Raw genomic sequence first — 43348 nt, forward strand, 5'->3', positions numbered from 1 at the left:
GCCGACCATTTGGTATAGCTCGATAACGTCTTCATTTCTCATGCGAATGCAACCAGAGGAAACGGCCTGACCGATGGTCCATGGCTCATTGGAGCCGTGAATTCTGTAGAGCGTTGAACCCAGATACAAAGCGCGTGCTCCCAGAGGGTTCTGCGGCCCTCCTGGCATGAAGCTAGGCAGATTAGGCTGCCTTTTGATCATTTCAGCAGGCGGGCGCCAATCCGGCCATTCTTTCTTGCTCGTCACGCGGTGGGTGCCTGCCCACTCAAAACCCGGACGGCCAACGCCAACGCCGTATCGGCGTGCCTTGCCACCTCGTTCAACCAGATAAAGATAACGGGTCTCGGTATCGATGATAATCGTTCCCGGCTTTTGGCCGCCGTTATAAGCAACAGTCGTCGGAAGGTACTGGGAAGGGATCTTATAGCGACGACTAAAAGGAGCGGTCTCCCGCTTTTGTCTTTGTTTTAGCTGTTGTTTTGAGTCTGGCGAGACTTGCAGGGTCCAAGGCGAGGTAAGGTCAGGGCTCAAGGTCAGGGGCGGAGCGGATGCTCTGCTTACATATTGCGCGTTCGCTGTCGTAAGTGACGGCAAGAAAAACAACACGCAGACCGAAAGCAATCTCACTGAAAGGTGAGCCATGGGAAATTACCTCAAATTTTATCTAATGCAAAAATGAGGTGAGTCTGTCTCGAAACAGTTAATTTGATTGGGCTGTAATGCTTAGCTAATTATAGGGTGAAGAATTGGTAAATTTTTAGTCATTGTTTAGATGAGTAAAACCTAGCGTAATTATTCACGAAAATAGTGTTGGATATAGTTTTCTACCAATTCTCTTATGAGAATAAATTCTTAATGCTCTGCGCCGTAATCTCTCAGCGATTGTGAATCGCGAAATGCGCCTCTCATGGCTGTAATTGGCGTAAAAGAATATTAGGGCTGCCCTTTTGTTGCTTATAGCACGGGCGCTCAAGACTGTTGGGTTTTGGAGTTATAATGGTCGCGGCAAAAAGATTTTACCGTGCGGAAACGCAATTTGGACGGGCAACCGAAGGTGAGGCAAACCCGGAAGAATTGCAGTCTCAGTACCATCGGGAAATCATGGCGGAATTGTCAGCAATGAAAGCTATGATGAACCTTGCGCCGTCTTCCTATCCTGACACCTCGGAGCTATCTGAAAAAGTTGCTCGCGAACTGCGCGAGGAAATCGGGGAGGTCATCAAGCTCAAGGGTGAGTTGGATGCCATTTCCGAGGCAATCTACAACACCAAAACCGAAATAGCTGCTCTACACAGCAAGGCTGGCAGCCACTCGCTGCATAAAACCCGCGTGACGTGCGAGCTGGATGCGGTCATCAGCGGTACAGAAGGTGCCACGGAACAAATTTTGCAGTCGGCAGAAGAAATCGATGAAGCTGCGCACACACTCTCCGGTCTTGTTCCAGAAGAGCATATCGGCCTGACTACTGATATTCAGGAAAAGGTCATCTCGATCTTCGAAGCCTGTAACTTTCAGGATCTCACCGGTCAGCGTATTTCCAAAGTGGTCAGCACGCTCAGCTTTGTTGAAGAGCGCATTGAGCGCATGATGGAAATCTGGGGTGGTATGGACAGCTTCAAGGACATCGTTGTCGACTCAGATGAAGAGCCGAAGACAGAAGCGCAATCCCTTCTGCATGGTCCATCTTTGAAAACCGATACAGACACGGTTTCGCAGGATGACATCGACGCGCTCTTTGCATAAGGCGCCATTCGCACAGAATAAACGAAAGCTCATTGCCCGCCGTTTCTGGCGGGCTTGTCTTTTCTTGCAGATGCCGTATGGTCTTGCTTGGAACAAATGGGGAACGATAAAATGGGCGAGATTCTCGAAGATCAAGGATTGATCCGCCACCATGATGGGGCCTGTACCTGTTGGTGGCACGGTACAGATGCAGAGTATCGGCGTTATCATGATGAGGAGTGGGGAAGACCCGTCACGGATGATACGCGCCTCTTTGAGAAAATCTGTCTGGAAGGCTTTCAGTCCGGCCTCTCATGGCTGACCATTCTTCGAAAGCGCGAAAACTTTAGAAACGCCTTTGCCGGATTCGATTTTGAAAAGGTTGCTCGTTTCACAACAGGCGACATCGAGCGCTGTTTGGGCGATGCAGGCATTGTGAGGCACCGTGGTAAAATCGAGTCGACGATAAATAACGCGAACAGAGCGCTTGAACTTCGGGATGAGTTTGGTTCTCTGGCGGCATATTTCTGGAGCTGGGAGCCAACAGCCGCCGATCGGCCGCAGACCTTTACCAAGCAGGAATTGAGCAAGCTCGGCAAAACAGAGATATCGACCAAGCTTTCAAAGGATTTGAAGAAGCGTGGGTGGAGCTTTGTTGGCCCTACGACAGTTTATGCCTTCATGCAGGCTATGGGCATGGTCAATGACCATGTAGAAGGCTGTGTTATCCGCGATGTAGTTGAAAAGCAGCGAGACGCCTTCGTACGGCCATCGCGTTAATGCGCGGCCTCTAACGGGTGCAAATAAAAAGGTCCGGTGAAGAGCCGGACCTTTTTGCGTTTCTGGAAAGTCTTACAATCCACTTAGGAGAGTTTTGCTTTCAGCGGCTCAAACAAGCGGTTTTCGGTTTGGAACACATAGTCGAGCGGAGATACGCTCACCATCTGCGCCCCTTGCTGACGAAGCCAGTCTGCACATGCTGGAACCTTTGAGGTCGGGCAGTGCAGGGTCAGGATAGTGTCATCTGCGCCAAATGGAGCAGTCGCGCCAAAGAGCTTTTCAGCTTCAGCAGCAGCACCTGCAGTATTCGCTACGCGTGTGCGCATTTCCTTCTGGCCCTGTGCATCTTCCTGAGAGGCGATACGGTCCAGCATCATGCGCGCTTTTTCGAGGATCTCTGGAGACCAGTCTGCGGTCATGGAAGCTACAAGGTGAGCCTGTGAGCGGCGCATCACGCAGTCCTCAGGGATCTTGAGGTTATTGGCACGCAGCGTGGAGCCAGTAGAGGTAATATCGACAACCATCTCCGCAGCGCCTGCAGCAGGAGCGCCCTCAGTAGCGCCAGCACTTTCGACAATGCGGTAGTCGCTAATGCCGTTCTCAGCAAAGAACTGACGGGTGGTGTTGATGTACTTGGTCGCGACGCGCATGCGCGTGCCATGGCGCGCACGGAAGTCAGAAGCTACGTCTGCAAGGTCTGCAAGGTTGGCAACGTCGATCCAGGCGGTCGGCACTGCAATCACTACGTCAGCATGACCAAAGCCAAGAGCGGTAACGATGTGGGTCTTCTCGTCAGGACGGTCGATGTTCTCGTAAACAAGGTCCGTACCGGTGACGCCAAAGTGAACGGAGCCAGACGCGATTTCGCGTGCAATCTCGGAGGCAGACAGGAAAGCGATTTCAACGCCATCAATGCCTTTCAGAGTACCGCGATAGTTACGGTCCCCGCCCGGGCGTTTGATCTTCAGACCAGCGCGTTCAAAAAATGCGTGGGTCAGCTCTTGCAGGCGACCTTTGGAGGGAATTGCGAGAATGAGTGGATTGCTCATGCGATTGCCTCCGCACCGATACGGTTGAGCCAAATGGTAAAGCCAACGGCAGGAACGGCCTGTTCCGCACCAAGCAGATTGATCAGCTTGTCATAGCGGCCACCACCAATGTACTGGCCAAGATGCGCGGTTGGCTGGTCGTGCATTTCGAAAACAAAGCCGGTGTAGTAGTCAAGACGGCGACCAAAGTCACCGGAATACTCCAGCGCATCAATATCAATGCCGTGCTTGGACATCATATCGGTACGCTTTGCCAGCTTCTGGATCGACGCATCGATGTTGAGGCCGGTCTCACGGGCAAAATGATCAAGTGTCTCAACTGCGCGCAGCGGTGGTGGGCCGGAAATGTTGAGATAGCTTGTGAGACGGTCAGTTACGTCTTTGGAAACGCCAGAACCGTTGGAAAGAGCAGCCTGCTCAAGAAAACGCTCTGCGATCTCATGGGCGCTACGGCCGCCAACAGCCTCAATACCTGCAATGGAAAGCAGATCTTCAACAACGGCAACTGCAGCCTTCGGGTCTTGCCCTTCAAGTGCTGCAAGAAAGCCTAGCTTGCTGTCCGGCTTGGCATCGTCTGCACTCATACGAGCGATTGTAGCGTCAAGGCGGTTACGCTCGCCAAACACGTCACGCAGGCGGCGGCGCCACACAACAGGAATGTCCAAGGCCTCCAGAACTGCAGTAAACAAGCCTTCATCGCCAATGCGAATACGCGGCTGTTTCGGGTTCAACTGAGCACTTGCGTCCAGCGCTAGGCGTAGCATATCGGCATCGGCCTGTTCTTCATCAGTACGGCCAATGGATTCAACGCCTGCTTGAAGCGTTTCGCTTGGCTGGCCTGCGCGATGACGGAAAACAGGACCAGCATAAGAGTAGGAAGCATGGCGACCGGCGTCGCCTTGATGGAGATAATGTCGAGCAATAGGAATGGTGAAGTCGGGGCGCAGGCATAGTTCCTGTCCGTCTTCGCCGGTTGTTAGAAACAGGCGCCGGCGAAGGTCTTCGCCAGCAAGGTCAAGGAAGATGTCTACCGGCTGCAGAACTGGCGGTGTTGCCGCCTCGTACCCAGCAGTGGCAAACAGACGGCCCAAGGCCGCGATACGTGCATCGCCCGAATACATTCCATTAACTCTCGTGTTAAAGCGCACTCCCGAAAGTCTCCATACTTTGTCAGGAGTGCGCATAAAAACAAAGACCCGCGGCGCTTAGCCTTTGCGGTCTTCTTCTTGTGCAGCAATAAGCTTCTGAACTTCGCTGACAAGGTCTTCACGCTTAACCGCAAACTGCGCCGGGCGGCTTTCGCGCCAGGTCTTGTTGTCTTCGATTTCAGCGGAAAGGCGTTTGCCTTCGATCAGATCCTTGATCTGCACTTCACCAGCGGTACGCTCGTCTGTGCCCTGAATGATGGCACATGGAGAGTTGCGCTTGTCAGCATACTGCAGCTGCTTGCCAAACTGTTTCGGGTTGCCCTGGAACATTTCAGCACGAATGCCTGCAAGGCGCAGTTCCTGAACCATTGTCTGATAGTGGATCAGAGACTCAACGTCTTTGTCCATTACGCAAACAACAACAGGGCCTGCAATTTCATCATCACCCAGCTTGCCGAGGGTATTCAAAGCCGCCATCAGGCGGGATACGCCGATGGAGAAGCCGGTAGAAGGTACTGGCTGGCTCATGAAGCGGGAAACGAGACCGTCGTAACGGCCACCGCCACCAACAGAACCGAAGCGGACAGGGTTGCCCTTTTCGTCCTTCACCTGGAAGGTCAGCTCTGTTTCGTAAACCGGGCCGGTGTAGTACTCCAGACCACGAACGACGGAAGGGTCGATAAGAACACGTCCATCGTTGTAGCCAGCTGCATCAAACAGCTTGCCCATGGTTTCCAGTTCTTCAACGCCTTCGGTGCCGGTTACACTGTCAGCTACAAGCTTGCGCAGGTTTTCGATGGTCTGTGCGGTTGTTTCGCTACCAGCAGCAACAAATGCCAGCACAACGTCAGCAGCTTTTTCATCAAGGCCAGCGCCTTTGGTAAAGTCGCCGCTTTCGTCCTTACGGCCAGCGCCAAGCAGAAGGCGAACGCCCTCAACGCCGAGGCGGTCCAGCTTGTCGACAGCGCGCAGAACGGTCAGGCGGGTATCAGCGTGTTCGTCACCAGCAAGGCCGATCACTTCCATAACGCCGTCCAGAACCTTGCGGTTGTTGACGCGAACAACATAGTCACCACGCGCAATGCCGAGGCGTTCCATGGTGTCGGAAGCCATCATGCAGATTTCTGCGTCAGCGGAAACAGAAGGTGCGCCGATGGTGTCAGCATCGAACTGCATAAACTGGCGGAAACGGCCAGGCCCAGGCTTTTCGTTGCGGAATACATAGCCGTTACGGTAGCTGCGGTAAGGTTTTGGCAGGCTCTCGAAGTTTTCAGCAACGGAGCGGGCCAGAGGCGCAGTCAGGTCGTAACGAAGGCTCATCCACTGCTCGTCATCGTCCTGCAGGGAGAATACACCGGCGTTCGGGCGGTCCTGATCCGGCAGGAACTTGCCAAGCGCGTCGGTATACTCGAACATCGGTGTTTCAACCGGTTCGAAGCCATAAAGTTCATAGGTCTGTTTGATTACGCGGAGCATGCGCTCCATCGCCACCAGCTCAGCCGGTCCGCGGTCAACGAAACCACGGGGCAGGCGCGCTTTCAGCTTTGCACTTTTCTTTTTTGCCATGAGGCCGTCTCATCCATGAAACTGTTATCTAAATCGAGCGGACCACGTAAGCGCCGCGTGTTGTTTGTGTCCTAGACCATTGAATGAAGCAGGGCAAGGCGGGACAAGACCTTGGAGGGCTACGAAAGTGGCAAACAATGCTTGCATTGGGCGCATTTCCCACTAAGTTCCCCAAAAAACAAAAGCCTTAGGTGGAAAGGGAGCCGCCTTTCCTTCTTAACGGAGTAAGAAATTTGTCTGACAATAACCAACTGGGACAGCAAGAGAGCTTGGATTCGAGCGAAAAAATCGGCGCGCCGGAGCTGACCGTTGTCCTGCCGACCTATAATGAGAGCAAAAATGTTCCGCTGGTTGTTGAGGCACTAAAGAATTGCCTGCAGGGAATCCGCTGGGAAGTAATCGTTGTGGATGACAACTCCCCTGATGGTACCGCAGAAGTTGCACGCCAGCTTGGCCAGAGTGACCCGCGCGTGCGCGTTATCCGCCGGATTGGTCGTCGCGGTCTGTCTGGCGCGTGTATTGAGGGCATGCTTGCATCCTCCGCAAAATACGTTGCGGTTATGGATGCTGACCTTCAGCACGATGAAACTCTGCTGCCACGTATGCTCGACAGCTTGCGCTCCGGTGATTTCGATATCGCTGTTGCATCGCGCCATGTTGAAGGCGGTACGGTAGGTGAAGGTCTTTCCGCTGTTCGTGAGTGGGGCTCCAACCTTGCGAACTCTCTTGCACGCAAATTCCTGAAAGTGAACCTTTCAGACCCGATGAGCGGTTTCTTCATGCTGCGCCGTGACAAGTTCGATGACTTGGCTCCGTCCCTGTCTTCTCAGGGCTTCAAGATCATGCTGGATATCGTTGCAAGTGGTAAGGGCTCCTTGCGCGTTAAAGAGTTGCCATTCGTGTTCAAAGAGCGTCTGCATGGCGAGAGCAAGCTGGATACACTGGTAACCATGGACTATTTGGGCCTCTTGGTTTCCAAGCTGTTCAACGACGTTATCTCTGTCCGCTTTATGATGTTCTTGGCAGTGGGCGCAACCGGTGTTGTTGTGCACCTTATTGCGCTTAAGATTCTTATGGTTGCAGGTGTTGCTGCATTCGGCCTTGCCCAGCTTGGTGCAACGTTTGTTGCTATGACCTCCAACTTCTTCCTGAATAACCGCCTGACTTACCGTGATCGCCGCCTGAAAGGCGCAGCATGGTTCCGTGGTCTAGTGACATTCTATTTGGTCTGTAGCTTTGGTGTTCTGGCCAACGTGGGCGTGGCTGAACTCATTTACACCAATCAGCCGATCTGGTGGTTCGCAGGGGCAGCAGGCGCTATTATGGGCGCGGTTTGGAACTATATCGCAAGCAACGCGCTGACTTGGCGCAGAGCCTGATAGGACGGTTCACCCGTGGCCCATACTGCTATGTCTAATACTGCTGCCTCTAGGCAGCCCCTTCCGTTCTGGCTTTCTCCGGCTGGCTTGACGGTCATTGTGCTTGCGCTGACGCTTCTTCGCATCATCACCGGCATGAATGTCGGTCTGGTGGAAGATGAAGCCTACTACCGCATCTGGGGTCTAAACCCTGCTGCTGGTTACTACGATCATCCGCCTATGGTTGGCTGGTGGATCTGGATAGGGCAGGCGCTCGCAGGGGATACAGCCCTTGGTGTGCGGCTCCTCAGCATCTTGAGCGCGACTATCGGCTCTCTTGCTCTGTGGCGTACAGCCTCGAATCTGTTCGACAAGCGCATTGCTGGCTGGTCTGTTCTGTTCCTCAACGCCAGTATTCTGGTTGGTGTTGGTGCGCTCATTTCCACGCCTGATGCGCCTTCGGTCTTCTTCTGGGGGCTGGCACTGTGGTCTATGGCGGAGCTGGTTCGCTCACAGAATGCAAACTGGTGGCTGCTCGTTGGCATATTTGCGGGCTTCGGCCTGCTTTCCAAGTACTCCGTTCTGTTCCTTGGTGCTGGCATTGTGCTCTGGCTTCTTTGGGTGCCTGAGGCGCGGCGTTGGTTCGCTAGCTGGCAGCTTTGGATCGGCGGTCTGCTTGCTATCGCGGTTTTCTCGCCAACGCTTTACTGGAACTATGTCCACGAATGGGCGAGCTTCGTTAAGCAGTTCGGCCGTGCGGTGCCGGAAGGCTACACACTGAAATACATCGGCGAGTTCATCGGCGCTGTAGCTGGTCTGCTTAATCCGCTTATATTTATTCTGGTGCTGTTCGGCATTGGCCCAATCTTCAAGAAGACATGGAAGAGGGATCAAGTCGCCTCGCTCCTGCTGCTTACTATTGTGCCGTTCCTCATCTACCTCAGTGCCCATTCTCTGCACTCCCGTGTACAGGGTAACTGGCCTGCACCAATCTTCCCGACGTTCGCTATGATCGCCGCTTACGGGTTGGTTCATGCCTCGGATAAATGGCAGCGTTTTTGTCACCGCCTTGGTGTTGGCGGCGTCATCCTTGGCTTTCTTGTGACGGCTCTGGTTTGTGTCCATGCCTACAGCCCTTTGATTGAAGGCTTGAAGCGCAAGGACCCGACTCACCAGCTGCGTGGTTGGGCTCCAATCGCTCAGAAGGTGGAAGAGCTGGCCAAGGAAAACGGCATCAACTGGGTTGCTACAACCAGCTATGCGGTAACTGGGCAGATGTCTGACCAGCTTAAGGATACGCCTCTCAAAGTTCGGCAGTTAAACGAACGCGAGCGCTATTTAATGGTGCCGAAGGACACACCGCTAGCGAGTGACGACAGCATCTATGTTGTAGAAGAGCGGCGAGATCGCTCCAAGCAACTGCTGGATTCCTTCGAAATCGTCGAGCCCCTTGCATCCATGCCACGGCTTTCTGGAGGTTCTCCAATCGAAACCGTGAATATTTACAGGGTATCGCGCCCCCGAAATGAGCAGGGGTATGACGGGATTCCGTTGCGTTAATTAAACGAGCTTGATTAAGATGGCCCCATAACTCAGGGAGAGCTTTGGGGAGGGGCCATCTTCGTATGAAGCGCATCATGCTCACCAGCCTTGAATTCGGCACTAGCTTTGGCGTGGACCGTGCGATCTGCGACCTGATTATTGCCGGCCGCTTATCTGCCGTTGGCTGCTCGGTAACCGGCTCTCTCTGGACCAAAGAGTTTTATCAGCTTCGCGATGTAGTAGAATGGGCCGAGCATGAAACAAAGGTTGGCCTGACCGTTTGCCTGACCGGAGACGCCATGCCCGTGACCGACTTCGGACGGGAAATATTTGGCGAAAAATTTCCAAACCAGAACTACTACCGCCTGCGGGCGCCTCTCAATCTTCTTCCCGATGAACTCATCGCCGCCGAGGTCGCTGCACAGATAGACATGTTCGAAAATGTCTATGCCCGCGCCCCTGCTTTTATTGCGGTGCAGGGAAATATGGCACGCTTCCCTGTTATCGCCAACACTGTGATCGCCATTGCCACAATGATGCGCGGAAGAGAGCCTGCGGTGGTCGCTCCGCTCGCTTCTCGTCGATATTTGAGTGGTTTTGTGAACAAAGCCGTGGGCTCTGGCCTGTCCGTCATCCATTCAGGGCCATCAATGCCTATGCAGGTGGAAGAGGATGATCTGCGCGACTTCTTCTGGCACGGATTGAACGAAGCGGAAGATCAGATGATGGTGTTCTGCCATCCGGCATACAAGGAAGAAGTAGTAGAGAGTAAAAAGGAAAAGCGTTTCTGGGAAGCGCGACAGAATCAGCTGAACTTTTTGAATGGAGAGGAGTTTCCATTCTTGCTGATGGAAAAGGATATCTTCCTTTTTTAGTAAAAGAACGGCCCCTTCCTTGGGGGAGGAAGAGGCCTGTTTGGAGGTCAATCAAGAATTTTGGGGCATCTCTTGACTTACCAACATCATCGCTGGATCATTTAAAGGGCGCTGTGATGAGGGTCACACAATTTCGCTTAGGTTTGGCGATAAACAATATGACGAAACCAGAACATAAATAATTTCAGTCGTCGGGGCGGACTGAAAGACGCTGTGCCAGAGAAAAAAATGCAAGACTTTAGCGAACTCCTTCGAAGCAGTTTTTCCCTTTCCGGTTTGTCACGGGATCTAGCGGAAGGCATTTCCGCAATATCAAAGCCGCTCGCATTGAAATCAAAAGCTGTGCTGTTCGAGGCTGGCGATCCGGGCAACGGGTGCTACGCTATCCTCGATGGCTCCATGAAAGTTTCCGTCCTGTCCGTTGATGGCAGTGAGCAGCTTCTGGCTGTTTTGGGAGCTGGAAGTCTGGTGGGTGAATTAGCCCTCCTGGACGGCAATCCACGCTCTGCAACGGTTACTGCTCTGAAACCGACCCAACTCGCCTTTATCCCTAAAAACGCGTTCTACAGCTTCGCTGACAACCACCCATCGCTTTATCAGCACATGCTGAACATTGTGTCAGGTCGTTTGAGAAACTCCAACGATGCGTTAGCCGCTCGTTCCTTCCTTCCACTTAACGGGCGCGTTGCTCAGACACTGCTGCAACTTTCCGAAACCTTCGGAAAACCTATCGATGATGAGCGGGTTCTGATTCACTATAAAATCAGTCAGTCAGAGATCGCCAATATGGCAGGTGGTGCCCGCGAAAACGTAAGCCGTGTACTGAATACTTGGAAAAGAGATGGCGTTGTAAGCCGCCTTTCCGGCTACTACTCCCTAGATCGCCCAGAGGTGCTACGAGCTGTCGCAGCGATTTAACCTACGCATTTGTAGTAGGTTCCGCGCACCAAAATCCAAATAAGGGAGCCTGCCCCGACGCATCCGTACCGGGTCAGGCAATAAAAACATGCAGATTCAACTGTTTGATGCGCGCCCCATTGCTGAGGCAATGCCTGTTGATGCTTCCATTTCCAAAGCCCAGATCAACGCTCTAAATGATGAGCTGTTCGAAGCTATTGCGAAAGACAGCGACCTACGCGCTTTCGTGTGCCCTAAGGACTACGCAGACCTTGACGATGTGAAGTTCGAGGCTGGCCAGTTCCTCTCCTCCGCTTTGCTCAAAACCAAGGGCTATACGGGCCGTCCTGTTCAGCGCCTGATGGATGCCAATGGAGCAGATGGTGCGCCGCTGGTTCAAAAACTTATGGACGCATTTGAGGTGGCAAGCCGCAAGATCCTGTCGGCAGAGGCTGCGAGCAAGGCTATTGCTGCGCTGAACCCCTTTGCACAAAGTCTAAAGGAAGCTATGATTCATCCAAGATAACGAGTGTGCGTGTTTCGCGTTCGTTTGATTTGGTTCAGAGCGATAAGACAGGAAGTCCTGAATGACTGACGACAGGTCCCCGACCTCCGAAGAACAGCCGTTTGGCAACTTGACCACCCGTACAATGGCGATGCCTGCAGACACCAACGCTTCCGGCGATATTTTCGGCGGCTGGGTTGTTTCGCAGATGGATATTGCTGGTGGCATTTGCGCAGGTGATTGCGCTCAGTCCCGCGTTGTAACCATCGCCATCGATAGCATGACCTTCATTCGCCCTGTAAAGGTGGGTGATGTTATGTGCGTCTACACCCACGTCACAAAGATTGGTCGTTCATCCATCCAGTTACATGTGGAAGCATGGGCCTTGCGTCACCGCTTCGGCATTCGGGAGAAGGTGACAAGTGCAAAGTTCACCTTCGTCTCCGTTGATGATGAGGGGAATTCCAAGCCAATTCCTGAAGAGCGCCGCAAGCTCTTCCCGCACTAAGTTAGCGGGCTCGGCGTACCGATAGTGGCACGCGGCGAAACTGCTGTCGCAGCGCAAGGTATTCTTGCGGGCGGCGGCAAATCGCGTCTTCATACAGCTGCTCGTCTACAACACTGTGGCAACCGCCAGTCCACAGCTGCAACAGGTGTGCAAACCGCTCAGCGCGTTCTTCGCTGGCGAGAAATGGTGCCTTCTCTCCCTGATGAACTGGCAGAATGCGGGCACTAATGCCCTTTTGCAGCAACAGGCAATCAAGCAAATAAGCAGCAGTCAACTCCTGCTGGAGATGGCAGACCGCATCGCGAACTGCCTCGGGTACAGCGTAGGCAGCAGGGGATACTCGAGAGACTTGTGTCAATCCACTATGTTCCAACAATAAATCCTCCGTCGGTTTCCCGAGGAGGACTGGCGCAGAATTATCCGAATTACCGCTTGGTTGCCTATTCAGAGAAGAGGTGAAAACACCATTCTCATTGGCCACATCCCGATTGCGGAAACCACCTTGCCCGGTACGGCAGGTTGGCGAGGGCGCCAGCCCTTCTCTTGATGATGGGGATGAATTGCCACGAAAATTAGACAAGATCAAGCCTTTGTATTCGCCCTTTGCATAATAGTTTGCAGTTATTCTCTCTTGTGTAACACAGTAACCTCAGCACATCTCGCAGGGGTTAACGGATGTAAATTACACGCATCCGGTTGCCGAGATCACGAGCTGAGGTTACTTAATTGTTAAGCCTTTGTCACTCCAACGTAATTGGTGGAAGCGTTTAGAGCTCCGAAACTCTGATGGTCAGTTTTCCGGTGTTGGAGCCAACGAAGAGGCGATTGATGGCAGTCGGAGCACTCTCCAAACCGTCAACAATATCCAGCCTGTATTTGAGCTGCCCTTTGCTCATGTATCCGCCCAACTTCTGGAAAAATTCACCAAATCTGTCCAGGTGGTCGGTCATGACGAAGCCCTGCATGGTGAGTCGTTTTTTGATGATGGCGGAAAGCTCCGGGCCGCTCGGCATTTCAGTTGCGTTGTAATTAGAAATAAGCCCGCAGATGATGAGCTTGCCGTGTGCCTTCATATTGTGAAGTGCTGCTTGCAGTGGCGCGCCGCCGACGTTTTCAAAATGAAGATCGAGACCCTCTGGCGCAAAGGCTCGCAGCCCTGCCTCTAGATCATCGGTTTTGTAGTTCAGCGCGGCATCAAAGCCCAGTTCCTCGGTCAGCCATTTGCACTTCTCCTCTGAGCCTGCAATGCCGATCACCCGCAACCCGTTAGCCTTGGCGAGCTGACCAACAAGAGAACCGACAGAACCAGCGGCGCCAGTAACGCAGAGCGTTTGCCCTGCCTTAGGCTCTCCAACCTCCATAAGGCCGTAATAAGCGGTTGCGCCTGCAAGGCCCAAAATGCCCATGTATGCTTCCATAGGAACAACCTGCGGAACGACATTCACATCCTTAGGCTCAACATCAATGAGTTTTGTCCAGCCAAGAAAACCAGAGACCCAATCCCCGCGCTTAAGGCCTTCAGCATTGCTTTCCTCAATCACGCCCACAGCAAGGCCGCGCATGGTACTGCCAAGAGGAACTGGGGGAACGTATGAGTTTTCGTCCGCACTCACCCAGCCGCGCATAGCTGGGTCTAGGGAGAGGTAGACGACCCGAACGCGAGCTTTTCCAGCCGCCAGAGCTGGCATGGTCTCTTCAACAATCTCGAAGTCTTCAGGTTTGATCATTCCAAAAGGGCGTTGCTTTAGCAAAATGCGCGTGTTGTTCACGGGGTAGATCTCCTGTGCGATGGTCATGGTCACTCAGAGCGGCGACGCTAGCCTATCCTAGTTTTTAGAGAGGGGAATTGCACCTGCGCCGTTGGACGGGGAAGCAAAAAGGGAAGTGTGCTGGCGACTGCTCAAAAGAGGTTAATGAGGGCGCCAGCACGATAAGCTGTATAGATGGGAAGGGGCCTTACTTTATGCCCTGATAGGCCTCAGCGCCCCAAACTGCCTTCACCTTTGCGTCGCGGCCGCAGCGATACCGGTAGAACTTATATTTGAGAGGACTCTTCTGGTAGTAATCCTGATGATAGTCCTCTGCCGGATAGAACGTCGACGCCTTTTCGATCGGCGTTACGACCGGTGCTTCTGGGAGGGGATGCGTGCGCAGCGCGTTTTTAGAAGCACGCGCCTGTCGAAGCTGGGCATCGGACGTTGCAAAAATCGCTGTCGAGTAGCTTTCTCCGCGATCACAAAACTGTCCTCCCGCATCTGTTGGGTCCACACTGCGCCAGTAGATGTCTAGAAGCTTTTGGTAGGAGACTTTGTCGGGGTCGAAAGTGATCTTCACTGCTTCCTTGTGGCCTGTGCCACCCTTAGTCACCTGTTTATAGGTCGGGTTGGCAACATTGCCGCCGATATAGCCTGAGGTCGTTGAAATAACGCCGGGCACCTTGTCAAAGTCGGATTCAACGCACCAGAAGCAACCGCCAGCAAAAATGGCTGTTTCTGGCGCGGTCGCTTGACTGGTAAGAGCTGGCAGGCAAAGCGCGGCGGAAAGGGCTAGAACCTTAAGAGATCGCATAGGGGCTCCTCGGTTTGAAACTGAATTTCCTGAAATACTAATAGATCTCAATAGTGTTTAAAAAACACCGCAGATCACATTGGGGTGAGAGTAGGGACAAAACTCGCAGCATTCCCCACCCGCGGTTCATATCTTGGAAACCAAATACACAAGCCCTTGGGTACAGACTGAGCGCGCAACCGTCCCTATCTTGCGAATAGATAAGCTAGGAGGCTGATATGCCCGCGCAACAGGACGCATCGCTGAAATTACTAGTAAGTAAGAATAGATTATTCGGCACCATTCGCTTAAATCCGCTTGCTTGTAGCGCCCTATATGACTCCAACCTAACCTTGGAGCAGGGACAAATTCCAAGCACTTACTTCTTTGGTCCGGGCTTATTTGATGAGGTTTCAACGCGCTACAGACCCTTCCATGAACAAGGATTTTTCGTGGAAGTGGAGGAGCCTCGAATGTACTGGCTAGTTGCTGGCTTTACCGGCACCATAAATAGCCTGCGTTCTGCTTTAGCTACAGATGCAAAGCCTTTAACGAAGGCTTTCTTTCAAAGTCGCAACTTCATCTATGCCCCTCTTGGTGTGAACAAAACCACCGTAGCGGGCAGCATCAAGAAGATGCTTTTGAATGCGAAGGGAATATCAACCACAGAATTAGAGGCCTACAATCAGGCTGGTCAGCAGATCAACGCGGGGGTCTATTTCATCATTGACGGTGCGCTAAAGGGAACTTTCTGGGCTAGCCAAGAAGGGGGCTGGAGTCGAGGAGGGCTTGGCCAAAATGTCAAAAGACTCTTTCCCTTGGATATCGTTGATTACCCAGTCGCAGAAGATGAGGTGCCAGAAGTCTCGGCTTGGAACACTCAGTTTAATCTAGCGATGGGGATGGTCCCAGACAGCAAGGCGTTCCACTGGGGGCATGCGTTTATGACCATAGAAGCGATAGAAGCCTATTATAAAGAACCAGCCATGTTAGCAGGTTCTGGAGCCATTACCGGACAAGACCTGTGGGATAGAATGCTCCGCCTCGGAGCTTATGAACAGAACCTAGGCTATGCCGTGAATGGCGCTGCCTTCGGTGCCCTGCCTATGCGTGCGGGAGTTCACTATTTCTCTAAAAACAGTAGCGGGGGCATCGCCAGACAAAAGCAACTAGTCTGCGACCTCATTTACAACTTCGGCAATGCCTGAAGCTATCTACATCCCTGCTATCTGGTCACTTTGGTACACTTCCAGACCCTGTCCTTTTAAGTGGGCGGTAGCAATCATACCCTTGGCAACCTGCGCTGCCGCAATTGGGCGGTAGCGCTTGAGCGGGCCAAGCATGAGCGGGGCAAGAGGGCGCATAAATGCTTCCGATAGTCCTTCTCCAACGCGGTACTCCTTGCGCTCTCCAAGCAGGAGAGACGGCCGGAAGATACTGGTGCGCGGAAAGTTAAGATCAGCGATTGCCTGCTCAATTTCACCCTTTGTCTTCATGTATGAGCTTGAAGCCTTCGGGTTTGCGCCAATAGAAGACACCATCAGGCTGTGCTCGCAGTCACCCGCTTTGGCAAGCTTTGCAAGCTCATGAACAAGCGTGAAGTCAACGGCATAGAACGCTTCCTTCGAACCGGCTTTCTTGTGTGTTGTACCCAAACAGCAGAACACATCATCCGCTTTCATGAGTGGGGCAATGCTGGAAAGGTCAGCAAAGTCGACCACATGCTGCTCAAATTTGGGATCATCTATCTCCAAAGGGCGCCGCACAAGCACTGTAACCTTGCCGTAGCTTTCGTCAGCAAGCAGCTGCTTCAATAGGTGCGAACCAATCAGGCCGGTTGCCCCTAGAACGATGGCACTCTTATTGGTCATGGGTCTCTAGTCCTTGCGCAGCGAAAACGTCAAGCAACTCAGAGAGCTGCTGTATTTTCCAATCTGGAGTATAGGCTGCATTTTCAGGCCATGTAGCGCCGTTGTCGAACCATACTGTCTTCATTCCCACAGCATTAGCGCCTTTTATGTCCGCCTCCGGGCTATCGCCAACAAAGAGGCAATCTGAAGGATTTGCTGACAGGTTATTACAGGCCCTGAGGAAAATAGCTGCATCGGGCTTTCGTAGCCCCGCCTGCTCCGAGATCAAGTAGGTATCGGCATAAGGGTCAAGGTTTAACGCCAAGAGGCTGCGCAGCTGTATGTGTGTTTGCCCGTTGGTGATTATGCCGAGTTTTGCACCATGAGCTTTGAGTGCTTCCCGTATTGTTTCCATTCCGTCAAAGGGCTTCGCATACCGCCAGAAATTATTTTCATAGTCCTTTGCAAGGTCTTCAGCAGAAGGGAGAGGGCTGCGTATTTGCTCGCCGATCAGCTGCGCGTAAACGTCGAATTTGGAAACTCGCCCTCGCGCATCTAGTTCGAGAAAACGCTCCAGCGCGGCCTCAGTTCCTAACTCATAACGACAACTGAACCTTAGGGCTTGATCGCGAAAGAAGTCTTTAAGTGAGTTGGTGCGGTCCAGAAGCGTTTCATCAAGGTCGAACAGGACGGCTTTAAACATGGCAGGCTTTCAAATGGACGAAATAAAACGCCATTGGACCAGCTCGGGTATTGGCTAGCAACAAAAAAGGTCATCCGTGATGCCGATCTTGTCTTTTGGGCAAGTCAAAACCAACAGAGGTATGGGCGGCCGCATAAAGAAAAAGGGCGCCCCGAGGGACGCCCTAATTTTGTCAGCTGAGCTGAGGACTTCTTAGAAGCCCATGCCGCCCATGCCGCCCATGCCGCCGCCCATGTCAGGCATTGCAGGAGCGTCTTTCTTAGGCAGTTCAGCAACCATAGCTTCGGTGGTGATCAGGAGACCAGCAACGGAAGCTGCGTCCTGCAGTGCAGTACGAACAACTTTGGTTGGATCGATGATGCCAGCTTCAACCATGTTAACGTATTCTTCGGTCTGCGCGTTGAAGCCGAAGGTTTCGTTTTCGAGGTTTTCCTGAATCTTGCCAACAACCAGAGAGCCTTCAACGCCAGCGTTTTCAGCGATCTGACGGATTGGAGCTTCAAGAGCGCGAAGAACGATCTTGATACCAGCTTCGATGTCAGCGTTGTCGGAAGAAAGCTTAGCAACAGCAGCTTTTGCGCGAAGTAGAGCAGTACCACCACCTGGTACGATGCCTTCTTCAACAGCAGCGCGGGTTGCGTTCAGAGCATCGTCGATGCGGTCTTTCTTTTCTTTCACTTCAACTTCGGTTGCACCGCCAACGCGGATAACTGCAACACCGCCAGCAAGCTTAGCAAGACGTTCCTGCAGCTTTTCACGGTCGTAGTCAGAAGTGGTTTCTTCGATCTGAGCTTTGATCTGAGCAACGCGTGCTTCGATGTCAGCTTTGTCGCCAGCGCCGTCAACAATGGTGGTGTTCTCTTTAGAGATGGTCACCTTGTCTGCGGTACCGAGCATTTCAACGGTTACGTTTTCAAGCTTGATGCCGAGGTCTTCGGAGATCACGGTGCCGCCGGTCAGGATAGCGATGTCTTCAAGCATTGCTTTACGACGGTCGCCGAAGCCTGGAGCCTTAACAGCAGCGATCTTCAGACCACCACGCAGTTTGTTAACTACGAGAGTTGCAAGTGCTTCACCTTCTACGTCTTCAGCAATGATGAGCAGAGGACGGGAAGACTGAACAGCTGCTTCCAGAATTGGGAGCATCGCCTGCAGGTTGGAAAGCTTCTTTTCGTGCAGAAGGATGAGTGGCTTCTCAAGGTCAGCGATCATCTTTTCAGCGTTGGTTACGAAGTATGGAGACAGGTAACCACGGTCGAACTGCATGCCTTCAACAACTTCGAGTTCGGTGTCGAGAGACTTAGCTTCCTCAACGGTGATAACACCTTCGTTGCCAACGCGCTGCATTGCTTCAGCAATGTCACGGCCGATCTGGGTGTCGCCGTTAGCGGAGATGGTGCCAACCTGTGCAACTTCGTCAGAAGTGGAGATTGCTTTAGAGCGTGCTTCCAGATCCGCAACAGCCGCAGCAGCAGCCATGTCAACGCCGCGCTTCAGGTCCATTGGGTTCATGCCGGCTGCAACGAACTTTGCGCCTTCTTTAACGATAGCCTGAGCCAGAACAGTTGCAGTGGTTGTACCGTCACCAGCGATGTCGTTGGTTTTGGAAGCAACTTCGCGAACCATCTGTGCGCCCATGTTCTCGAACTTATCTTCAAGTTCGATCTCTTTCGCTACAGATACACCGTCTTTGGTGATGCGTGGTGCGCCGAATGCTTTGTCGAGCACAACGTTACGGCCTTTAGGGCCGAGGGTTACTTTTACTGCGTTTGCGAGGATGTCTACGCCACGAAGCATTTTATCGCGGGCGTCAGAAGAGAACTTTACTTCTTTAGCAGCCATTGGCTTGTCTCACTTTATTCTGAAAGGAAATGGTATGAAAGGAATGGGGTGGGATTAACCCAGAATACCCATGATGTCGGATTCTTTCATGATCACCAGTTCTTCACCGTTGATCTTGACTTCGGTGCCGGACCATTTGCCGAACAGAACGCGATCACCAGGCTTAACATCGAGAGCGATCAGCTCACCGTTGTCTTTGCGTGCACCGTTGCCAACAGCGATAACTTCGCCTTCCTGTGGCTTTTCTTTAGCGGTGTCTGGGATGATGATGCCGCCAGCGGTCTTTTCTTCAGACTCAATGCGGCGAACAACGACGCGATCGTGTAGTGGACGGAAACTCATAATAGCTATCCTCACATGCGGGGCGTCCCTCTTAGGCAACGCCGGAACGCAGATTTCGAATTCTTTGTTAGACGGCATAGCCGTCACCATTAGCACTCCCTCAGGCAGAGTGCTAACGACGCCAAAACATGTAGTAACAGCCCTTGAAAGTGTCAAGCGAGGAGCGCTTAAAAAAACAGGAGCCACTTACATATCAAGGTCTATTGGCGAAACTGGCTAAGAGAATCTCGACTAAAGGTGAGGGGCTTGCAGCAAAAAAGGCCCTTCCGAAGAAGAGCCTCTAAACTGTGTGATTCTGCCGTTTTCAGCAATGCTGCATTGGGACTAGTTTGTGGCAACGGGCGCTAGAACGTTGAACGGAAGTTCGAAGAAGCCTTCGTCGCCGCCTGTGTTGTCCTTAACTGAAACTTTCAGTAGGTAATCGCCTTCTGGAATACCCTGCAAGTCGAGGCGCAAAGAGGTCTGGAACTCACGGACCATCGCGCGCGATGCATGGTCAATCTGGGCAAAGCTTTCTTCTGCCGCGAGGATCTGCCCTGTCATGTTACGAAGTTCAAAGCCTACAGAAAGATCGATGAGGTATTCACCGTCCTTCTGGGCAAAGTCGTAGCCAACCGGCTCTGCATATACGATCAGCGGTTCGCCCTGCTGGAAGCTTGCTGTAGCCTTTGGTTCGTAAACGCCGTAGCTACGTGCAGGTGTCGTCACAAATGCTGCGGTCGTAAAGCTAAGGTCCTGTGCAGACCAAGCAGTAGCATAAGTGCTGTGCGCTTTGATGAACTCAGGTGACAGCTCGGATGCAAAAGCAGCAGAAGACGCGAGAAGGCCCGAGGTCGCAAGAAAAATAACACCCGCTTTACGGCAGGAATGGACCAAGGAACTTGGCATGACGAATAACCCCCACAAGCCATCCTTCCCGATTATTGGCAGTGCCTGATTAAATGCCCTATGGGAAGGTTTTGGCTAAAAACAATCTGTTGCGCCCGATATACCCTTTAAAGTTCAGGGGCACAACATCTTGTAGAACGCAAGTTGAACGGAAAATCAGGCAAGGTTAAAAGTTTGCCCGCTCTTCCCAGCTTTGCTTCTTGCGGTAGATGGTAGAAGGACTAATTTCCAGAGCCGCTGCTGCACGGGCAATATTTCCATTAAACGTCTCTAGAGTACTTTCAATGATGCGTTTTTCCTGAGCCCATAACGGCTCGATGGAAATAGCATTGGCGCTGGCGGTCGCGATGAAGGAACCTGTTACGCTGCGCTCGGCCCTTGGCTGTGCTGCGCCCATAAAGCTACTTACAAGCGGCGGCAACATCTCCGGTACAACATGTTCGCCGTCGTTCATAACCACGATCTGGCGGATTGTGTTTTCCAACTGGCGCACATTGCCGGGCCAATTGTAGCTCTTCAGCATTTCCTTTGCGGTCTCTGAAAAGCCTCTGAAATCCTTGGATTCTTCGTGGCTGAAGCGACGAAGAAAAGCGCTGGCTAGTTCCAGAATATCCTCGGAACGCTCCCGAAGTGCGGGAAGTGTGATTGGCAGAACATGCAGGCGATAGAAGAGGTCTTCCCTGAAGCGTCCTGCTTCAATTTCCTTCAACGGGCGACGATTGGTGGCGCAGATAATGCGAATGTCCACGCGCCGCGTTACAGTCTCACCAACGCGTTGCACCATGCCGGTTTGCAGGAAGCGCAGCAGCTTGGCCTGAAGGCGCAGATCCATCTCGCCGATTTCGTCTAGGAATAGGGTTCCGCCATTCGCGGCCTCTGCCGCGCCGCGCTTGTCTTCACTCGCGCCGGTGAACGAGCCCTTAGCGTGGCCAAAGAGCTCACTCTCCATAAGGTCAGCGGGAATAGCTGAGCAGTTGATGGCAATAAACGGCCCATTATGTCTGCCAGAACGATTGTGGAGCGCTTGGGCGCAAAGCTCCTTACCTGTCCCTGATTCCCCGGTGATGAATGCCGGTGCATTGGAGGAGGACATGCGAACAATCTGATCGTAGACACCCGCCATAGCAGGGGATGAGCCGATGAACTGTTCAAAGGCTGGTGATGGCGTACCTGTCCGCGCCTGCGGATAGTCCCGCGCGTCGTCTTTGTGAATGTGTGCTGTCGCCCTACGGCTTCTGCTCTTAAGGTGAATGGAGAGCTTATCGCTTAGAGCTTTGGCGGAGTAAGGCTTAACGAGGAAGTCATGAGCCCCGTGGTGCATTGCGCTCACAGCGCGTGTCACCGAACCTGTTGAGCTAACGGCTAGAATAATGGCTTCAGGGCAAGATGCAGCAATATGAGAGAGGGCGTCCTCACTGCCGAGAGTTTCTAGGTCTGCAATAACAGCGTCAACGGAACCAAGGCTCAAGTGCTTCAGCAACCGCTGCAAATCGGTGAAAACCACCGGCTGCGCAATATCCTCGCAGATGCTCCCTACTGCTTTTGCAGCGTGGTCTGCTTCTCCGATACCCTTTTCCAGGATGCAAACTCGTAGTGATGTTGCCGCGCTTGCAGACATACCCATGCGTGGGTGCCCCTCATAATGCATCATTGTATCTTCGGCGCATTCGCCTGTTTTCTGCAGTTTCCAGAAACAGGGTAAACAAAGTGTTTTCGTTCTGCGATGAATCGCAATTTGCGAGGGAAAATGAGAGGAAACTAAATGGAATAAAATCTACTAAAAGACGTTGGCGCAGTTTTCTTGGTGCTTTGCGCTGTCAAAGTCGGCCAGTGAGCCGATACTGCCAACATCGGCATTCTTTAGATCTGCCAATAGCTTGTCGGTCAGTGTCGAGTACCCGAGTTGCTGAATCAGAACGCACTCTGGATGATCGTAAAGGTCTGGGCTTTTTTTGCGAAGGTCACTGATAAGTTCCGCAACACGTCCGGCAGTGTTGGCCTTCTTCGCTGACAGTATCTGCGCAAACCACGCAAGCGGGTAGGAGCGAGGGCGGGCTCTGAACGCCACTTCCTGCGCTTTTTCAAACTCGTTTTCGCTGTAATAGGCAAGTGACAGCAGAACATCGAACCGTTCTGGATAGGTCAGATAGGCAGGTGTAATGCCTTCAAGAATTTGAGAGGCTTGGCTTGCTTGCCCGTTGACCAGCAGTTCTTGGGCGTAATCCGCAACAATCGGTGCGTTGAAAGATTGCGGCAGCAAGGCTTGTTTGCCCATGAGTTGGACAGCAACCTTGTCATCTCGGGCCAATGCTTGAAGCATCTGGAATGTCTGGAATACCGCTAGGCTTCTTGCGTCTACAGGTACGTCCGCGATCAATACCATTGCTCTATCAAATGCCTGCTGAGATTGCGGTCCTTCGGAAATAATAGACTTGAAGAGTTCGAGGTTCGCTCTGCTTATCTTTGCGGGAATGTAATTTGGGAGGTTCTCTTGCAGGTCAGACAAGCAGGTCTCTGCGTTATTCAAATCCTGGTCGGTCGCAAATCTACTTGAAATCAAAAATTGAGTTTCAACCACACACCACCGCACCTCATTGGCTGAAGCAGGAGAGAGTTTCGTCCAGCGACCAATAACGGGTCTGCTGACATCCAGTGAACTGAGTATCTCAACAATAGAACGCGCTAAAGCATCGCGCGTTCCTTGAGGGTCGTCTTGTAATGAATGACCGCTTTCTATTCGCCGCCTGAGAAAAGGTATGGTCGATCCGGCGGTATCAAGCCGCAGGTTTAGAATCTCTTGTCCGCCTACCAGCAATACAGAGCCGGAAATAATGCTCGTCTGTTCGTCAGGCTCGTCCATTATTTGCACGACAGAAAGGTACTTGGAGGAGTCTTTCAATAACTCCACCAGATAGTTGGCGAGATCGAGCTGATCGGCCGTGAAGCTCTCGGTAGTGAAATTCTCCACGTAGAGTTTGGGCGGCGCGAAGGGGCCGGTCTCCTTCTCGTCGACAGGGATTTTCTGAATGTGTTGTCGTAGCGGCGGGCCGCTGTCTGCAAACTGGAGGTAAAGCAAAGAACCAAGCGCGAGCGCGAGAAAAGCGCAAAGCCCCCACAGCGCCAAGCGTTGCCTCTTGAGAGAGCGGACGTGGCTTCCCGAAGGCGGCGGAGCCTCCTCTTGCGCTTGGGAGTTATCGTCTTCCTTCTGAAAAGGCTCGCGGTATATGCGCGGGGCATAAGTGCCGGTGGGAATTACAAAGCGTATGGGCTGCTCGATACCACTGCCTGCATAGTATGCTTGAATTCGTCTTCGAAGGCGTGCGGCCTCAACCCGTACAATCGGGTCATTGGAGGGGTTAAAGGATGAATCGCGCCCTAGGGCGCCGGTCGCGATGGTGTATCCTTTTAGTCTGTCTTCTTCGCCATTGAGTGTCGCCTCAACCACGAACCTGAGAAATGCGCGCAACTGTGGCGCTCCCTCAAATTCAGGGCTTTGGAGCATGTGCTCTAGTGCGTGCAATGTTTCTGTCTTGCTGATGGGAGCGTCCTTCCCACGATGCATACGGAACCTGCCTTCTTGTTCGTGTGTTTTTATTCTCCGCCAAACAGTTAGAACGTGACGTTAGGGTATCATGAAAGTCTTTGAGAAGCGTATAAGTGCGGACACGGCAGTATTTTTTAAAAGCTGGACAACACTTTGGAAAAAACTTGAAATTCACGCCATATTGGTAGGCACTAGGTAATCTTACAGGGGACAACCGGCGAATTAGCCGAAATTAGACAAGTATCCCGTTGGGCTTAGCTGCCCAAATGCGGCAAGATTGTAGCCGGACAGCATGATTCGAATAACAAATTCATAAGGTTCATGACGCGCGCGGCGAGCATATTTATAATTTTCTGCATGATGATCATCGCAGGGTCCTGCGGTATGGTGCTGGTTTATCAGTTCGCCAGACCTCTGGGCGAAGCTGTATCCATATCCGTGGCGATGTTCTGTCTGCTCGCAGTTCTTCATCTTCTTGTCACCCGTGGTTCTGAGAGAAACAACCTTTCCGACGCGATGGACAGGCTCGAAGACCGCGTTAGCGAAGTCGACGAAGACCTTTCCAATCTGGAAGGCCGCTTAACGGGCGTTGAAACCAATATTCCGGCACGCACACGCGAAGAAATCGACCCGCTGTTTGCCGAGGTCGAGGTTATTGGTTCACTTGTCAAACAGATGGCCGAGGCTATGGCCGATATGGAAGCGCGCCTTGAAGACCAGCGGGTTTCCGATATGCAGCCGCAGATGCACCTGCCGCCGCAGCCTCAACACCGCCTCGAAGCGCCCAATGAGCAGCCTCCTCACTCTGGCGGATATCAAGAGCCAGCCGGCCAGACAGCCCAGCCTCACAGCCAGTATACCCAGCAGCCAGTTTACCCGGAGCCGCGCATTCAAAGGCCGAACCCTGCACTGGCAGCGGAGATTAGAGCTGCAATTGACGCCAATCGGGTAGACCTATACCTGCAGCCAATCGTAACCCTACCTCAGCGCCGCGTTCGGTTTTACGAAGTGTTGACCCGCCTGCGTACACTTGATGGTGATCTGCTGGAACCGGTTGAGTTTCTTGCCGAGGCTATCCGCATCAAACAAATCGCCACGCTCGATAACCTTCAGCTTTTCCGTTCGCTCCAGATCATCAAGCGTTTGTCGGCTCGGAACAGAGAAGCGGGGTTGTTCTGCAATCTCTCTCCGGCCACGCTTGTGGACGAGAGCTTCTTTCCCGGTTTTCTTGAGTTTGTTAAGGCGAATGAGAGCTACGCTGACCTTCTCGTATTCGAATTCACACAAGCCGATGTTGCTTCAATGGGGTTGTTGGAGTTCGAGAGCCTAGCTGCTCTTTCTGATCTCGGCTTCCGCTTTTCCATCGATCACATCACTGATCTGCGAATGGACTTTAAAGCGCTGGCGGATAAAGGCTTCCGCTATGCCAAGCTCAACGCGGCACGTTTGCTGATGCAGGATGAGAGCCTTGCGCAAGGCAATATTCACCCGTCCGACTTCGGCGCGTTGATACAGCGGTTCGGCATGGAATTGATTGTCGATCATGTGGAGACGGAAGCGACGCTGGTCGAGCTTCTGGATTTGGACACTCGCAATGCTCAAGGGCATCTGTTCTCGCCGCCGCGTCCTGTCAGAGCCGATGTGCTAAAAGGCGCACCGTCGCCAAGAGCGCCGAGAAGGGCAGAGGCAAGTTAGAGCCTGCCTCAACACCATTTCAAAACTTACTGCTTAGGCGCTGTTTGCGGACCCACTACCATGATGGATGGTTCCTGACCTGCAAACAGATCACGGGCAACTTCCCGCACTGCTTCAAGGGTAACGTCATCAATCAAGTCATTACGCTTGTTGATGTAGTCGATACCAAGGCCAGCATTTTGGATACCAAGCAGCTGGCGGGCAATTGCTCCAGAGCTATCAAAGTTCAGAGCATAGGAGCCAGTAAGGTAAGCCTTGGCTTTCTCCAGCTCTTCAGCGGTTGGGCCTTCTTCGCCCATCTTCACCATCTGCTCTTCAATAACCTTCAGCACCTCGTCAGCGTTGTCAGCACGGGTACTGGTTGAACCCATCAGCAGAGCGGTATGTTCAAGGGGAACAAGATACGAGCCAACGGAGTAGGCTAGGCCGCGTTTTTCACGCACTTCCTGATAGAGCCAGGAGGAGAATGAGCCGCCACCCAGAATGTGGTTCATCACAAAGGCAGGAATATACTGCGGGTCATCGCGTTTCAGGCCGGGCAGAGCGAACTGGATCGTAGTCTGAGGCGTGTCGAAATCAACGCGCTCGCTCTTGCCTTCCAGCGGAAGAACGTTCTTAACCTCGGTCAGTTGGGTTTTCTCTGGCAGTTTTGCAAAGACCTGATCCAGCGCTTTTTTCAAGGTCTCCGCGTCGATTGCGCCAACCACACCAACCTTCAAACCGTCTCTTGCAAACAGCTTGTCGCGCTGCGCTTTGAGGTCGCTTGCTTGCAACTTTTCTACGCTTTCCACCGTGCCCTTGCTTGGGCGACCATATTGGCTGTCTGGATATAGAAGCGCGGAGAACTTGCGCCCTGCTATAGACTGGGGCCGCTTTTCCTCGCGTTTGAGGCCGGAAATAACCTGCGCTCTCATACGCTCAAGCGGAGCCTCGTCAAAGCGTGGCTCGTTTACCGCCAGTGTCAGCATTTCCAACGCTTCTGGAAGATTGACCTGAAGCGTGCGCATGGAGCCGTAGAACCGATCCCGACCCGCATTAAAGCCAAGGCTCATAGTGAGCTCTTCAAGCTTTAGCTGGAACGCTTGCGAGTCCAACTCTCCTGCACCTTCATCCAGCATAGTCGAAAGAAGGTTGGTCGCTCCCAGCTTGTCGTCGGCATCCTGCGTGGTGCCGCCTTGGAATGAATACTCCATGGCAACAATCGGCACGCTGTAATCTTCAACCAGCCACGCCTCGATCCCCTGATCGCTCACAACGCGCTGAATCTCGATTGCCTGAGCGCTAACAACGCTCAGCATAAGCATGAGACCGCCACTAACAAGCGCAACCGAACGGCTTACTAATAAACCGGCTTTGGTCATTGAGCGTCTCCCTTCGCTTCTGGCTCTTCATAGTTCGCAGGTAGCAGATAGCCACTGAGAGGTTCTTCAGTCAGGTACTTTTGTGCAGCAGCCTTAATCTGATCGTTGGTCACTGCCGCAATGCGGGCAGGCCAAGTCTGAACTTCTTCCACCGTTGCGCCAGTCGTCAAAGCTGTACCGAAAACGCGAGCAAGGGTACTCTGCTTGTCCTGCGCATAAATTGCGGCGGCCAGCATAGATTTCTTGGCTCTTTCTAGTTCTGCTTGGCTCACACCGTTTTCTGCAACATCAGCCACGATAGCAAGCGCATCAGCTTCTACCTCTTCCAGAGGTACGCCTTCGCTCGGTGTGGCGTAGATTTTGAACTGGGTCGTGTCCAAGGTGTCGGAGTTGTACCAGCTGCCTGCGCTGGTCGCCTTCTGGCTGTCTACAACGAGCTGCTGATAAAAGCGGGAGTTAGCACCGCCGCCCAGAATATAGGAAAGAAGGTCAAGGGCCTCTGCTTCACCCTTGGCAGCTGTTGCTGTGCTAGGAACAAGCCAGCCTTTTTGAAGCGATGGCTGGGCCACACGTTCATCTTCTAGCGTTGCTACACGTTCACCCGGAATGCGCTGGACCTGCGGGCGGATACGTTCACCCGGTTCGGCACGGCGTTTAAGCTTGCCGTATGTTTCCTGCGCAATAGGCAGAACTTCGTCCATGGTTACATCACCAGCAACCACAACAACGGCGTTATTAGGGGTGTAGTATTTGTCGTAGAAAGCGAACGCATCCTCACGGTTCAGCTTCTTGATCTCGTCTTCCCAGCCGATAATCGGTGTGCCGTAAGGGTGGTTCACAAACATCATCTGGTCAAAGCTCTCAGCAAGCTTTGCACCCGGGTTCTGCCCCACTCTCTGTGCGCGCTCTTCCAAAATTACTTCACGCTCTGGAAGAACCTGCTCATCAGTGAGAACCAGATTGCCCATGCGATCAGCTTCGTACTTCATCATGGTTGGCAAATGATCTTTTGCCACCTGCTGATAGTAGGCGGTGTAATCGGTCGAGGTGAAGGCGTTTTCCTGCCCTCCAACTTCAGCGATTATGTCGGAAAATTCGCCTTCTGGAGCGTTGCTGGTTCCTTTGAACATCAGATGCTCAAGAAAATGGGCGATGCCAGACTTGCCCGGCGCTTCATCAGCAGAGCCGACCTTGTACCACGCCATATGAGTAACAACCGGTGCGCGATGGTCAGGAATAACCACCAGCTGCAAGCCATTGTCGAGCGTCTTTGTTGCGATGTCGGGGCCGATCTTCACATCCGCAAAAGCAGTGCTATCAGCTTTTTGAGGAGTTTCCGCGAGCAACGGAGTTGGGAATGCAAGAAGAGTACTTAGCACCAACCCCTTGAGAAGTTTGGAGGCTTTGAGCACAGGGGCTTATCCTTTTTAGTTCAAGCAGTCATTCCTTTTTATATCGCAGGAATGTGTTCAATCGGCGTGAAACTATTGGCGAAATTTGTCGAAAATAAAAAAAGCGCGGGTAAAACCCGCGCTTGTGGAATACTGCTTGAAACAACCTAGCGTCAGCGACGTGCTTTGCCGGTGCTCATATCAATTGGTGCGCCATCCATGATTGCCTCTTGGTTACGGCGCTCAGCAATCTCGGTCGCTTTATCGACTTCCGGTGCTTCAATTTCAAAGCCTGCAACAGGTTTATTGTAACCCTCTGGCGGCTGGGTGAGGTAACGACGCTCAAGCTTACAAGCGGTGAGATCAGACGCGGTCTTTGCGTTCAGTTCACAGAGGGACTTGGTGTCGTTGGAAACTTTGGCTTTCGCTTCCTTGAACTGCTTGCTCATCTGGCGCAGTTCTTCTGGCGTCATGCGTTCGCCCTGTGCCAGCTGACGTTCACGAAGCTCTGCAGCACGGTTACGTTCGCGCTTTGGCATGTTCTTCGCCAATTCGCGGGCCATAGCCAGCTGTTCTGGTGTCATAGGCTTGCCGTCTTCTGTCTTGAAGAATTCACGCAGCTCGGCAAGGTCTTTATCGCGGGTATCCTGAGGCCAGTTGGCAGCAAGCTCTGCAATTGCCTTTTCATCAGGCGTTGGCAGGCGGTTCATATCCGGCGGCATCACAAGTGGAGCACGAGCCGAATAGTCAATCGGAGCCGTTTTATTTTTGCTTACACCAGAAACATTGCCACCCATGCGGTCAACGATACCAGCCACAAGGCCACCTTCACCGGTTAGAAGCGACTCATTTTCCACGCCGTCGTCAAACGCATCGCCGGACAAACATCCAGCAGCGCCCAAACAGATAGCGGCCACAGCCGTTGTTTTCAGCAGAAAAGAACCAATCCGATTTTGCACTTCTAACTTCCTTGTTTTGCAAAAGCAGCAGGAATAGACCCCAATGCAGCATGCCAGCCAGCAAACCGACCCAAGGTTTGCGCGAGGATAACTCTATAGCGGGAATCAACGTTACTCTAGGAGGGTAGAGTGACTTAAAGCTCCCGATTTGCCCATGATCCCCTATATACAGCGTTTTGCGGCTGAAATAGGGCTATTTTTGGTGTTGCTTACCACCAAAGAAACTGTCGAAAATCAACCCAGCGGCACCCAGCACAATCCACACATCTGCAAGATTGAAGACGTACCAAGAAAAGTCGCCGTAGTTGAAGTAAACGAAGTCCACGACTTTGCCGTAGTAAAGTCTGTCAATGCCGTTGCCGATGGCTCCGGCTAGAACCAAACCGAGGCTAATCGCAAGCAAGCGGTCCTTGGTCCGTACGCCCCACACCCAAATCAGCACAGCGGCGCCAATGGTAAACAGCGCCAGTGCCCAACGGCCAAAGGTGCTGTCCTGCTGGAACAGGCCATAAGACACGCCTTTGTTCCAGATAAGGATGATATCGAGGAACGGAGTAAGGGAGATTGGCGGGTTGTTGGCCATATCATAGATATGCACGACCCAGATCTTCACGATCTGGTCAATCGCCATGCCAACAATGCCAAGTGTTGCAACAAGGGGGCTGAAGCGACCCCAAAGCCAGCGTTCTTTCAACTGTGCCCCCATGTGCCTAGTCGTTGGGAGTGATGCAGCCCTTAGGCTGCACCCTCTAGTTCACGCATTGCCTGCGCGTCGCGCAGGGTGATGTCCGGGTACTGAGCGTCAGTGCCAACTTCTGGAAGGATCTTCCAAGAGCGTGCGCACTTGGTACCTTCTGCCAGCGCAGGAACAACACCAACATTTGCCACTTCTTCAAGAGTGAACGCACCTTCAGGTGCAGCTTCGCCCTTGAGGGAGATCTGGCTGGTGATGCAGATTTCTGCCATGTCGAGACCATCCATAGCAGCCATCAGCTCAGGATCGCTCACATAAACTACCGGATGAGCTTCCAAAGAAGAACCGATACGTTTCTCGCGGCGTTCAACTTCCAGTGCGCCGGTGATTACACGGCGAACCTTACGAACTTTTTCCCACTTCGCTGCAAGCGCATCATTGCGCCATTCAGCAGGGGTTTCAGCGAACTGCTCCAGATGGATGGAGGTGACGCCTTCACCGTAGCGGTAGGTCCAGCATTCTTCAGCGGAGAATGGCAGGATCGGTGCAAGCCATGTTGCCAAACGGCGGAACAGCTGTTCGATGACATAAAGGCTTGCTTTGCGCTTGGTAGAAGAGATCGGATCGCAGTACAGCGCGTCCTTACGAACGTCGAAGTAGAATGCGGAGAGCTCAACAGTCATGAAGTTGAACAGAGCGGAGAACACACGGCGGAAATCGAAGTCTGCGTAAGACTTGCGAACCAACGCGTCCAGCTGTGTCAGACGGTGCAGCATCAGCTGTTCCAGCTCAGGCATGTCTGCAACGGCGATTTCTTCGCCCTTGTAGTGGCCCAAAGAGCCCAGCATGAAGCGCAGGGTGTTGCGCAGCTTGCGGTATGCATCAACGTTGGTTTTGATGATCTCGTTACCGATGCGTTGATCGTCCGCATAGTCTACAGAGCCAACCCACAGACGCAGAATGTCAGCGCCGTACTGCTTGATAACGTCCTGAGGCGCTACAGTGTTGCCCAAAGACTTGGACATCTTGCGGCCGTGTTCATCCATGGTGAAGCCATGGGTCAGAACTGCATCGTATGGTGCATGACCACGGGTACCACAGCTTTCCAGAAGGGAAGAGTGGAACCAACCGCGGTGCTGGTCGGTGCCTTCGAGGTACAGAACGTAGTCTTCGCCGCCCAGACCCTTGCGCTTAGGAGCGAGGTCTTCACGACGCTCCATGCAGAACGCGTGGGTAGAGCCGGAGTCGAACCAAACGTCGAGAATGTCGTCGATCTTTTCGAAGTTCGCTGCATCGTATGCATCGCCAAGGAAGCGCTGTGCGGCACCCTCTTCAAACCATGCATCGGCACCTTCGTTCTGGAAGGCGTCAAAGATTCGCTGGTTTACAGCTTCGTCCTTAAGAACTTCGCCGGTTTCCTTGTTCACGAATACGGTGATCGGCACGCCCCATGCACGCTGACGGGAGAGAACCCAGTCAGGGCGGGATTCGATCATGTTGTGAATGCGGTTCTGGCCAGACGCTGGAACGAAGCGGGTTTCGGAGATCGCTTTGAGAGCGCGCTTGCGCAGGGTGTCACCTTCAGCCTCGATGTTTTTGTCCATGTAGACAAACCACTGCGGCGTGTTGCGGAAGATGAGCGGAGCTTTAGAGCGCCAGCTGTGCGGGTAGGAGTGCTTCACGCGGCCGCGAGCCATCAGCTTGCCAACTTCAACCAGCTTTTCGATCACTGCTTTGTTGGTGGAGCCTTCTTTGCCCTTGCGGTCAAGGATGTAGTGGCCTTGGAACAGCGGCACATGTGGATAGTAAGAACCATCTTCCTGCACTGTCAGCGGAACCTGCTCGGTGCCAGCCTTTGCAAAGACTTCACGGTTATCAAGGAAAGCCTGGAAGTCTTCTGCGCCGTGGCCCGGTGCAGTGTGTACAAAGCCGGTACCAGCTTCATCGGTTACATGGTCACCAGGAACCATCGGTACGAAGAAGTCGTAGTAACCGTCAGTGCCTTCAACGCCGCGGAACGGGTGGCCGAGGTATTCAACGGAGCTTACGTCAGCATCGCCAACGCGCTCGTATGCTTCAACGCGAGCGGACTTGAACGCATCTGCTGCCAGATCGTCAGCAAGAATGAACTCTTCACCAACCTTCGCCCAGTTGTCTTCAGCAGCGTCAGTCACCTTGTAGATGCCGTAGCTGATGGACTTGGAGAAGCAAACAGCGCGGTTTGCAGGAATGGTCCAAGGAGTGGTGGTCCAGATCACGACGTTCTTGCCAACCAGCGCTTCATTGCCGGTCAGAACAGGGAACTTCACCCAGATGGTGTGGGATTCGTGGTCGTGGTATTCAACTTCAGCTTCAGCCAGAGCGGTCTTTTCAACGATAGACCACATAACAGGCTTGGAACCGCGGTAAAGCTGACCGGATGTAGCGAACTTCATCAGTTCGTTAGCGATCACAGCTTCACTGTCGTAGTTCATGGTCAGGTATGGGTGTTCCCAGTCACCTTCGATGCCAAGACGCTTGAATTCTTCGCGCTGAACGCCGATCCACTTGCTCGCGAACTCACGGCATTCATTACGAAATTCGTTGATCGGAACAGCGTCTTTGTTCTTGCCTTTTTTGCGGTACTCTTCCTCGATCTTCCATTCGATAGGAAGGCCGTGGCAGTCCCAGCCCGGAACGTAGTTGGAATCAAAACCCTGCATCTGCATGGAGCGGGTAACGATGTCCTTCAGAACCTTGTTGAGCGCGTGGCCGATGTGGATGTTGCCGTTTGCATATGGAGGACCATCATGCAGAAGGAACTTCGGCTTACCGGCAGAAGCTTCACGAAGACGTTTGTAAAGGTTCTGTTCCTCCCACTTTTCGAGGATTTTTGGCTCGTTTTTCGGCAAGCCAGCTCGCATAGGGAAGTCGGTTTTCGGGAGATTAAGCGTCTCGGAGTAATCTCGGGTCGCGCTATCAGTCATTGTTTCATCCGATGAATTTGGGCTGCAACTGGCCCTAAAAATTTGCACTGCGCCATGATGTGTCTTGGGCGCACACGACAAGAGGTTTTAGCGGCAAAGGCTAAAACAGATCCCGGTCCCTCGGGGCGCTCACTCGGGCGCCTCAGCCGAAGGCCGGGCAAGTAATTCGTATAGCTGCTCTTTTTGCTATCAAGGCGCGGTGGCTTTCACCGCTACCGACCTGCAAAAAAAGGCAGTTCAAGGTGTCATCTGCGCAAAACATGGGATGAGCTTTTAACAGTGCTTCCGCACGGAATAAAGAGGGGGAAAAGAGAAACTGCGAAAAATTGCAGGATCTCCTGTCTTCACGACAATAAGAGCCTGTAACTGCGCAGTTTCTCATAGGCTTTTTATTTATTCAGCCGGCATTGGCGGAATGTCGTCTTGCCGTGCATCAATCGCATCACGCGTGGAGTAGGCAATGTAGATACCGCCAGCGATGATAAGGGAAACGCCTATCCATACCGTTGGTTCCGGCCAGTCGCCAAACACCACAACGCCGAAGATCGTCGCGCTGACGATTGAAACGTAGTTGAGCGGGGCGAGAACCGACGCAGGTGTCCGATCAAACGCAAGAATGATGATGCCGTGCGCTGACAAGGACACAAAGCCAAGAGCAAGGATTGCCCAAAGGTGTTCAAGGCTTGGTGTGGTCCAGATCGCCAGATCGTAGTCGGTCATGGTGCCGACGATCAGAATTGGTGCAAGGGCCAACAGACCGGCAATGCTGGTGGAGATCTGTACGCCAAGCACAGTTCCCTGACCCGACAACCTGCGGGTAAGAAGCAGATAAACGGCGAAGAACGTGGCGGCAATAACCGGAAGGATCGAATAAGCGCTAAACGCCCCGGTACCCGGCTGGATGATAACCATCGCGCCAATAAGGCCAACGACCACTGCACCCCAACGTTTTGCGTCTACCTTCTCTTTCAAGACGACAGCGGAAAGCGCTGTAAGAATAAGCGGTTGCACGAAGAAGATCGCAATCGCGTCTGCCAGTGGAACGTATTTGAGCGCCACAAAGAAGAAGACGGAAGACAGTGCAATACATGCACCGCGCCAGAACTGGCCCATATCAAACTCGCGCAGCAAGGCGAGGATATCTTTTCTCAAAGCAAGCGCAACGCACAACGCCAGAAAGCCCTGACCGACATAGCGCAAAAACGCAACCAAAACAGGCGCGTAGAAGTAGGTCAGGTACTTGGCGATGCCATCGATAATCGGCCCGAGAAGCATGGCAATCGTCATAAGCAGGATGCCCTGCAACGCAACAGAAGACGGGCGCACCGCTGCTGCACTAGAAGTCATTTGGGACATGGACGCAGTGATTTCTACTTGAGGTTTTGTTGCAGGCTTACTGCCTTTTGGATTTGCGAGGATATATCACCAATTGCCGCAGGTGGGCCCCTATCCCCACTGCCGAAAGGCGGGCAGGGGGCGCGGTTCAATTGGGTTTGGTTATGTTCTGCGGTGACTTAAGGAAAGGTGGTATGCGCGCGCCTGCGCGCACACCCGTTTCATGTAATTATTCGCCGCCCGAAAGCGCTGCCAACTGCTCTGCACGAGCGCGCTTTGCAGCAAGTCGTTCACGGTGGCCAAGGTAAAGGCCGGACAAAACGATGAGCGTAATACCGATCCAAGCGGTGAGATCCGGCACCTCGGAAAAGAAGAAGTAGCCCATGGCCGTTGCTGAGAGAATATCAATGTAATTCAGCGGGGCGAGGAGCGAGGCTGGTGCACGCTCGAACGCTTTTACCAAAGCAACGTGACCAAGAACGGCAACGCCGCCAAGAGCCACAAGCCACATCACCGGCCAGAACGGAGCCTCAACAACGGACGGTTCGTAGATCGGGCCGCCAATGTCGAGGTAGTAGGCGATGATACTCACCGGCAGCAAAACCATTGCGCCGGAAAGACCTGCCGAGAACTGAATGCCAAGCTGGGTCGCTCTGCCGGAGTAAAGGCGGTTGACCATCAAATAGGTGGCGAAGGTTACAGCGCAGCCGAACGGCAGCAGGGCGTAGTAGCCGAACATGCCGGAACCGGGACGCATCACAATAATCACACCGATAAGACCGCCAACAACAGCTGCCCAACGATGCATGCCGACCTGCTCCTTCAAGAAGATGACAGACAGAACAGTCAGCACCATCGGCTGAACGAAGAAAATGGCAATAGCGTCGGTAATCGGAATGTACTTCAAGCCGATGACCATCATGATGGAGCCGATGGAAAGCAGCGTACCGCGCAGCACCTGCACCCAAGTAAACTCTCGCAGGAGGCTGGCTAGAGAGCGGCCATAGAACGGCGCTACAATCACGATAATCAATGCGTGAATGAAGAAGCGCACAAGCGAAATAGTAAGCGGTGAGAAGTGCGCGCCAAGGTATTTGACGATACCGTCGGTTCCCGACAGCATGAGGAAACCGATAATTGCAAGCACAGCACCTTGAACCGTGGGGCTAGACCAAGGGCCAGCTCCAGCGGTGGAGACGTTCGTTTTCATTTTTGTTGTCGCCTAAAAAGGCACTGCGCCGTGCAGGACCTTAAGGATAAAGAGCTGTATCGAGATCAGACAGCGGGCGCATGGAGGCGATCATCGCTCTAGCTTCCATACTGTCCTGATCCATCTGTTTTATCAGGGCTTCCGGGCCATCGAATTTCATTTCTTCTCGAATGTATCCGATCACACCGACCCTTAGAGTCTTGTCGTAGAGATCGCCTTCAAAGTCAAACAGATGAACTTCAAAGAGCGTCGCACCATCATCAAAGGTCGGACGGCGACCAAAGCTTGCAACGCCGTCATAAACTACACCGTCAACAACAACGCGAACGGCGTAGATACCCTGCTTCAAGGTGCAGTTGTCAGCAAGGCGCAGGTTCGCAGTCGGGTAGCCCAAAAGGCGGCCACGCTTATCGCCGTGCTGTACCGTTGCCTCTACAAAGTAACGGTAGCCGAGCAAACCGTTAGCAAGAGGCATATCTCCTTCCGCAAGCGCTGCGCGAATACGGCTGGAGGAAACAACATTGTCGCCTTCGTCACGCTGTGCGCCAACGATTTCGACATTAAAGCCATGGCGTTTTCCAGCATCCTGAAGAAACTCAGGTGTGCCTTGACGCGCTTTGCCAAAGTGGAAGTCGTAGCCGGTGATGCTTTGGCTAATGCCAAGCTGGTCAACAAGTATGTCTTTTACAAAGTCTTCGGCACTCATGCCAGCAAAGTCTGCGGCAAAGGCAACCTCTACGAGGCCGTCGATACCAATGGCTTCCATAATCTCCGCCTTTGCATGGGCAGGAGTAAGACGGAAAACAGGCTTATCTGGGCAAAAGAACGTGCGCGGATGCGGCTCAAACGTCATGGCGAGAACCGGTACACCAGCTTCTCGCGCATCTTTAATAGCCAGCTCCAAAACAGCCCTGTGGCCACGATGAACACCATCGAAATTGCCAATAGCAACTACGCCGCCGCGCAGACTTTCCGGCACGTTCGAAAGGTCATTCAAAATGCAAAATGGTCTGTCGTTGGTCGCCTGAGGGGCCATATAGAGCGTCCGTTTTTACCCGTTTGATTACCGCAAGACTTGCCTTCTCCTGAACCGGAGCGCAGACGGAACCATGCCTACTCCAATTCAGAAGAGAAAAATAGTCGCTCGCGCGGTTATTAAGCCTTAAAGCGGAACATCTATATCAACTCTTGAGGGAACTTTAACAGTTGCTTCCCCTTCAAGAACCAGAGTTTCGCCCGTAAAGCACTCGCAGCGTAAAGTGGCATGACACTTTTCAACGCGAAGGTCGGTTACTGTAACCTTCACCAATACATCATCGCCGATGTAAACAGGTGCTTTGAACTTAAGACTTTGGGAAAGATAGATGGCACCCGGACCCGGTAAGCGGGTGCCAAGAATAGCGGAAATCAGGCTGGCTGTATAAAGCCCGTGAGCGATACGGTTCTTGAAAGGTGTTTTTGCGGCAAAATGCTCTGAAAGATGGATGGGATTACGATCCCCTGAAACCTCGGCAAAACCAACAATGTCTTGAGCGCTAATATGCTTGGTAAACGCTTCTTCCATTCCAATATGAAGGTCTTCAAATGCGAGGGTGCGCAACTGCAACATGCGGACTGCCCCTTATAATATCCTTAAAACTGCAAAATCCTGTTAAGAATAAACTAGCCTTAAGGTTTTGGACAACTAAGCAGATAGAATAGCCCGCTGCATTGTAAAATTAACCTAACCTTTAACTAGGGAGGTTAATTCTGCCATGTGAGTGGGGTCATGTCTGAGATTTTGCCGATAGCTCTGAGAGCGTAAATTGGCCTATCCAGTTTGATTTAGTTTTGCTTGTAAGTTTTGGGCGATCGGTCCAGACCTAGGTATGGAGTTTTACATGGCTGTCGATCTTCAGATGCCAATCTTGGTAGTCGATGATTATAAGACCATGATTAGGATTATTCGTAATCTTTTGAAGCAGTTAGGCTTTAATGACATCGACGACGCAGCTGACGGTCAGGAAGCTTACGAGAAGATGAAGCAGCGCCGTTATGGCTTGGTAATTTCCGACTGGAATATGGAGCCTGTGACCGGTTACGAACTGTTGAAACAGGTGCGTCAGGACCCTGCGCTCTGCAAGACGCCGTTCATCATGGTAACGGCCGAATCAAAGACCGAAAACGTTATTGCCGCTAAGAAGGCTGGCGTTAACAACTACATCGTGAAGCCGTTTAACGCACAGACGTTGAAGGGCAAAATCGAAGCGGTTTTTGCTGATTAATCTGTTTTCCTAGGAAAGCGATTTTAACTGACTTACGGGCGGTCGCGCTATTTTGTGCGGCCGAATGCTAGCCCTTTGTCTGCTGCCCGTAAGCGGTCCACAACATGAATTGTGAGATAGTGCTATGGAGGCATTAGAAAAAATCGACCTTCAAAACGTCATTGAGTTCTTGGAGGAAAACAGGAACCGCACCTCGGAAGTTTCTCTAAACGACGTGATGCGGCTGGCCGAAGTTATGGCCGACTCTCTCTCTGAAGTTGTTATGGAAACAAAGCCTGACATAACTGAAGAGATGATGGCGATTGCCTTCGAGATTGCCCGCATGAAGCAGGAAATCAAGAAGCTGCGTGTTTCTGATATGAAGCACAGCCGTATTCCTGAAGCAGGGCAAGAGCTTGATGCGATTGTTAATGCGACGGAAGAGGCAACAAACACCATTATGGAAGCGGCTGAGTCTATTATGGCGGCCGATCCAAGTGATATCGAAGCCTACCAGCAAACCGTAAATGCTCAGGTGATGGAAATTTTTGAAGCCTGCGCGTTTCAGGACATCACAGGTCAGCGCATTTCCCGTGTTATCTCAACGCTCAACTTCATTGATGATCGCGTAAGCGAGTTTATCGAGCAAGTTCGTCTACGTCCTGAAGAGGAAGTGGATGAGGGGCCAGAGGAAACTGCGGAAGAAAAGCGTGCGCGTGAGCTTATCTTGCATGGTCCGCAGCTTGATGGCCAGGGCGTAAGCCAAGACGATATCGACAAACTATTCGGATAACGAACGCTAAAGTGTTCTGCATAGGTGCCGCAGCTTGCCTGCGAAGAAAGTGGCCGCTAAAGAGCCGCACAGCAGAACCCTTAGCCGCTCTTCGGTTTTAAGTGCGAGATAGGGCCTCGTGCCATGAACCCGAAGCCTACCTGCATAGGTTAAAGCTTGTGCTGCCAGTAAAGGACAGGGGCTTTACCAGCGCAAAGATGGCAGTAACGCAGCCGCGTTCATGCCTTCCTGCTTAAACCGCTCTTCCACCTTCCCAATATCCGGATTATCGACGCTGCCATATTCCAGAGCGTGAATGCCGTTGCTGATGAAGAGTACCGGAATATCCATCGCGTTCGCGCCCTTGATATCGGTTGGCATGCCATCACCAATGGCAAGAACACGATCTTTGGCGACAGGCTTTCCTGCAAGCTCGTTGATTTTTGCAAGCGCTGCATCGTAGATCGGCGCGAAAGGCTTACCCATAATCAGGGTCTTGCCGCCCATTTGCGCGTAAAGGCGCGCGAGAGAACCGGCGCACCAGACGAGTTTTTCTCCTTCGTGGGAAACAATATCCGGATTGGCGCAGACAAAGGTGAGATCACGAGCCAATAGACGCTCGAATAGAGGGCGGTAGTCTTCCGGCTCTTCAGCATTGCGGTTGTTTAAGGCTGTGCAGACGATCACTTCCCCGGTCTCTTCATCGCAGATTTCGTAGGAAAGCCCACGAAACAGTGACCGGTTTCGCTCTGGTCCGATGTGATAGATTTTCGGCTCTGGCTGCTTTTCCAGATCAGCGCGAACCACATCGCCAGATGTGACAATGGCATCGAAGCTGTCACGGGTGATACCCATGGAAGCTAGGTGTTCTTCTATAGCATGGTTCGGCCTTGGTGCATTGGTGAGCAGTACAACGGGCTTTCCCGTTTCTTCTCTATACCGCTGCAGGGCATCCTTGGCAGGTTCGAAAGCGCTCAAACCGTTATGCAGCACGCCCCATACATCGCAAAGGAGAGCGTCATATTGCTCTGCAATCTGGGACACTCCGTGAATGACAGGAATCTGGGGCATACGTTTTGAGTCCTTGGGAACAAGCAGGTAGGAGACTTGCAATGCGCAGACCGTTAGGCCAAACACAAAACATGCGGGTAAACGTCTACAAATCGTAGGTTTGAACACCATTCTCTTAGGGCAGGTGATAGGTCTTTGTCCAGAGACCGTTTGCACCAACGAGCCGCTGCAACTTGGAGACACCATGAGAGTTAGACAGCTCAGCGATACCACAATTAACAAAATTGCAGCGGGCGAGGTAATCGAGCGCCCTGCAAGTGTAATCAAAGAGTTGGTTGAAAACGCGGTGGATGCGGGAGCGACCCGTATTGAAGTGGTAACGGCTGCTGGTGGTAAAACCTTGATGCGCGTGACCGACAACGGATCGGGCATGACGCATGAGGATTTGGCCCTTGCTGTGCGCCGCCACTGTACCTCCAAGCTGCCTGAAGACGACCTAATGAACATCCGCACCATGGGTTTTCGTGGTGAAGCGCTGCCGTCTATCGGCTCTATCGCCCGTCTGACCATCACAACGGCCCATGAGAGCGAAGAGCATGCATGGAAGATTGATGTAGAAGGCGGTCAGACCGGTGATCCCGAGCCGACTTCGTTTAACCGCGGTACCCGTGTTGAGGTGCGCGATCTCTTCTTCTCCGTTCCTGCCCGATTAAAGTTTCTAAAGACAGACCGCGCTGAAGCCTCTGCTATTACGGATGTTATCAAGCGTGTGGCGCTGGCAAACCCGAACGTGCGCTTTTCTCTGTCCGGTTCCGACCGCCGTACGCTGGACTATCCAGCTTGCACTGGCGAGAACGCTCATCTTGCTCGCATCGGGCAGATCTTGGGTCCCGACTTCACAGAGAACGCCTTGGAAATTAACGCCGAGAGGGAAGGGGTACGCCTAACAGGCTTTGCCGGCTTGCCGACCTTCCACCGTGCGAACTCCCAGAACCAGTTCTTCTTCGTAAATGGTCGTCCAGTGCGCGATAAAATGCTGCTGGGAGCACTGAAGGGCGCGTACTCCGACGTTTTGGCGCGAGATCGCTACCCTGTTGCGGTTCTTTCCATTGATCTCGACCCGCACCATGTGGACGTAAACGTGCATCCTGCCAAGGCTGATGTGCGCTTTAGGGATGGTCAGCTCGTACGCGGTTTGCTGATTGGTGCGCTCCGCCACGCCTTTGTGGTGGCAGGGCACCGTGCATCCTCCGCCAATACCCAAGCGGCTATGAATAGTTTCCGGCCAATGGGCGGTGCGGCGCAAAACATGCGCACGCATAGCGGTGTGTCCTCAAGCGGATATACGCCGCCACGCACTGAAAATAGGAACTACGACTGGCAGCGCTCTGAAAGCAGGCCTGTTGGTGAACCTGAGGCTATGCACGGCTTCAACGAGCATCAGAGTGAATTCGTGATGCCCATGGAGCCATCCGGTTCAAGCGGGCTTTCATTTGATTTTGGTGCGTCGGAAGCAGGAACCCAGCATCAGAGTTTCGTTCAGCCATCTGCAGATGCGCGGGCGTTTGACGAAATTAGAGATGATGTCGAGGCGCTGGCAAATCCGCTGGGCGCTGCACGGGCGCAGATCCACGAGACTTACATTATTGCCCAGACTGAAGATGGTATTGTCATCGTCGATCAGCACGCAGCCCACGAACGTCTTGTTTATGAACGCCTTAAAGAGCACTCGCCCAAAACGCGGTGCCGCGCCAGATGCTTCTAATTCCAGAAGTCGTTGAGATGCCCGAAGATGATGTCGGAGCCTTGGATGAACGCGCTGCCGAGCTTGAAGAGCTTGGCCTAGTTCTGGAGCGCTTTGGTCCGGGAGCGGTTATTGTTCGCGAAATTCCGGCAATGCTAAAGAATTTGGCGATCAAAAAACTCGTGCGCGATCTGGCAGATGACTTTGTTGAATGGGAAAGTTCATCCCGACTGCGCGATAAGCTGGATCATGTCGCCGCTACTATGGCTTGCCACGGCTCTGTGCGTTCTGGTCGGCGTATGCGCTCTGAGGAAATGGATGCGCTGTTGCGGGAAATGGAGGCGACGCCGCTTTCCGGTCAGTGCAACCATGGTCGCCCGACTTGGATCAAGCTCAAACTCACAGACATCGAACGGTTGTTCGGAAGAGACTAGAGGCGCTGCCTTTAGCTAAATTTGCTAATTTAGCTAGTTCTTGATGGAAGGGCGCCGAAGGTGAGGCCTGTAGGCCCATGTCCAGAGCGCTACTACCCAGCCGCACACTCTAGCAGCCAATAAAAAAGCCCCGTTAAGGGCCTCATTGAAATACTGCTTCTAAACGTTTTCGACCGCGCCTTGTGAAAGGCGCGGTCGACGGGTTCTAAGTAGTGGCCTCAGAAGTCCCTTTGAGCACGGATCACGACGATAACTTCATCACGCTCTGTGAGGCGGGTATCGCGTGTCTTGATGTCGGTGTAGTCGATGTAACGGTATTCGATTTCTGTACCGATTTCGAAACCATCAACCGGGGTCCAGCCGATTTTACCGATTACGTCGAACTGATCGATGTCTGGAAGACGGTCGAAGTCAGCCTGAGCGTAAGAAGCCTGGAACGCTGTGTTCCACTCTGGGGTCCATTCGGTGTAGATACCACCTTCAATCGACCATGCTTCGGTCATGCCATCACCGCGCTTAACGGTTCCGGTTGTTGTAGAAGCATCAGTCGGGATGCGGAAGTTGGTTGTACCGATGGCAATCGCCCGCTGATCCCAGCTGGAGTTCACGTAGTCGATTGCGCCCTGACCGTAGTCACCCTGAAGGGCGAACTGGCTGTCACCAAGCCAACCGAGGTTAACTTCAACACCGGCACCGATTGCCCAGCCCACATCACCAGAACCTAGAGAGTCAAGGTAACGGACTTCGGAGATCGCACCCATGATCTGAGCACTACCCCAACCTTGGTCAACGCGGAAGTTCAAGACCAAGCTAGGCCAACGAGTGCCGCCATAACCTTGAGCAAAGCCGGTTGAGTTCAGGTAAGTACCTGCGAAGAGGTTTTCGTTGCGGAAGGAACGATCTTCAATCGCCAGAGAGGAGGAGAAGCCGTTGCCGAAGTCCGCTGTATAACCCGCAACCCATGTCTTACGGTCAGAGTAAGCTACGGTGTTGATGGAGCCATATGCATAACCGGTCCAGAAGTCGAAGAACGACTGGGTCCGACCAACAGTTAGGCCGCCGAACTGGATGAATGCACCGTCAAGTGTCGTACCGACTGCGGAGGACAGGATAGAGCCAGCTGGTTGCGTATCAGATGTCCAATAAACATCGATATAGGCACGCAGGAGGCCATATTCAGTCTGAGTACGAGCATCCATTCTCAGGTATGCACGACCGCGGGTTTCGGTACCGTTCAGATCACGATCTGTCCAGCCATTTGGTTCACTACCGAAGTTGCGGAAGCGGTATTCAGCACGAACACGGCCTCTGATCCGCAAGCAGGTATCAGTACCAGGAATGAAGAAGTAGCCTCGACCGTAGGCGTCACAAATCTGAACGTATTCTACTGGTTCCGGTGCAACAGGGAGATCAGCTGCATAGACCGGAGAGGCACCCATTAGAAGCGCTGCCGCGCCTTGAATTAATTTGCGCATAGTCCGACTCCTGAATAGGGGACACTAACCCCCCACTAAAAGTTTATTGACACAATTACTAAGTAATGACTTTATGAATGTCATATCTGTACTTGGGTTTTATTCAAAAACGCGAATTCCCTGACGTCATTGATTGCATTCGACTCGAACTTTATCAACTGAAACGCAGAAAATAACGCAGAGTTATGGGGACGGTTGGCAAAGTTGTTTCATTCCTGCAACGGTTTTGTTGGAAACTACGTAATCGTTACAAGTAAAAAATAAGGGCGAAGCTGTGGGAATTAAGGCCTTGTTATTGTTGGTTTACAGCTTCTTACACTCGCTGATTTGAATCATGCGCCGATTTGGGAAAACATTAGTTCTGGCGATCAGGGGTGATTTGGTCGTTTATG

The 43348-nt window shown here is 52.7% G+C and carries 37 protein-coding genes, 1 pseudogene and 1 riboswitch; of the genes and pseudogenes, 13 read left to right on the plus strand and 25 right to left on the minus strand.

The genetic code is table 11. The annotated features are described in order from the left end of the window. Positions 1-642: L,D-transpeptidase (locus tag E1162_RS15155; protein WP_155132756.1), on the minus strand; the 642-nt coding region annotated here is incomplete at its 3' end. A 354-nt stretch (positions 643-996) separates the two neighbouring features. Here E1162_RS15155 and E1162_RS15160 point away from each other — a divergent pair. After that, on the plus strand, positions 997-1743 hold the full coding sequence (locus E1162_RS15160; RefSeq protein WP_155132759.1) for a protein phosphatase CheZ: 747 nt from the start codon (positions 997-999) through the stop codon (positions 1741-1743). A 111-nt stretch (positions 1744-1854) separates the two neighbouring features. After that, positions 1855-2502, plus strand: coding sequence for a DNA-3-methyladenine glycosylase I (locus tag E1162_RS15165; RefSeq protein WP_155132762.1), 648 nt, complete (start codon positions 1855-1857; stop codon positions 2500-2502). An 83-nt stretch (positions 2503-2585) separates the two neighbouring features. Here the strand turns inward: E1162_RS15165 and hisG are convergent, their stop codons facing one another. The 3 genes from hisG to hisS form a co-directional block, all read right to left on the minus strand. Then, the gene (gene hisG / locus E1162_RS15170; protein ID WP_155132765.1) at positions 2586-3551 is read right to left on the minus strand and encodes an ATP phosphoribosyltransferase; all 966 of its coding nucleotides are present in this window, start codon (positions 3549-3551) and stop codon (positions 2586-2588) included. After that, positions 3548-4672: an ATP phosphoribosyltransferase regulatory subunit gene (locus E1162_RS15175; RefSeq protein WP_155132768.1), complete on the minus strand. Its 1125-nt coding sequence runs from the start codon at positions 4670-4672 to the stop codon at positions 3548-3550. The genes hisG and E1162_RS15175 overlap by 4 nt, the downstream gene beginning before the upstream one ends. Before the next feature lie 84 nt (positions 4673-4756). After that, positions 4757-6265, minus strand: coding sequence for a histidine--tRNA ligase (gene hisS, locus E1162_RS15180; RefSeq protein WP_155132771.1), 1509 nt, complete (start codon positions 6263-6265; stop codon positions 4757-4759). Positions 6266-6498: 233 nt separating this feature from the next. On the opposite strand from hisS, the gene E1162_RS15185 reads away from it, so the two are divergent. From E1162_RS15185 to E1162_RS15210, 6 genes are all read left to right on the plus strand, one after another. Next, positions 6499-7644: a glycosyltransferase gene (locus tag E1162_RS15185; RefSeq protein WP_155132774.1), complete on the plus strand. Its 1146-nt coding sequence runs from the start codon at positions 6499-6501 to the stop codon at positions 7642-7644. Between the two features lie 15 nt (positions 7645-7659). Continuing rightward, complete coding sequence (locus E1162_RS15190) at positions 7660-9183, plus strand: glycosyltransferase family 39 protein (RefSeq protein WP_371311967.1); 1524 nt, start codon at positions 7660-7662, stop codon at positions 9181-9183. 65 nt (positions 9184-9248) lie between these two features. Continuing rightward, entirely contained in the window at positions 9249-10040 is a 792-nt protein-coding gene (locus E1162_RS15195) for a ChbG/HpnK family deacetylase (RefSeq protein WP_155132780.1), read from the plus strand. 228 nt (positions 10041-10268) lie between these two features. Beyond that, entirely contained in the window at positions 10269-10958 is a 690-nt protein-coding gene (locus E1162_RS15200) for a Crp/Fnr family transcriptional regulator (protein ID WP_155132783.1), read from the plus strand. A gap of 88 nt (positions 10959-11046) precedes the next feature. Beyond that, positions 11047-11463, plus strand: a complete 417-nt coding sequence (locus tag E1162_RS15205; RefSeq protein ID WP_155132786.1) for a hypothetical protein — start codon at positions 11047-11049, stop codon at positions 11461-11463. Between the two features lie 61 nt (positions 11464-11524). After that, positions 11525-11950, plus strand: coding sequence for an acyl-CoA thioesterase (locus tag E1162_RS15210; RefSeq protein ID WP_155132789.1), 426 nt, complete (start codon positions 11525-11527; stop codon positions 11948-11950). Position 11951: 1 nt separating this feature from the next. Here E1162_RS15210 and E1162_RS15215 read toward each other — a convergent pair whose 3' ends face one another. The 3 genes from E1162_RS15215 to msrA form a co-directional block, all read right to left on the minus strand. Then, on the minus strand, positions 11952-12308 hold the full coding sequence (locus tag E1162_RS15215) for a hypothetical protein (RefSeq protein WP_257099038.1): 357 nt from the start codon (positions 12306-12308) through the stop codon (positions 11952-11954). A 64-nt stretch (positions 12309-12372) separates the two neighbouring features. Further along, positions 12373-12505: riboswitch (SAM-I-IV-variant riboswitch) on the minus strand. Positions 12506-12717: 212 nt separating this feature from the next. Continuing rightward, positions 12718-13746 (minus strand): NADP-dependent oxidoreductase, encoded by a 1029-nt coding sequence (locus tag E1162_RS15220; RefSeq protein ID WP_155132795.1) that lies wholly within the window; start codon positions 13744-13746, stop codon positions 12718-12720. Between the two features lie 160 nt (positions 13747-13906). Continuing rightward, positions 13907-14518 (minus strand): peptide-methionine (S)-S-oxide reductase MsrA, encoded by a 612-nt coding sequence (gene msrA / locus E1162_RS15225; protein ID WP_155132798.1) that lies wholly within the window; start codon positions 14516-14518, stop codon positions 13907-13909. Positions 14519-14736: 218 nt separating this feature from the next. Here msrA and E1162_RS15230 point away from each other — a divergent pair, with 218 nt between their 5' ends. Next, a complete protein-coding gene (locus E1162_RS15230) occupies positions 14737-15705 on the plus strand; it encodes a hypothetical protein (protein WP_155132803.1) in 969 nt (322 codons plus the stop codon). Between the two features lie 6 nt (positions 15706-15711). On the opposite strand, the gene E1162_RS15235 is transcribed toward E1162_RS15230, so the two are convergent. From E1162_RS15235 to E1162_RS15265, 7 genes are all read right to left on the minus strand, one after another. After that, positions 15712-16368: an oxidoreductase gene (locus E1162_RS15235; protein WP_155132806.1), complete on the minus strand. Its 657-nt coding sequence runs from the start codon at positions 16366-16368 to the stop codon at positions 15712-15714. Further along, positions 16358-17050, minus strand: a complete 693-nt coding sequence (locus tag E1162_RS15240; protein WP_155132809.1) for an HAD family hydrolase — start codon at positions 17048-17050, stop codon at positions 16358-16360. The genes E1162_RS15235 and E1162_RS15240 overlap by 11 nt, the downstream gene beginning before the upstream one ends. A 192-nt stretch (positions 17051-17242) precedes the next feature. Then, a complete protein-coding gene (gene groL, locus E1162_RS15245) occupies positions 17243-18892 on the minus strand; it encodes a chaperonin GroEL (protein WP_155132812.1) in 1650 nt (549 codons plus the stop codon). A gap of 54 nt (positions 18893-18946) precedes the next feature. Further along, entirely contained in the window at positions 18947-19243 is a 297-nt protein-coding gene (groES, locus tag E1162_RS15250; RefSeq protein WP_371311995.1) for a co-chaperone GroES, read from the minus strand. Between the two features lie 315 nt (positions 19244-19558). Continuing rightward, a complete protein-coding gene (locus E1162_RS15255) occupies positions 19559-20122 on the minus strand; it encodes a hypothetical protein (RefSeq protein WP_155132818.1) in 564 nt (187 codons plus the stop codon). A 166-nt stretch (positions 20123-20288) separates the two neighbouring features. Further along, positions 20289-21773, minus strand: a complete 1485-nt coding sequence (locus tag E1162_RS15260; protein ID WP_257099039.1) for a sigma-54 dependent transcriptional regulator — start codon at positions 21771-21773, stop codon at positions 20289-20291. Between the two features lie 126 nt (positions 21774-21899). Next, a complete protein-coding gene (locus tag E1162_RS15265) occupies positions 21900-23588 on the minus strand; it encodes a hypothetical protein (protein WP_155132821.1) in 1689 nt (562 codons plus the stop codon). Positions 23589-24023: 435 nt separating this feature from the next. On the opposite strand from E1162_RS15265, the gene E1162_RS15270 reads away from it, so the two are divergent. Then, the gene (locus E1162_RS15270) at positions 24024-25361 is read left to right on the plus strand and encodes an EAL domain-containing protein (protein ID WP_257099040.1); all 1338 of its coding nucleotides are present in this window, start codon (positions 24024-24026) and stop codon (positions 25359-25361) included. Between the two features lie 26 nt (positions 25362-25387). Here the strand turns inward: E1162_RS15270 and E1162_RS15275 are convergent, their stop codons facing one another. From E1162_RS15275 to E1162_RS15315, 9 genes are all read right to left on the minus strand, one after another. Then, the gene (locus tag E1162_RS15275; RefSeq protein WP_155132827.1) at positions 25388-26722 is read right to left on the minus strand and encodes a M16 family metallopeptidase; all 1335 of its coding nucleotides are present in this window, start codon (positions 26720-26722) and stop codon (positions 25388-25390) included. After that, positions 26719-28134: a M16 family metallopeptidase gene (locus E1162_RS15280; protein ID WP_371311968.1), complete on the minus strand. Its 1416-nt coding sequence runs from the start codon at positions 28132-28134 to the stop codon at positions 26719-26721. The genes E1162_RS15275 and E1162_RS15280 overlap by 4 nt, the downstream gene beginning before the upstream one ends. 152 nt (positions 28135-28286) lie before the next feature. Then, complete coding sequence (locus tag E1162_RS15285) at positions 28287-29072, minus strand: hypothetical protein (protein WP_155132830.1); 786 nt, start codon at positions 29070-29072, stop codon at positions 28287-28289. Positions 29073-29265: 193 nt separating this feature from the next. Further along, a complete protein-coding gene (gene lspA, locus E1162_RS15290) occupies positions 29266-29766 on the minus strand; it encodes a signal peptidase II (protein ID WP_155132833.1) in 501 nt (166 codons plus the stop codon). A 41-nt stretch (positions 29767-29807) separates the two neighbouring features. Then, positions 29808-32732 carry an isoleucine--tRNA ligase gene (ileS, locus tag E1162_RS15295; protein ID WP_155132836.1) on the minus strand — a complete coding sequence of 975 codons (2925 nt, stop codon included), beginning with the start codon at positions 32730-32732 and terminating at the stop codon, positions 29808-29810. 393 nt (positions 32733-33125) lie between these two features. Further along, on the minus strand, positions 33126-34088 hold the full coding sequence (locus tag E1162_RS15300; protein WP_155132839.1) for a DMT family transporter: 963 nt from the start codon (positions 34086-34088) through the stop codon (positions 33126-33128). A gap of 208 nt (positions 34089-34296) precedes the next feature. After that, entirely contained in the window at positions 34297-35277 is a 981-nt protein-coding gene (locus E1162_RS15305; protein ID WP_155132842.1) for a DMT family transporter, read from the minus strand. A gap of 40 nt (positions 35278-35317) precedes the next feature. Continuing rightward, positions 35318-36313: a bifunctional riboflavin kinase/FAD synthetase gene (locus tag E1162_RS15310; protein ID WP_155132845.1), complete on the minus strand. Its 996-nt coding sequence runs from the start codon at positions 36311-36313 to the stop codon at positions 35318-35320. Positions 36314-36439: 126 nt separating this feature from the next. Then, positions 36440-36886 (minus strand): MaoC family dehydratase, encoded by a 447-nt coding sequence (locus tag E1162_RS15315; protein ID WP_155132848.1) that lies wholly within the window; start codon positions 36884-36886, stop codon positions 36440-36442. 271 nt (positions 36887-37157) lie between these two features. On the opposite strand from E1162_RS15315, the gene E1162_RS15320 reads away from it, so the two are divergent. Next, positions 37158-37541, plus strand: a complete 384-nt coding sequence (locus E1162_RS15320) for a response regulator (protein WP_155132851.1) — start codon at positions 37158-37160, stop codon at positions 37539-37541. Between the two features lie 124 nt (positions 37542-37665). Continuing rightward, positions 37666-38313 carry a protein phosphatase CheZ gene (locus tag E1162_RS15325; RefSeq protein WP_155132854.1) on the plus strand — a complete coding sequence of 216 codons (648 nt, stop codon included), beginning with the start codon at positions 37666-37668 and terminating at the stop codon, positions 38311-38313. A 183-nt stretch (positions 38314-38496) separates the two neighbouring features. On the opposite strand, the gene E1162_RS15330 is transcribed toward E1162_RS15325, so the two are convergent. Beyond that, positions 38497-39363, minus strand: coding sequence for a TIGR01459 family HAD-type hydrolase (locus E1162_RS15330; protein ID WP_155132857.1), 867 nt, complete (start codon positions 39361-39363; stop codon positions 38497-38499). A gap of 184 nt (positions 39364-39547) precedes the next feature. Between E1162_RS15330 and mutL the strand changes: the two are divergent. Further along, positions 39548-41481, plus strand: a pseudogene (gene mutL / locus E1162_RS15335) (DNA mismatch repair endonuclease MutL). Positions 41482-41699: 218 nt separating this feature from the next. On the opposite strand, the gene E1162_RS15340 reads toward mutL, so the two are convergent. Then, positions 41700-42956: a porin gene (locus tag E1162_RS15340; RefSeq protein WP_155132860.1), complete on the minus strand. Its 1257-nt coding sequence runs from the start codon at positions 42954-42956 to the stop codon at positions 41700-41702. Positions 42957-43348: the final 392 nt, after the last annotated feature.

Source organism: Pseudovibrio flavus (genome assembly GCF_009711345.1).
GTDB classification, from domain to species: Bacteria; Pseudomonadota; Alphaproteobacteria; order Rhizobiales; family Stappiaceae; genus Pseudovibrio; species Pseudovibrio flavus.

Excerpts from the sequence above, each read along its gene's own strand:
- E1162_RS15175 (WP_155132768.1), bottom strand. The coding sequence starts at position 4,672 with ATGTATTCGGGCGATGCACGTATCGCGGCCTTGGGCCGTCTGTTTGCC.
- hisG (WP_155132765.1), bottom strand. The coding sequence starts at position 3,551 with ATGAGCAATCCACTCATTCTCGCAATTCCCTCCAAAGGTCGCCTGCAA.
- ileS (WP_155132836.1), bottom strand. The coding sequence starts at position 32,732 with ATGACTGATAGCGCGACCCGAGATTACTCCGAGACGCTTAATCTCCCG.
- E1162_RS15315 (WP_155132848.1), bottom strand. The coding sequence starts at position 36,886 with ATGTTGCAGTTGCGCACCCTCGCATTTGAAGACCTTCATATTGGAATG.
- E1162_RS15305 (WP_155132842.1), bottom strand. The coding sequence starts at position 35,277 with ATGAAAACGAACGTCTCCACCGCTGGAGCTGGCCCTTGGTCTAGCCCC.
- E1162_RS15270 (WP_257099040.1), top strand. The coding sequence starts at position 24,024 with ATGATGATCATCGCAGGGTCCTGCGGTATGGTGCTGGTTTATCAGTTC.
- E1162_RS15205 (WP_155132786.1), top strand. The coding sequence starts at position 11,047 with ATGCAGATTCAACTGTTTGATGCGCGCCCCATTGCTGAGGCAATGCCT.
- E1162_RS15230 (WP_155132803.1), top strand. The coding sequence starts at position 14,737 with ATGCCCGCGCAACAGGACGCATCGCTGAAATTACTAGTAAGTAAGAAT.
- groL (WP_155132812.1), bottom strand. The coding sequence starts at position 18,892 with ATGGCTGCTAAAGAAGTAAAGTTCTCTTCTGACGCCCGCGATAAAATG.
- E1162_RS15330 (WP_155132857.1), bottom strand. The coding sequence starts at position 39,363 with ATGCCCCAGATTCCTGTCATTCACGGAGTGTCCCAGATTGCAGAGCAA.
- E1162_RS15160 (WP_155132759.1), top strand. The coding sequence starts at position 997 with ATGGTCGCGGCAAAAAGATTTTACCGTGCGGAAACGCAATTTGGACGG.
- E1162_RS15340 (WP_155132860.1), bottom strand. The coding sequence starts at position 42,956 with ATGCGCAAATTAATTCAAGGCGCGGCAGCGCTTCTAATGGGTGCCTCT.
- E1162_RS15325 (WP_155132854.1), top strand. The coding sequence starts at position 37,666 with ATGGAGGCATTAGAAAAAATCGACCTTCAAAACGTCATTGAGTTCTTG.
- E1162_RS15165 (WP_155132762.1), top strand. The coding sequence starts at position 1,855 with ATGGGCGAGATTCTCGAAGATCAAGGATTGATCCGCCACCATGATGGG.
- hisS (WP_155132771.1), bottom strand. The coding sequence starts at position 6,265 with ATGGCAAAAAAGAAAAGTGCAAAGCTGAAAGCGCGCCTGCCCCGTGGT.
- E1162_RS15260 (WP_257099039.1), bottom strand. The coding sequence starts at position 21,773 with ATGATGCATTATGAGGGGCACCCACGCATGGGTATGTCTGCAAGCGCG.
- E1162_RS15275 (WP_155132827.1), bottom strand. The coding sequence starts at position 26,722 with ATGACCAAAGCCGGTTTATTAGTAAGCCGTTCGGTTGCGCTTGTTAGT.
- E1162_RS15200 (WP_155132783.1), top strand. The coding sequence starts at position 10,269 with ATGCAAGACTTTAGCGAACTCCTTCGAAGCAGTTTTTCCCTTTCCGGT.
- E1162_RS15310 (WP_155132845.1), bottom strand. The coding sequence starts at position 36,313 with ATGGCCCCTCAGGCGACCAACGACAGACCATTTTGCATTTTGAATGAC.
- E1162_RS15240 (WP_155132809.1), bottom strand. The coding sequence starts at position 17,050 with ATGTTTAAAGCCGTCCTGTTCGACCTTGATGAAACGCTTCTGGACCGC.
- E1162_RS15320 (WP_155132851.1), top strand. The coding sequence starts at position 37,158 with ATGGCTGTCGATCTTCAGATGCCAATCTTGGTAGTCGATGATTATAAG.
- E1162_RS15220 (WP_155132795.1), bottom strand. The coding sequence starts at position 13,746 with ATGACCATCGCACAGGAGATCTACCCCGTGAACAACACGCGCATTTTG.
- E1162_RS15300 (WP_155132839.1), bottom strand. The coding sequence starts at position 34,088 with ATGTCCCAAATGACTTCTAGTGCAGCAGCGGTGCGCCCGTCTTCTGTT.
- E1162_RS15255 (WP_155132818.1), bottom strand. The coding sequence starts at position 20,122 with ATGCCAAGTTCCTTGGTCCATTCCTGCCGTAAAGCGGGTGTTATTTTT.
- E1162_RS15210 (WP_155132789.1), top strand. The coding sequence starts at position 11,525 with ATGACTGACGACAGGTCCCCGACCTCCGAAGAACAGCCGTTTGGCAAC.
- E1162_RS15235 (WP_155132806.1), bottom strand. The coding sequence starts at position 16,368 with ATGACCAATAAGAGTGCCATCGTTCTAGGGGCAACCGGCCTGATTGGT.
- E1162_RS15195 (WP_155132780.1), top strand. The coding sequence starts at position 9,249 with ATGAAGCGCATCATGCTCACCAGCCTTGAATTCGGCACTAGCTTTGGC.
- msrA (WP_155132798.1), bottom strand. The coding sequence starts at position 14,518 with ATGCGATCTCTTAAGGTTCTAGCCCTTTCCGCCGCGCTTTGCCTGCCA.